The sequence below is a fragment of the Streptomyces sp. 7-21 genome (genome assembly GCF_016741785.1).
Taxonomy (GTDB): domain Bacteria; phylum Actinomycetota; class Actinomycetes; order Streptomycetales; family Streptomycetaceae; genus Streptomyces.
The window spans coordinates 334983-390495 of the sequence record NZ_JAERRL010000002.1 but is presented as its reverse complement, the minus strand read 5'-3'; the positions used below and the strand labels follow the sequence as shown (position 1 = coordinate 390495).

55 protein-coding genes and 1 pseudogene (2 of these 56 only partly in view) are annotated in these 55513 nt (G+C 73.0%); 16 read left to right on the top strand and 40 right to left on the bottom strand.

Translation table 11 applies throughout. The annotated features are described in order from the left end of the window. Positions 1-10 carry the final stretch of an exodeoxyribonuclease VII small subunit gene (locus JK356_RS03930; protein WP_201866058.1) on the top strand. It extends 311 nt beyond the left edge of the window, so the window shows 10 of its 321 coding nt (coding positions 312-321); the start codon falls outside the window, past its left edge; it ends in the stop codon at positions 8-10. A gap of 31 nt (positions 11-41) precedes the next feature. Here JK356_RS03930 and JK356_RS03925 read toward each other — a convergent pair whose 3' ends face one another. Further along, positions 42-647 carry a DUF4245 domain-containing protein gene (locus JK356_RS03925; protein ID WP_307815384.1) on the bottom strand — a complete coding sequence of 202 codons (606 nt, stop codon included), beginning with the start codon at positions 645-647 and terminating at the stop codon, positions 42-44. A 138-nt stretch (positions 648-785) separates the two neighbouring features. Here JK356_RS03925 and glpX point away from each other — a divergent pair, with 138 nt between their 5' ends. Then, positions 786-1820 carry a class II fructose-bisphosphatase gene (gene glpX / locus JK356_RS03920; protein ID WP_201866057.1) on the top strand — a complete coding sequence of 345 codons (1035 nt, stop codon included), beginning with the start codon at positions 786-788 and terminating at the stop codon, positions 1818-1820. A 60-nt stretch (positions 1821-1880) separates the two neighbouring features. Here glpX and JK356_RS03915 read toward each other — a convergent pair whose 3' ends face one another. Both JK356_RS03915 and JK356_RS03910 read right to left on the bottom strand, forming a co-directional pair. Then, on the bottom strand, positions 1881-2237 hold the full coding sequence (locus JK356_RS03915; RefSeq protein WP_201866056.1) for a WhiB family transcriptional regulator: 357 nt from the start codon (positions 2235-2237) through the stop codon (positions 1881-1883). 212 nt (positions 2238-2449) lie between these two features. After that, on the bottom strand, positions 2450-3097 hold the full coding sequence (locus JK356_RS03910; RefSeq protein WP_201866055.1) for a DUF1707 domain-containing protein: 648 nt from the start codon (positions 3095-3097) through the stop codon (positions 2450-2452). A gap of 164 nt (positions 3098-3261) precedes the next feature. Here JK356_RS03910 and JK356_RS03905 point away from each other — a divergent pair, with 164 nt between their 5' ends. Then, the gene (locus JK356_RS03905) at positions 3262-3816 is read left to right on the top strand and encodes a peroxiredoxin (protein ID WP_201866054.1); all 555 of its coding nucleotides are present in this window, start codon (positions 3262-3264) and stop codon (positions 3814-3816) included. Positions 3817-3827: 11 nt separating this feature from the next. Continuing rightward, complete coding sequence (locus JK356_RS03900; RefSeq protein ID WP_201866053.1) at positions 3828-4367, top strand: carboxymuconolactone decarboxylase family protein; 540 nt, start codon at positions 3828-3830, stop codon at positions 4365-4367. A gap of 44 nt (positions 4368-4411) precedes the next feature. Here JK356_RS03900 and JK356_RS03895 read toward each other — a convergent pair whose 3' ends face one another. The 6 genes from JK356_RS03895 to JK356_RS03870 all read right to left on the bottom strand — a co-directional run bounded on the left by JK356_RS03895 (position 4412) and on the right by JK356_RS03870 (position 12126). Next, entirely contained in the window at positions 4412-6277 is a 1866-nt protein-coding gene (locus tag JK356_RS03895) for a SpoIIE family protein phosphatase (protein WP_307815383.1), read from the bottom strand. A gap of 141 nt (positions 6278-6418) precedes the next feature. Beyond that, complete coding sequence (locus tag JK356_RS03890; RefSeq protein ID WP_201866052.1) at positions 6419-7147, bottom strand: DUF402 domain-containing protein; 729 nt, start codon at positions 7145-7147, stop codon at positions 6419-6421. Positions 7148-7173: 26 nt separating this feature from the next. Continuing rightward, complete coding sequence (locus JK356_RS03885) at positions 7174-8568, bottom strand: aspartate ammonia-lyase (RefSeq protein ID WP_201866051.1); 1395 nt, start codon at positions 8566-8568, stop codon at positions 7174-7176. 59 nt (positions 8569-8627) lie between these two features. Beyond that, the gene (locus JK356_RS03880; protein ID WP_201866050.1) at positions 8628-10931 is read right to left on the bottom strand and encodes an ABC transporter permease; all 2304 of its coding nucleotides are present in this window, start codon (positions 10929-10931) and stop codon (positions 8628-8630) included. Next, complete coding sequence (locus JK356_RS03875; RefSeq protein ID WP_201866049.1) at positions 10928-11602, bottom strand: ABC transporter ATP-binding protein; 675 nt, start codon at positions 11600-11602, stop codon at positions 10928-10930. Before JK356_RS03875 ends, JK356_RS03880 begins: the two co-directional genes overlap by 4 nt. Next, positions 11602-12126: a PadR family transcriptional regulator gene (locus tag JK356_RS03870; RefSeq protein ID WP_201866048.1), complete on the bottom strand. Its 525-nt coding sequence runs from the start codon at positions 12124-12126 to the stop codon at positions 11602-11604. Before JK356_RS03870 ends, JK356_RS03875 begins: the two co-directional genes overlap by 1 nt. 290 nt (positions 12127-12416) lie before the next feature. On the opposite strand from JK356_RS03870, the gene JK356_RS03865 reads away from it, so the two are divergent. Further along, positions 12417-14258, top strand: coding sequence for an alpha/beta hydrolase (locus JK356_RS03865; protein WP_374100599.1), 1842 nt, complete (start codon positions 12417-12419; stop codon positions 14256-14258). 30 nt (positions 14259-14288) lie between these two features. On the opposite strand, the gene JK356_RS03860 is transcribed toward JK356_RS03865, so the two are convergent. The 10 genes from JK356_RS03860 to JK356_RS03815 form a co-directional block, all read right to left on the bottom strand. Further along, the gene (locus JK356_RS03860; RefSeq protein WP_201866046.1) at positions 14289-15770 is read right to left on the bottom strand and encodes an AI-2E family transporter; all 1482 of its coding nucleotides are present in this window, start codon (positions 15768-15770) and stop codon (positions 14289-14291) included. A gap of 157 nt (positions 15771-15927) precedes the next feature. Beyond that, the gene (locus JK356_RS03855) at positions 15928-16644 is read right to left on the bottom strand and encodes a transglycosylase SLT domain-containing protein (RefSeq protein WP_201866045.1); all 717 of its coding nucleotides are present in this window, start codon (positions 16642-16644) and stop codon (positions 15928-15930) included. Between the two features lie 436 nt (positions 16645-17080). Beyond that, on the bottom strand, positions 17081-18382 hold the full coding sequence (locus tag JK356_RS03850) for a PhoH family protein (RefSeq protein ID WP_201866044.1): 1302 nt from the start codon (positions 18380-18382) through the stop codon (positions 17081-17083). 313 nt (positions 18383-18695) lie between these two features. Beyond that, on the bottom strand, positions 18696-19463 hold the full coding sequence (locus JK356_RS03845; RefSeq protein WP_201866043.1) for an isoprenyl transferase: 768 nt from the start codon (positions 19461-19463) through the stop codon (positions 18696-18698). A 177-nt stretch (positions 19464-19640) separates the two neighbouring features. Next, on the bottom strand, positions 19641-20372 hold the full coding sequence (locus JK356_RS03840) for an A24 family peptidase (RefSeq protein ID WP_201866042.1): 732 nt from the start codon (positions 20370-20372) through the stop codon (positions 19641-19643). A gap of 354 nt (positions 20373-20726) precedes the next feature. Continuing rightward, a complete protein-coding gene (locus JK356_RS03835) occupies positions 20727-21269 on the bottom strand; it encodes a DUF1990 family protein (protein ID WP_201866041.1) in 543 nt (180 codons plus the stop codon). Between the two features lie 2 nt (positions 21270-21271). Then, on the bottom strand, positions 21272-22066 hold the full coding sequence (locus JK356_RS03830) for an OmpA family protein (protein ID WP_201866040.1): 795 nt from the start codon (positions 22064-22066) through the stop codon (positions 21272-21274). A gap of 7 nt (positions 22067-22073) precedes the next feature. Then, a complete protein-coding gene (locus tag JK356_RS03825; protein ID WP_201866039.1) occupies positions 22074-22685 on the bottom strand; it encodes a hypothetical protein in 612 nt (203 codons plus the stop codon). A gap of 52 nt (positions 22686-22737) precedes the next feature. Further along, positions 22738-23334, bottom strand: coding sequence for a pilus assembly protein TadG-related protein (locus JK356_RS03820; protein ID WP_201866133.1), 597 nt, complete (start codon positions 23332-23334; stop codon positions 22738-22740). After that, positions 23331-23528 (bottom strand): hypothetical protein, encoded by a 198-nt coding sequence (locus JK356_RS03815; RefSeq protein WP_201866136.1) that lies wholly within the window; start codon positions 23526-23528, stop codon positions 23331-23333. The genes JK356_RS03820 and JK356_RS03815 overlap by 4 nt, the downstream gene beginning before the upstream one ends. A gap of 418 nt (positions 23529-23946) precedes the next feature. Between JK356_RS03815 and JK356_RS03810 the strand changes: the two genes are divergently transcribed. From JK356_RS03810 to JK356_RS03800, 3 genes are read left to right on the top strand one after another with little or no spacing between them, the layout of a single operon-like run. Further along, complete coding sequence (locus JK356_RS03810) at positions 23947-24213, top strand: hypothetical protein (RefSeq protein WP_201866038.1); 267 nt, start codon at positions 23947-23949, stop codon at positions 24211-24213. 39 nt (positions 24214-24252) lie between these two features. Next, on the top strand, positions 24253-25281 hold the full coding sequence (locus JK356_RS03805) for a hypothetical protein (RefSeq protein ID WP_201866037.1): 1029 nt from the start codon (positions 24253-24255) through the stop codon (positions 25279-25281). Between the two features lie 35 nt (positions 25282-25316). Then, entirely contained in the window at positions 25317-25841 is a 525-nt protein-coding gene (locus tag JK356_RS03800) for a hypothetical protein (protein ID WP_201866036.1), read from the top strand. A 44-nt stretch (positions 25842-25885) separates the two neighbouring features. On the opposite strand, the gene JK356_RS03795 is transcribed toward JK356_RS03800, so the two are convergent. The 9 genes from JK356_RS03795 to JK356_RS03755 all read right to left on the bottom strand — a co-directional run bounded on the left by JK356_RS03795 (position 25886) and on the right by JK356_RS03755 (position 34575). Further along, positions 25886-26776: a DUF5936 domain-containing protein gene (locus JK356_RS03795; RefSeq protein WP_201866035.1), complete on the bottom strand. Its 891-nt coding sequence runs from the start codon at positions 26774-26776 to the stop codon at positions 25886-25888. A gap of 42 nt (positions 26777-26818) precedes the next feature. Further along, on the bottom strand, positions 26819-27808 hold the full coding sequence (locus JK356_RS03790) for a type II secretion system F family protein (RefSeq protein ID WP_201866034.1): 990 nt from the start codon (positions 27806-27808) through the stop codon (positions 26819-26821). A 12-nt stretch (positions 27809-27820) separates the two neighbouring features. Beyond that, entirely contained in the window at positions 27821-29161 is a 1341-nt protein-coding gene (locus JK356_RS03785) for a CpaF family protein (RefSeq protein WP_201866033.1), read from the bottom strand. A gap of 31 nt (positions 29162-29192) precedes the next feature. After that, a complete protein-coding gene (locus tag JK356_RS03780) occupies positions 29193-29561 on the bottom strand; it encodes a TadE/TadG family type IV pilus assembly protein (RefSeq protein WP_201866032.1) in 369 nt (122 codons plus the stop codon). 3 nt (positions 29562-29564) lie between these two features. Then, positions 29565-29978 (bottom strand): TadE/TadG family type IV pilus assembly protein, encoded by a 414-nt coding sequence (locus JK356_RS03775; RefSeq protein ID WP_201866031.1) that lies wholly within the window; start codon positions 29976-29978, stop codon positions 29565-29567. Next, positions 29975-31198: an AAA family ATPase gene (locus tag JK356_RS03770; RefSeq protein ID WP_201866030.1), complete on the bottom strand. Its 1224-nt coding sequence runs from the start codon at positions 31196-31198 to the stop codon at positions 29975-29977. Before JK356_RS03770 ends, JK356_RS03775 begins: the two co-directional genes overlap by 4 nt. Positions 31199-31235: 37 nt before the next feature. Next, positions 31236-31988 (bottom strand): Flp pilus assembly protein CpaB, encoded by a 753-nt coding sequence (gene cpaB / locus JK356_RS03765; RefSeq protein ID WP_201866029.1) that lies wholly within the window; start codon positions 31986-31988, stop codon positions 31236-31238. 102 nt (positions 31989-32090) lie between these two features. Beyond that, positions 32091-32954 (bottom strand): hypothetical protein, encoded by an 864-nt coding sequence (locus tag JK356_RS03760; RefSeq protein ID WP_201866028.1) that lies wholly within the window; start codon positions 32952-32954, stop codon positions 32091-32093. Between the two features lie 328 nt (positions 32955-33282). Then, positions 33283-34575 carry an alanine racemase gene (locus JK356_RS03755; RefSeq protein WP_201866027.1) on the bottom strand — a complete coding sequence of 431 codons (1293 nt, stop codon included), beginning with the start codon at positions 34573-34575 and terminating at the stop codon, positions 33283-33285. A gap of 172 nt (positions 34576-34747) precedes the next feature. Between JK356_RS03755 and JK356_RS03750 the strand changes: the two genes are divergently transcribed. Beyond that, positions 34748-35962: a pyridoxal phosphate-dependent aminotransferase gene (locus JK356_RS03750; protein WP_201866026.1), complete on the top strand. Its 1215-nt coding sequence runs from the start codon at positions 34748-34750 to the stop codon at positions 35960-35962. Positions 35963-35996: 34 nt separating this feature from the next. Here the strand turns inward: JK356_RS03750 and JK356_RS03745 are convergent, their stop codons facing one another. The 3 genes from JK356_RS03745 to JK356_RS03735 form a co-directional block, all read right to left on the bottom strand. Next, positions 35997-38027, bottom strand: coding sequence for a thioredoxin domain-containing protein (locus tag JK356_RS03745; RefSeq protein ID WP_201866025.1), 2031 nt, complete (start codon positions 38025-38027; stop codon positions 35997-35999). A gap of 81 nt (positions 38028-38108) precedes the next feature. Then, positions 38109-38606, bottom strand: coding sequence for a transcription elongation factor GreA (gene greA, locus JK356_RS03740; protein ID WP_201866024.1), 498 nt, complete (start codon positions 38604-38606; stop codon positions 38109-38111). Between the two features lie 189 nt (positions 38607-38795). Next, positions 38796-39209 (bottom strand): DUF4307 domain-containing protein, encoded by a 414-nt coding sequence (locus JK356_RS03735; RefSeq protein ID WP_201866023.1) that lies wholly within the window; start codon positions 39207-39209, stop codon positions 38796-38798. A 173-nt stretch (positions 39210-39382) separates the two neighbouring features. On the opposite strand from JK356_RS03735, the gene mca reads away from it, so the two are divergent. Further along, on the top strand, positions 39383-40255 hold the full coding sequence (gene mca, locus JK356_RS03730) for a mycothiol conjugate amidase Mca (RefSeq protein ID WP_201866022.1): 873 nt from the start codon (positions 39383-39385) through the stop codon (positions 40253-40255). 4 nt (positions 40256-40259) lie between these two features. Continuing rightward, entirely contained in the window at positions 40260-40529 is a 270-nt protein-coding gene (locus tag JK356_RS03725) for a hypothetical protein (RefSeq protein WP_201866021.1), read from the top strand. 24 nt (positions 40530-40553) lie between these two features. On the opposite strand, the gene JK356_RS03720 is transcribed toward JK356_RS03725, so the two are convergent. From JK356_RS03720 to ilvA, 4 genes are all read right to left on the bottom strand, one after another. Next, positions 40554-43838 (bottom strand): tetratricopeptide repeat protein, encoded by a 3285-nt coding sequence (locus JK356_RS03720; RefSeq protein ID WP_201866020.1) that lies wholly within the window; start codon positions 43836-43838, stop codon positions 40554-40556. Between the two features lie 153 nt (positions 43839-43991). Further along, positions 43992-44828 carry an ABC transporter permease gene (locus JK356_RS03715; RefSeq protein ID WP_201866132.1) on the bottom strand — a complete coding sequence of 279 codons (837 nt, stop codon included), beginning with the start codon at positions 44826-44828 and terminating at the stop codon, positions 43992-43994. 32 nt (positions 44829-44860) lie between these two features. Continuing rightward, positions 44861-45853, bottom strand: a complete 993-nt coding sequence (locus JK356_RS03710; protein WP_201866019.1) for an ATP-binding cassette domain-containing protein — start codon at positions 45851-45853, stop codon at positions 44861-44863. 108 nt (positions 45854-45961) lie between these two features. Further along, positions 45962-47167, bottom strand: a complete 1206-nt coding sequence (gene ilvA, locus JK356_RS03705; protein WP_201866018.1) for a threonine ammonia-lyase — start codon at positions 47165-47167, stop codon at positions 45962-45964. A gap of 169 nt (positions 47168-47336) precedes the next feature. Here ilvA and JK356_RS03700 point away from each other — a divergent pair, with 169 nt between their 5' ends. Then, on the top strand, positions 47337-47828 hold the full coding sequence (locus JK356_RS03700; RefSeq protein WP_201866017.1) for a MarR family winged helix-turn-helix transcriptional regulator: 492 nt from the start codon (positions 47337-47339) through the stop codon (positions 47826-47828). A gap of 47 nt (positions 47829-47875) precedes the next feature. Here the strand turns inward: JK356_RS03700 and JK356_RS03695 are convergent, their stop codons facing one another. Continuing rightward, a complete protein-coding gene (locus tag JK356_RS03695) occupies positions 47876-49042 on the bottom strand; it encodes a cystathionine gamma-synthase (protein WP_201866016.1) in 1167 nt (388 codons plus the stop codon). Between the two features lie 99 nt (positions 49043-49141). On the opposite strand from JK356_RS03695, the gene JK356_RS03690 reads away from it, so the two are divergent. The 3 genes from JK356_RS03690 (at position 49142) to JK356_RS21625 (ending at position 51853) form a co-directional block, all read left to right on the top strand. Further along, a complete protein-coding gene (locus JK356_RS03690) occupies positions 49142-50347 on the top strand; it encodes a hypothetical protein (RefSeq protein WP_201866015.1) in 1206 nt (401 codons plus the stop codon). A 20-nt stretch (positions 50348-50367) separates the two neighbouring features. Further along, positions 50368-51057 carry a peptide-methionine (S)-S-oxide reductase MsrA gene (msrA, locus tag JK356_RS03685; protein ID WP_201866014.1) on the top strand — a complete coding sequence of 230 codons (690 nt, stop codon included), beginning with the start codon at positions 50368-50370 and terminating at the stop codon, positions 51055-51057. Positions 51058-51250: 193 nt separating this feature from the next. Continuing rightward, positions 51251-51853, top strand: coding sequence for an aminoglycoside phosphotransferase family protein (locus tag JK356_RS21625; protein ID WP_236670730.1), 603 nt, complete (start codon positions 51251-51253; stop codon positions 51851-51853). A gap of 100 nt (positions 51854-51953) precedes the next feature. Here JK356_RS21625 and JK356_RS22510 read toward each other — a convergent pair. Together JK356_RS22510 and JK356_RS03675 are read right to left on the bottom strand one after the other, a co-directional pair. Continuing rightward, positions 51954-52173: pseudogene (locus JK356_RS22510) on the bottom strand (GntR family transcriptional regulator); the annotation flags it as partial. A 634-nt stretch (positions 52174-52807) separates the two neighbouring features. Continuing rightward, the gene (locus JK356_RS03675) at positions 52808-53674 is read right to left on the bottom strand and encodes a sulfotransferase domain-containing protein (RefSeq protein WP_201866013.1); all 867 of its coding nucleotides are present in this window, start codon (positions 53672-53674) and stop codon (positions 52808-52810) included. A 290-nt stretch (positions 53675-53964) separates the two neighbouring features. Here JK356_RS03675 and JK356_RS03670 point away from each other — a divergent pair, with 290 nt between their 5' ends. Further along, entirely contained in the window at positions 53965-54279 is a 315-nt protein-coding gene (locus JK356_RS03670) for an MTH1187 family thiamine-binding protein (RefSeq protein ID WP_201866130.1), read from the top strand. 35 nt (positions 54280-54314) lie between these two features. On the opposite strand, the gene JK356_RS03665 is transcribed toward JK356_RS03670, so the two are convergent. Both JK356_RS03665 and JK356_RS03660 read right to left on the bottom strand, forming a co-directional pair. Next, complete coding sequence (locus JK356_RS03665) at positions 54315-54860, bottom strand: gamma carbonic anhydrase family protein (protein WP_374100602.1); 546 nt, start codon at positions 54858-54860, stop codon at positions 54315-54317. An 85-nt stretch (positions 54861-54945) separates the two neighbouring features. Beyond that, positions 54946-55513, bottom strand: partial view of an enoyl-CoA hydratase gene (locus JK356_RS03660; protein ID WP_201866012.1) — the 3' portion only. 230 nt of this gene lie beyond the right edge of the window; only the last 568 of its 798 coding nucleotides appear in the window; the start codon falls outside the window, past its right edge; the stop codon is at positions 54946-54948.

Genomic DNA, 55513 nt, shown 5'->3' with positions numbered 1-55513 from the left:
GTTCCCCTAGCCCCGGCTGGTGCCCGTGGCCGGGAGCGCGCTCAGCGCGGCTGGAGCGAGGCGGCGAAGCGCTCCAGCGAGCCGAACGGTGCGGTGCCGTAGACGATGGTGGTGCCGCCCGGCTCCGTGCGGACCAGCGCGTCGTACTTGGGGCCCTCGTAGCGGGCCCACTCCTCGCCGCCGACCCGGGTGGTCTCGCCGGTGTCCTCGGCCTGGTGGGTGAGCGAGGACACGAAGCCGTCCGCGCTGCCGTCGGACTGGGCCAGGGCGGCGTAGTGGTCGTCGGGGTCGACGAAGCCGAGCCGCCAGGTGGGGCCGAAGTCGCTCTGCGGCTCGTAGCGCACGGAGGTGGCCCGCCACTCGTCGGGAAGTCCGCGCGGCACCAGCACGTCGAACGGCGCGACCCGCGCGGCGGTGCTGGCGGCCACCTCGTACTCGACGGACCGGGGTTCGGCCACGGAGTCCTCGCCGGGGATGAAGACGTACAGCGCGAAGGCACCGGCGCAGATCACCACCATGGACAGCACCATGTCGCGCACGGTCTTCAGCTTCCGCCGGGCGGGCGCCACAGCCGCCTGGCCCGTCTCGCGCGTCCCGGTCTCCTCCCGCGCCGTCATCTCGTCCGTCTCGCTCCTGTCGCTGGACACCCCTCCATGGTGGCGCACGCGCGCGGCTGGCCCGGACCCACCCCCCGCAATGTGCTCATCAGTCGGTCCACGTGCTCAGATGTTGCGGCTGGCGCTACGCTCGAACCACCCTCAACCAGGCCAGAAAGGTGCCAGCCGATGCCTGAACACCACCATCTGCCGCCCTCGCTCGACGTCTCACCCGCCGCTCCGGACCGGAACCTCGCGCTGGAGCTGGTCCGCGTCACCGAGGCGGGGGCGATGGCCTCCGGCCGCTGGGTCGGGCGCGGCGACAAGAACGGCGCGGACGGGGCCGCCGTCCGCGCCATGCGCACGCTCATCTCGACCGTGTCGATGAACGGCGTCGTCGTCATCGGCGAGGGCGAGAAGGACGAGGCGCCCATGCTCTTCAACGGGGAGCGCGTGGGCGACGGCTCGGGCCCGGAGTGCGACGTGGCCGTCGATCCGGTGGACGGCACCACCCTGACGGCCAAGGGCATGGGCAACGCCGTCTCGGTGCTGGCCGTGGCCGAGCGGGGCGCGATGTTCGACCCGAGCGCCGTGTTCTACATGAACAAGCTCGCCACCGGCCCGGAGGCGAGTGAGTACGTGGACATCGACGCGCCCCCCGCGGTCAACGTCCGGCGGGTCGCCCGGGCCAAGGGCGGCGCGCCCGAGGACGTCACCGTCGTCATCCTCGACCGCCCGCGCCACGCGGACATCGTGCGGGAGGTCAGGGAGAGCGGCGCCCGCATCAAGTTCATCCAGGACGGCGACGTGGCGGGCGCCATCATGACCGTGCGCGAGGGCACCGGCGTCGACCTGCTGCTGGGCATCGGCGGGACGCCTGAGGGCATCATCGCCGCCTGCGCGATCAAGTGCCTGGGCGGCACCATCCAGGGCAAGCTGTGGCCGAAGGACGAGGAGGAGCGGCGGGCGGCCCTCGACGCCGGCCACGACCTGGACGCGGTGCTTCACACCGACGACCTGGTGCGCGGCGAGAACGTCTTCTTCGTCGCGACCGGCATCACCGACGGCGAGCTGCTGCGGGGCGTCCGCTACCGGGCCGAGACAGCCACGACCCAGTCGCTGGTGATGCGGTCACGGTCGGGCACGATCCGGCAGATCGACTCGACACACCGCCTGTCGAAGCTGCGCGCCTACAGCGCCATCGACTTCGACCGCGGCCGCTGAGGAGCGGCCCGGTGCCCGGGGGCCGCCGCATGCGCGCGGGCGGCGGCCCCTGGCACGGCGTCAGGCGACGCGGCCGCTGGACGACGCGGACGCCGTCTCGCGCCGGCGCCGGCGGCTGAGGACGACACGGCGCTCGGCGGCGGTCAGGCCGCCCCACACGCCGTAGGGTTCGGGCTGCATCAGCGCGTGCTCCCGGCACTCCAGCAGCACGGGGCAGCGGGCGCAGACCGCCTTGGCCGCCTGTTCACGCGACAGCCGGGCGGCCGTGGGCTCCTGGGAGGGGGCGAAGAAGAGTCCGGCCTCATCCCGCCGGCACGCGGCTGCCGAGTGCCACGGACCCGCCAGGTCTCTCGACGTGCGCTGGGCGGGAACGGCCGAGGCCCACTGAGACTCCTGTGGCGGTGATGGTTGCAGCACGGTCCACTCCTGACGACGGCTACGGGTCGCTGCTCTCCGACGGGACCCTCACCCGCGCGCCGCGGCGTGCCGCAGTTCACCCTTCCCGCCCTGCGGCCAAACGAGTGACGGTCCCCCCAGCCCTACCCGCTGTGCGCGCGCTTATGCACGGAGCGACGATATGACCGGTCGTATGAGTGCGGTTGCCGCTATCTCAGCGCCGTCCCGGGCGCTCAGCGCTCCCCGCCGCGGAGATCCTGGATGCGCCGCCCCGCCACGGGCTTCGCCTCAACGCCCCCGCAGATGGCCACGCCCCGGACCAGGATGACGGGAGCGGCCGGATCGGCGGCCTCGGTCTCGGCGACCTCGAAGCCGCCCATGATGCCGCTGCCGCCGTTGCGCAGCGAGACGTTCTCCGGAACCCTGATCTCGACGCCGCCGCACAGCGCCGTCGCGTTGATCACGACGTGCTGCTGGTCGAAGACCGCCTCGGTCAGGTCCAGTTCCACACCCCCGCACACCGCGACCGCGTTGATCGTCCCGCCGACACGCCACGTGCCCTGGCGACTGGCGCCGCTCATGATGGCCACGACGTTCTTGCTGCGCGGCCCGGAGCCCGGCGCCGCCGCCGGGGACAGCACCGGCGTCTGCTCCCGCTGCCCCGCCGGCAGATCACTGATCAGCGGCCGCAGCTCGCCGACCGTCTTCGCGCGGTAGGCCGCCTCGACGCGCTCGGCGTGCTCCTCCGCGTCCAGCCGTCCTTCGGCGAGCGCTTCCCCCAGGATCTCGGCGACGCGGTCGCGGTCGGCATCGGACGCCCGGACGGCCTGCGGGTCACCGGGCTTGCCCAGCGGCACGGCGGGAGGGTTCTCGGCGGTCACGCCGTCCAGCGTACCGACTCGCGATACATCGCGACCAGAGCAATTACCGCGATCGGGACGGGATATGGCAGCGTAAGGCCTCACAAAACGCCAGGAAAGCGACGAGAGATCAGCTTTCCCGGCGTTCCCGGACTATCCGTCTCGACGCCGCGAGGAGATTCCCGGTGCTTACCGTCGGAGACACGTTCCCCCCGTACGACCTGACCGCCTGCGTCGGCCTGGACGCCGAAAAGGCGTTCACGCGGATCGACCACACCACCTACGGCAGCATGTGGCGCGCCGTCTTCTTCTGGCCCAAGGACTTCACGTTCGTGTGCCCCACGGAGATCGCGGCGTTCGCCAGGCTCAACGGCGACTTCCTCGAGCGGGACACGCAACTGCTCGGGGTCTCCGGCGACTCGGAGTACGTGCACTACGCCTGGCGCCGCTCCCACGAGGACCTGCGGGACCTGCCGTTCCCGATGCTGTCCGACAGCCGCCACGAACTGATGCGCGCCTGCGGCGTGCAGGACGCCGACGGCTTCGCCCAGCGCGCCGTCTTCCTGGTCGACCCCGGCAACGTCGTCCGCTTCGCCATGGTCACCGACGGCTCGGTGGGGCGTAACCCCAGCGAGGTGCTGCGCGTGCTCGACGCCCTCCAGACCGACGAGCTGTGCCCCTGCAACTGGACGAAGGGCGAGCCCACCCTCGACCCGGTCGCCCTGCTCGCCGGGGCCTGAGGGCGGCGGCGATGGGACTCGACGAGGTGCGGGCGGCGCTGCCGCCCTACGCGCGGGACCTGCGGCTCAACCTCGGCTCGGTCATCGGCAACTCCCCGCTGCCCGCTCCCCTGCTGTGGGGAACCGTGCTGGCCTGCGCCATGGCGTCAGGCTCGGCGGCCGTGCTGCGCGAACTGGAGCCGGAGGCACGCAAGAACCTGTCCGAAGAGGCCTACACCGCGGCCAGGACCGCCGCCAGCGTCATGGCGATGAACAACGTCTTCTACCGGGCCCGCCACCAGCTCGGCGACCCCGCCTACCAGACGATGCCCGCTGGGCTGCGGATGTCGGCCCTCGCCGATCCGGGCGTGCCCCGGGCCGACTTCGAGCTGTGGTCGCTGGCCGTCTCCGCGCTCGGCGGCTGCGGCCAGTGCCTGTCGGCGCACGAACGGGCCCTGCGCGAGGCCAGGGTGTCACGGGAGACCGTGCGGGAGGCGCTGAAGATCGCGGCGGTGGTGCGCGCCGCCGGGGTCACCCTGGACGCCGAAGCCGTGCTGGCCGAGCAGCCCTGACAGCCGCGGGCCCCGGGGCCCGGGCGGTGCCCCGGGCCAGCCGCTCAGCTCCCGCCGGCGGGGGCGGGCAGCGCCACCTCGAACCACACGAGCTTGCCCGTCCCCAGGCGGGTGGCGCCCCACCGCCGGGCCAGCCGCTGCACCAGGTACAGGCCGCGCCCGCCCTCGTCGGCGGGCCCGGCCTGCCGCAGCCGGGGCAGCTGCGGGACGTCGTCGCCCACCTCGCAGCGCAGCACGTCGGTGCGGAGCAGACGGACCGTCACTGGCCGCTCGGCGTACCGGACGGCGTTGGTGACGACCTCGCTGACGAGCAGCTCGACCGAGTCCTCAAGCTCCGTCAGGTCCCAGCTGGCCAGGCTTTCCCGCACCAGCCGCCGCGCCTCGCGCACCGACTCCGCCCGCGGGTCGAGCTGGCGGAGCGTCACGTGGTCCGGCGAGATGCCCTCGAAGCGGGCCGCCAGCAGCGCAATGTCGTCGTCGCGGTCGCCGTGCCCGACGATGCCGAGGATCTCGTCGCACAGCGGCTCCAGCGGCGGCGCGGTGTCCTGCCGGGTCAGCGACGCCGTCTCGGTCAGCTTCTCCCGCAGGTGCTCCACGCCCGACCAGACGTCCCGCGTGCGGGACTCCACCAGCCCGTCGGTGTACAGCACCAGCGTGGCGCCCTGCGGCGCGTCGAACTCGACCGGCTCGAAGTCCACGCCGCCCACGCCGATCGGCGCGTTCGGCGGCAGGTCCACGCGCTCGGTGCTGCCGTCCAGCCGCAGCAGCACCGGCGGCGGATGGCCCGCGTTGGCGGCGGTGATGCGGTGCGACACCGGGTCGTAGACCGCGTACAGGCAGGTCGCCATGCGGTCGGTGCCCAGCCGCTGCGCCTGTTCGTCGAGGTGGTGCAGCACCTCCTGCGGCGGCAGGTCGAGCCCGGCAAGCGTCTGCACGGTCGTCCGCAGCTGGCCCATGATCGCGGCCGAGGTGGTGGAGTGGCCCATCACGTCGCCCACCACCAGGGCGACACGGCTGCCGGGCAGCGGGATGGCGTCGTACCAGTCGCCGCCGACGCGCGCGGACTGGGCAGCCGGCAGGTAGCGGCTGGCCAGGCGCACGCCCGTGGGCTGCGGCAGGTCGTCCGGCAGCATCGTCCGCTGCAGCTCGTCCGCGATCGAGGCCTCCCGGCCGTACAGCGCCGCCTTGTCCACGCCCAGCGCGGAGTGCGTGGCCAGCTGCTGCGCGACCTGGAGGTCCTCCTGCTCGAACGCCTCGCGCTCCGGGTGGCGCAGGAAGACGGCCGCGCCGATGACGCGGCGCCGCCCGCGCAGCGGGGCGATGATGGCCCGCCGTTCCTCGGGCGGCAGCTCGGCGCCGGTCAGCTCCCGCAGCGCAGCCCTGGGCACCTGGGAGTCGGTGAACACCGGCCGCACGCCGCGCAGCACCTCGGCCAGCGGCCCGTTGCCCCGCACGTCCACCTTGGGCAAGGCAGCCGACAGCAGCGGCAGCACCGAGTCGGTGGCGCCCGCGGCGGGGCTGTCGCCGAGCGCAAGCGTGTCCGGGATGCGGTCGGTGCGGCGGAGCTTGAGCACCCACGGCGTCACCGGCTGCTCGTCGCCGATGGGCAGCGGCTGCCGCAGGTAGACCAGGATGGCGTCGGAGAACGTCGGCACGGAGGCGCGGCACAGGCCCAGCACGATCTCGTCGACCGCCATGCCGCGCGCGATCCGGCGGGTGGCGGACCCCACGAACCGCAGCCGCTCGGTCGCGCGCGTGCCGCCGTCCCGCTCCTCCGGGGCGTCCCCCGCGGTGCCGGGAACGTCACGACCGGTGCCGACGACAGGGTGCTCCGCGGTGTCGCGCCCGGCGCGGGCGTGCGGCAGCGCGGTTCTCTCGGCACGAGAGGCTACGTCCGCTGTACGTGCCACGTGCTGCGGTGGGGTCGGGTCCGTCACGGGGGGATGTCCATCCGTCCAAGCGGGAACGAGCGTGAGGTGCGGGAGCGTTGGGCCGGTGTCGCGGGTCGTGCGGTCGTGGGGGCGATCCTACGGTCGACGCCCGGGGGCGTATCAAGAGGTTCTCGTGCGCTGTGGCGGGCCGGTGACGCTCTGGGGGCGGTCCCAGTCCCGCGGCAGGGCCGGCACCGGCCAGGCGGGGTCCGGCCGCCAGCGGGGCCAGTCCTGGCTGAAGGGCGGCCCCCAGCTGCCGATCAGGCGTGCCGCGTCCTCGGCCGCGGCACGGACGCGCCTGGCCTGCCCGGCGTCCAGCAGCCCGGCCTCGCGCGCTTGGGCAAACTCGTCTTCGTCCAGCCACTCCCAGCTGCGGTCGGGATAGACCGCGATGTCAAGGAAATGATCCTCCGAATCGACCCCGCCCGCCCAGCGGTCGCGGGGTGCTTCCAGGTTGACGTACCAGTTCTTGAAGCGCCAGTGCCGTTCCCAGAAAAGCCAGACCGACCACGGCCGCCCGGGCTCGGCGAGCTTCAGCACGCCCATGCCCGTCCAGGGGGCGCGTATGGTGGTGCGGGGACGGGTGTAGCGGGTGGCCAGCGGCTCGTCGTCCAGCCGGGAACCGTCGGCGAAGGCGGGGCGCACGCACTCGGTGCCCGGCGCCAGCCAGACGGCCAGCAGGCCGGGCGAGTCCTGCACGACGGTGACGGGGCGGCAGACGGAGAAGCCGGGGCCGTTGTTGGTGCGGTAGCGCCACAGGATCTGGTCGCCGGGCCGCCAGCGGCCGGGCGGGCCGCCCGGCCGGCGGGCCGTGCCGCCGCGGGCGGCCCCGTCAGTCTCCGTTGTCATCCCGGCATGGTATGCCGGCCGAGGGGTCAGGGGTGTGTCATCCGCAGCACATCCAGGGCCTCGTCAAGCTGTTCCAGCGTCAGCTCGCCGCGGTCGACGTAGCCGCCGTCGAGCACGGCCTCGCGGATGGTCTTGCGCTCCGCCAGCGCCCGCTTGGCGACCTTGGCGGCCTCCTCGTAGCCGATGTAGCGGTTGAGGGGGGTGACCACCGACGGGGAGGACTCGGCGTACTCGCGGGCGCGCTCGGCGTTGGCGGTGATGCCGTCGATGGTGCGGTCGGCCAGCACGCGGCAGGCGTTGGCCAGCAGCCGGATCGACTCCAGCACGTTCTTGGCCATCACCGGCAGCATCACGTTCAGCTCGAAGTTGCCGGAGGCGCCGGCAGTGGTGACGGTCGCGTCGTTGCCGATGACCTGGGCGGCGACCATGAGCACGGCCTCGGGGATGACCGGGTTGACCTTGCCCGGCATGATCGAGGAGCCCGGCTGGAGGTCGGGCAGCGCGATCTCGGCCAGGCCGGTGCGGGGGCCCGAGCCCATCCAGCGCAGGTCGTTGCAGATCTTGGTGAGCGAGACGGCGATGGTGCGCAGCTGCCCGGAGGTCTCCACCAGGCCGTCGCGGGCGCCCTGCGCCTCGAAGTGGTCGCGGGCCTCGGTCAGCGGCAGCCCGGTGGCGCGGGCGACCTCGGCGATCACGGCGGCGGAGAAGCCGGGCGGGGTGTTGATGCCGGTGCCGACGGCGGTGCCGCCCAGCGGCAGCTCGGCCAGGCGCGGCAGCGAGGCGCGCAGCCGCTCGGCGCCGTACCGCACCTGCGCGGCGTACCCGTTGAACTCCTGGCCGAGGGTGACCGGCGTGGCGTCCATCAGGTGCGTGCGGCCGGACTTGACCACCTCGGCGAACTCCTCGCCCTTGCGCTCCAGGGCGGCGGCGAGGTGGTCGAGGGCGGGGACGAGCTCCTCAGTGACGGCCGCGGTGGCCGCGATGTGGATCGAGGAGGGGAAGACGTCGTTGGACGACTGGCTGGCGTTGACGTGGTCGTTGGGGTGCACCGGGCGGCCGAGGCGCTCGGTGGCGAGGGTGGCGACGACCTCGTTCATGTTCATGTTCGACGAGGTGCCCGAACCGGTCTGGAAGACGTCGACGGGGAAGTGGTCGTCCCAGGCGCCCTCGGCGACCTCCTGCGCGGCCTGCGCGATGGCCTTGGCCATGTCAGGCTCCAGGACGCCAAGCTCGGCGTTGACCGTGGCGGCCGCCGCCTTGATCCGGGCCAGGGCCGCGATGTGGGCGCGTTCCAGGCGCTGCCCGGAGATCGGGAAATTCTCCACGGCGCGCTGGGTCTGCGCCCGCCACTTGGCGTGGGCGGGGACCCGCACCTCGCCCATCGAGTCGTGCTCGATCCGGTATTCGTTCGTCCCACTCATGGCCTCGAATCTACCCGAGCCCCCCGCGCGGCCCTCGGGCCGCACGGGGGGCGGGGGCGTCACTCGGTCCGCAGGCCGTCGGGCCGGGTCAGGCGCCACAGCAGCGGCATGCTGGCCAGCGTCATCGCGGCGATCACGGCGACGCCGGCGCCGGCCATCGGCAGGAACGAGAACCAGTCGTCGACCGGCACGTTCACCAGATTCGTCAGCACCGCGCCCAGGGCGGTGCCCACGGCGGAGGCGAGCACGAGCCCGAGCACGACGGGTATGGCGGTCTGCCACAGCACGGACAGGCCCAGCGCCGAGCGCGGGGTGCCGTAGGCGACGAGGACGGCGAGCTGGCGCTTGCGCTCGCGCAGCTGCTCGACCAGCGACAGCAGCAGGCTCGCGCCCATCAGCGCCATGATGCCGCACGCCCCGACGACCAGGGCGCTGCTCAGGGTCCGGAACTGCGACGAGGTGCCGTCGCTGCCCACCGTCGAGACAGTGACGTCCCGCTCACTGTCCCACTCGAGAGTGCGGAGCTGCTCGAGGGTGTGCGGCTGGGCGGGGTCGGTGACCAGGTAGGCGGCCGTCTCGGCGCCGTCGCCGAACCGGGCCGGGTCGAGCGTGCCGGGGGTGGCCAGGACGCTGCTGCCGTACCAGGTGCCGGCGTCGGTGGGCTGCGACTCGACGCTGCGTGCGCCCTCCGGCACGGTCCAGGTGCTGCCGTCGCCGTCGGTGAAGCGGATCTGGCCGCCGGGGGAGGCGGCGACGGCGCCGGAGAGGAAGACGTCACCGTCGGCGCAGTCGCCGGTCCGCGCCAGGGCGCGCAGCGCGTCGCAGTCGCCGACCACGACGGAGACGTAATCGCCGTCCAGTTCGCCGTAGCCGTTGACCAGGGTGATCGCGTCGGTCACGCCGGGAGCCGCCGTGAACTGAGCGGCCTCCTGCCTGGCCGTCGCGGCGTCGTCATAGACGGAGACCTTCGCCTGGAAACCGCCGTCCGCCACGGCGTCGGCGGTCTCCACCGTGCGCACACCGGCGAACACCATGTACAGCGCGGTGGCACCGGCCACGGCGATGGTGATGCCGCTGACGGCACGGGCCGCGCTGCCGCTGCTGAGCTGGAGCCGGCGCGCGGCGAGCTGCCAGGACACCGGACCCCCGCCGAGGGAGCCGACGACGCGCTCGACGAGCCACGGCAGCAGGATCGTGACGGCCACGAGCAGCAGCAGGATGCCCGCGACGGTCTCCACCTGGCCGAGGCGCTGGCGCACGGCCTCGCCGCCCTGGCTGGCGATGTGCCCGATGAGCAGCAGGCCGACCGCGCCGGGCACGAGCCGCCAGGTGAGCCGCCGGCGGCGGTCCCCGGCGGCGCGCACCACACCGAGCGGCTGGATGGCCACCCCGCGCAGCGCGACGAGCGTGACGGCGACCGCCAGCACCGGCACGGCCACGAAGATAAGGACGGCGAGCGGCAGCGAGGGCGTGACGTCCGAGGGGTACGCGCTGTAGCTGCCGATGGTGACCGAGTTGGCCGCCTGCCGCAGCAGCAGGTAGCCGCCGGCGCCGAGCGCGAGGCCCAGGAGGGTGCCGGCCAGCGTCTCCCCCGCGGCGATGCGGCGGGCCGTCGCGATGTCGGCGCCGACCAGGCGGAGCGCGGCGAGCCTGCGGTCGCGGCGCTCGCCGCCGACGCGGGCCGCGGCGGCGAGGAAGACGAGGACCGGCGCCAGCAGCACCACACACGCCACCAGGGCGAGCAGCAGCAGCTCCGGCCGCACCTCTCCCTCGTCGTTAAGCGCGCCGCCGAAGCCCTGGGTGCGGAAGGTGCCGGACTCGTCCAGGGAGAGGTCGTCGGAGCCGAGGTAGAAGTACAGCTCCATCGGCCCGCGCAGGCCCTCGTCACCGATGACGCCGGCGCGCTCGTAGTCGAGGCGCTCGGCGAGCAGCTCGCCCTCAGGGGAGTCCAGCAGCCGGCCGAGCGCCGGGGACACCACCATCTCGCCGGGACCGGGGTAGGCGTCGAGACCGGGTGGCGGCGGAGCGGTCGTCCCGGCTCCGGCGTCGGGGCTGACGGTCATGCCGCTGATCTGGTCGTCGCCGTAGAAGGTGGTCTCCTGCCGGAACAGGACGGTGTCGGGTCCCGGCTCCGTCTCCTCGCAGGTGACGAAGTCATTGAAGCAGACGGGCCACCGGGCGTCCTCGCGCTGTTCGCCGGCGGTGAGGGCGTTCGGCAGCGAAGCGGCGAGCAGCAGCACCGTGACACCGAGCGCGGTGCCGAGGGCGGTCAGCGCGGTGCGGACCCAGCCGGACCGCCCCCCGGCGAGGGCGAAGCGGGCGCCGAGGCGCAGGTCGCGCGCCCAGGTAGCCAGCGTGCTCACGCCACCCCCTGCATGTCCCGGGCCCGGCCGTCGCGGACGACGACCTCGCGGTCGGAGTAGGCGGCGACGCGGGACTCGTGGGTGACGAGGACGACGGCGGCGCCGGTCTCGCGGGCGGCGTCGGTGAACAGGCCCATGACGCGTTCGCCGTTGAGGGAGTCCAGCGCGCCGGTCGGCTCGTCGGCGAACAGGACACGGGGCCGGGTGACCAGGGCGCGGGCGACGGCGACGCGCTGGCCCTGGCCGCCGGAGATCTGGCCGGGGCGGTGGTGGCGCACGTCGTCCACCTCCAGGCGCTCCAGCCACGCGGTGGCCCTGGCCTCGGCCTCGCGGCGGCTGGTGCCGGTCAGGCGCAGCGGCAGCGCGACGTTCTCCACGCAGGTCAGCTCGGGGACGAGCTGGCCGAACTGGAAGACGAAGCCGAACTGGGTGCGGCGCAGCTCGCTGCGTGCGGCGTCGGAGAGGGCCGAGACGTCGCGGCCGTCGTAGATCACGGTGCCCTCGTCGGGCGGGACGATCCCGGCCAGGCAGTGCAGCAGGGTCGACTTGCCCGAGCCCGAGGGGCCCATGACGGCGACGATCTCGCCGGCGTCGATGGCGAAGTCGGCGCCGGCGAGGGCGGGCGTGGCGCCGTAGGTCTTACGCAGTCCGGTGGCGGTCAGCAGCGGCATTACTTGGTCACCTCCGAGGCGAGCCGGTCGAGGCGGGCGGCGGTCAGCTCCAGCCACCGCAGGTCGGCCTCGAGGTGGAAGAGAGCGTGGTCACAGATGAGCTGGTCGGCGAGGTCACCCTCGCGCTTGCGCCGGGTCAGCTCGCGCATGGTGCGCAGGTGCGCGGCGCGCTGGGTGTCCAGGAGTGCGGCGGCGTCCCGGCCGGTGAGGAGGGAGAGGACGACCTTCGCGTAGAGCGTGGAGGTCAGGTAGGGCTCGGGCTTCTCGGGCTGGGACAGCCAGCGCTCGACGTCGGTGATGCCGGCGTCGGTGATGGCGTAGCGCTTGCGCTCCGGGCCGCCGCCGGGTTCGGTGCCCTCCACCTCCACGAGGCCGTTCTTCAGGTGGCGCGAGAGCGTGGCGTAGACCTGGCCGTAGTGCAGCGGCCGGTCGTGCCCGAAGTGAGCGTCGAAGGCGCGCTTGAGGTCGTAGCCGTGTCTGGGCCCGGCCTCCAGCAGCCCCAGGAGGGTATGGCTGATGGACATGCCGAGCACTATACACGCCGTGTATAAACACGGTGTATAGCCGAGGTGAGGAGCGGAACGGCCCCGGTGAGCACGCCAAGGCGTCACCGCCGCAACGGTTCGGACAAGCCCCGCGCCCGTGACCGGATCACCCCGTACCGTGAGACGGGAGGCAGGCGGCCGAGGGCCACCGCCGGGCCGTCACCAGGCAACGCTGCTGACAATCGCTGCGTCTGGTCTCCTAGCGAACGCAGAGGAACGCACAGGAGGGCTGATGACTGGCGTGGGTCATGCGGGGAGGGCGACGGCCCGTGGATAAGCAGGCAGCCGCCTCACCCACCGCTCCGGCCGCCCGGTCGGCCCCCGCGCCCGCCTCGGGCAGCCCGGCCCGGCCCGCGCCGAGCGCCGCCCTGCGCTCAGCCGCCCGCGCCGCCGGGGCCCGTGCCGCCGCCCTGGCCCGCAAGCCGTACTGGGAGCGGCCCCACGACAACTGGATCGTGCGGCGCTGGCCCGACCTGACAGCCTGCCTCGTCGCCACGTTCTTCTTCTGGCTGTCGCTCACGCCCTCGCTGGTGCCGCGCCCCTGGTACTACCAGGGCGTCGTCGGCGGCATCACGGCCGCCATAGGCTACGGGCTCGGCGCCCTCGCCAGCTGGCTGTACCGGCTGCTGGCGCCCTGGCGGCCCTCGGAGCGCGTCCGGGCCCGCTGCTGGCTGGTGTACCTGCTGGTGCTGCCGTGGGCGGTCGGCATCATGCTCGGCCAGAGCGCGGACATGCAGCGGGAGCTGCGGCGGCTCCAGGAGCTGCCGCCGACGCTCACCTGGCACTCGCTGATGATCGCGCTGATCTCGCTGGCGGTGCTCGTGCTGCTGCTGGTGACCGCCCGCTCGGTCCGGCTCCTGACCCGGGTGCTGACGCGGCTGCTCAACCGCATCATGCCCTGGCCGGTCGCGGTGGCGCTGGGACTGGCGATGTCCACCACGATCGTGGCCATCGGCACCCGCGACGTGGTGTGGGACCGGGGCGTGCTGGAGATCGCCGACCGGATCGCGGCCGCCAAGGACCGCAGCACCGACCCGGGGGTGCTCCGCCCGTACTCGCCGCTGGTCTCCGGCAGCCCGGACTCGCTGGTGGCCTGGGAGGACCTGGGCAACAAGGGCCGCACGTTCACCGGAACGGTCCCCTCCGACACCGAGATCTCCGGCTTCACCGGGGAGGACGCGCTCGACCCGATCCGCGTGTACGTCGGCCGCGCTGCCTACGAGGACTACGAGGACGGCGCTGAGCTGGCAGTCCGCGAGCTGGAGCGCACCGGCGCGTTCGAGCGGGAGGTGCTGGCCGTCACCGGCACCACCGGCACCGGCTGGGTCAACCCGACCACCGTCGAGGCGCTGGAGTACATGTACGGCGGCGACACGGCGATCGCCACCATGCAGTACTCGTACATGCCCAGCTGGGCGTCGTTCATGGTGGACCGCAACGAGGCGGGCATCGCCACCACGGCGCTGTTCGACGCGATCTACGAGCGGTGGCTCCAGGAGCCGGAGGACGAGCGGCCCACGCTCCTGGTCTTCGGCGAGAGCCTGTCGGTAGCGGCCATAGAAGCGGCCTTCGACGGCCTGGACGACATGATCGAGCGCACCGACGGCGCCCTGCTGATCGGGCCGCCGGACTTCAGCCCGCTCCACACCGAGCTGACCGAGAACCGGGACGAGGGCAGCCCGGTGTGGCGCCCGGTCTACGACGAGGGGCGGCACGTCCGGTTCGCGCAGTTCCCCGAGGACGACCTGGACATCCCCCAGGGCAAGCCCTGGGAGGAGCCGCGGATCGTCTACCTCCAGAACGCCTCGGACCCGGTCGTGTGGTGGTCACCCGACCTGCTGTTCCAGCGCCCGGAGTGGCTCCACGAGCCGCTGGGGCCGGACGTGACCTCGGCGATCGACTGGTTCCCGTTCGTCACCTTCTGGCAGACCACGGTCGACATGGCCGTCTCCTACGGCGCTCCCGCGCCGCACGGGCACCGCTACGGCTCCAACCCGGTCGCCGCCTGGGCGGCCATCGCCCCGCCCGAGGGCTGGACGGACACCGACACCGAGCGGCTGAGCTGGCTGCTGGAGATCCGCCACCCGCCCCGCCACGGCTGGGCGGGGTGACCGGCGCGCGGCGTCCCGGGCGGCCAGGGGTCAGGAGCGGCCCTCGCTCAGGCCCGGCCCCTCGTCCCCGGGGCCGGGGGTTCCCGGGTCCGGCCGGGTCGCGGGCGGCGCGGTGGGGGCCAGCTCGGCGACCGTCGCCCCCGCCGGGACCCCGGTGCGCCGCAGCGACTCCTCCTGGTAGGCCCGCAGGTAGCCGACCACCGTGTTCGTCACGGCGATCAGCGGCACCGCCACGATGGCGCCGGGGATGCCCGCCAGCATCGAGCCCGCCGCCACGCCCAGCACCACGGCCAGCGGGTGGACGCGGACCATCCGGCCCAGGATGAACGGCTGGAGGATGTGGCCCTCGATCTGCTGCACCAGCAGCACCACGCCGAGCACCAGCACCGCGTCCATCACGCCGTTGGTGACCACCGCGACGACCACGGCCAGCGCCCCGGACACGATCGCGCCGACGAGCGGCACGAACGAGGCGACGAAGACGATGACCGCCAGCGGCACCGCCATGGGCACGTCGATGATGAACAGGCCGATGCCGATGCCGATGGCGTCGATGAGGGCCACTATCACCGTCCCGCGCACGTAGCCGGTGAGCGTGATCCACGCCCGCGGCCCGGCTCCGGCCACGCCCGGGCGCGCCACGGCCGGCACCAGGCGCAGGAACCACTGCCACACGCCCTGCCCGTCGTACAGCAGGAACAGCACGACGAACAGCGTGATACCGGCGCCGGTGAAGAACTCGACGACGTAGTTGGTGGCCTCAAGGCCCGCCGACGTCAGGGTGTCGCGGTTGTCGTTGATCCAGCCGTTGATGCTCTCGACCCACTCGTCGAGGTTCTCCTCGGTGATGTCGAACGGCAGCTCCAGGATAAAGTCCCGGACGCGCTCCACGCCGTCCTGCACCTGGTCGGCGAGGTGGTCGCTGTTTTCTATCACCTGCCAGACCACGAACCACCCGATCAGGCCCATCACGGCGAAGCCGCCGAAGGCCGTCACCGCGGTGGCCGCGCCCCGGCTGAAGCCCATGCGCTTGAGCCATCCCACGAACGGCTGGAGCAGCGCCGTGATCAGCAGCCCCGCCGTGAACGCGAAGACGAGCAGGCTGATGGCGCTGACGATCTGCAGCAGCACCCACACGACGGCCGCGAGCACCAGCACGCGCCAGCCCGCCTCGGCCGCTACCCGCACCCCCCAGGGGATGACCGCGGCCGGCTCCGGGCGCTCACCCGCGGCGCGGTCCGCCGGCGGCCCCGGCGGCACTCCCCCGCTCCCCGCGGCGCCCGTGCCGCCCGCGTCGTGCGCGGTACCCAGCACCGCCTCCCGGGCCCTGGCCCGGGCGCTCTCGTGCGGCCCCGGGGCCGGCCCGCCGGACGGGGCCGCCGCTTCCGCCACGCCCCGCTCCCCCGCCTCGCGTTCGAGCCGCTCCTGCTCACGCTGGGCGTGCGCACGGAAGCTCGTCGCCCGTGAAACCAGCCGGCCCAGGCCGGCGGTGAGCCGGCTCAGTCGTGCCATTCGTTTCCCTCCGCCCCCGAATCACTGACGCCGCGGTGCAGGGAACGACGTTACCGCGCCGGGCCTCACCCCGGGCGGCAAACGACGTCCCCATGCCCTTCCGGGCACGGGGACGTCATCGCTCGCGGGCGGGTTGACCCGCCGGGGCTGGCGGCCGTCAGTACCAGCCGTTGGCCTGCCAGAACTCCCAGGCGCCGCACGGGCTGCCGTAACGGTCGTTCATGTAGCTCAGCCCCCACTCGATCTGAGTGGCCGGGTTGGTCTGCCAGTCGGCGCCCGCCGAGGCCATCTTCGACCCGGGCAGGGCCTGCATGAGACCGTACGCGCCGCTGGAGGGGTTGGTCGCCGTGTAGTCCCAGCCGCTCTCGTGGTCCACGATGTTCGAGAAGCACTGGAACTGGTCGGCCGGCACCATCTGCTGTGCCATGGCCTGCACTTCGGCGACCGAGTACGAGGACTGGACGGGGAAGCTGGAGGAGTCCGCCGTCGATGCGGAGGCGGCCTCGGCCGCCGCGGCGGCCGCTTCCTCGGCCTGGCGCTGACGCTCGCGCTCTTCCTCCTCGGCCTCCTTGCGCTCCTGGGCGTCCCGAGCGGCCTGGATACGCGCGGCCTCCTGCGCCTGGCGGAGCGTGTCCGCCTCGGCGGCGAGAGACTGCTCTTCGGCCTGCTGGGTGAGCGATGTGGTGTGCAGCTGGGCGTTCGTGCCAGCGGGTATCTCGGCGAGAAGCGTCTCGTCCGCCGCGACGACCTCAAGTTCGTCGGTGCTGGTGCCCTGGCCGCGCTCGTCTCCCGAGGCGACGCCCATGGCCGCGCCGACGGTGGTCACCGCGGTGGCGGACGCCACCGCGAATCCACGGACCGACATCCCGGTCACACGGTTTCCTTCCGACATCGCCCGCTACGACTGCCGCGCGGGCGCGTTCGTGCCCCAGACACGGGCCTCCCCACGGTGACTTGTCACGGGAGGCACTGGCCCGTTCGGGTTTCCCCGCGCATCGGTACGCGAGGCCCGCGTGGTAGTTCGGGCGGCATGCGGCGAGCGGCTGTTCAGTTGTGGAGCGGTGAAGCTCCGTGTGGTGCGGTGCCCTTGGGGGGCTGTCCTGCCGCATGCGGGGCCTGACAGACGCACACATTGCCCGACGGAACCAGCACGAGGCAATTCCACTCCATGTGGGAAAGCTCACATGAGGTTTGGCCTTGCCGTCACGCCAAGTTGCCGCTCCATGGCGTCTGCCAGCGCCAACGCCGGACACAACGGCACGGCGCCGGGGCGATAGCCACCCCGGCGCCCGTTTCGTTCCGGACTCGCGCTAAATGCGCCCGTCTTCCAGCATTTCGGTGACGAGCGCGGCGATCGGCGAACGCTCGGAGCGCGTGAGAGTCACGTGCGCGAACAGCGGATGCCCCTTGAGCCGTTCCACCACCGCGACCACACCGTCGTACCGGCCGACGCGGAGATTGTCCCGCTGCGCCACGTCATGGGTGAGCACCACCCGGGAGTCCTGCCCGATCCGCGACAGCACGGTGAGCAGCACGTTCCGCTCCAGCGACTGCGCCTCATCCACGATGACGAACGCGTCGTGCAGCGACCGGCCCCGGATGTGCGTCAGCGGCAGCACCTCGAGCATGTCGCGCGCCACGACTTCCTCGATGACCTCGTTCGTCGTCACGGCCGACAGCGTGTCGAAGACCGCCTGCGCCCACGGGTTCATCTTCTCGGCCTCGGTGCCCGGCAGGTACCCCAGGTCCTGGCCGCCCACCGCGTACAGCGGCCGGAACACGACCACCTTGCGGTGCTGCCGCCGCTCCAGGACCGCCTCCAGCCCCGCGCACAGCGCCAGCGCCGACTTGCCGGTGCCCGCCCTGCCGCCGAGCGAGACGATGCCCACCTCCGGGTCGAGCAGCAGGTCGAGCGCGATGCGCTGCTCGGCGCTGCGGCCGTGGATGCCGAACGCCTCGCGGTCGCCCCGCACCAGCCGGATCCTGCCGTCCGCCGTCACACGCCCCAGCGCGCTCCCGCGCTCGGAGGAGATCACCAGACCGGTGTGCACCGGCAGCTCCGCGGCCTTCTCGTCATACACCGTTTCGGACGCGAACAGTTCGTCGACGGCCTCGCCCGGCAGCGTGAGGTCCACCATGCCGGTCCAGCCGTCCGCGTCCGTGATGGCCAGCTCGGCCCGGTACTCCTCAGCCGCGAGCCCGACCGACGACGCCTTGATGCGCAGCGGCAAATCCTTGGAGACGACGGTGACGTCGTGCCCCTCGGCCTGGAGGTTGCGGGCCACGGCCAGGATCCGCGAGTCATTGTCCGCGAGATGGCCGCGCTCGCCGCGCATGGTGGCCGGCAGGATCGCGGGGTCGGAGTGGTTCAGCTCGACGCGGAGCGTGCCGCCGAGTTCGCCGATCGGCAGGGGGGTGTCCAGCCGTCCGTGCCGGACCCGGTACTCGTCGAGGCGGCGCAGCGCCTGGCGGGCGAAGTAGCCGAGTTCGGGGTGATGGCGCTTGGCCTCAAGCTCGGAGATGACGACGACCGGGAGCACCACCTCGTGCTCGTCGAACCGGGTGAGAGCCGACGGGTCGGCGAGCAGGACGCTGGTGTCGAGGACGTACATGCGCCGGTCATGCGAACGCTTAGTGCTAGTGACCACGTGTGGACGAACCCCCTCGGACGAGGTGTGGGAGCCAGGCGCCGCCCTCGGGCGGGACGCCGGGGGTGAAGTCGGCCGGCGGGGCCCGTCCACGCCAGGGGCCCGGTGCCGGCCCGGATCCGAAACGTGGTGCGCAAACGGGCCTCCCGGCGGACCACGCGTGGGCGCGGTCCGCGGTGAATATGCCCTGACTCCGCACATCTCATGCGAAGAACGACCCGAGCCCCGGCCGGATCCGCCCGGGGCCCGTCCCGGGTCCAGCGGTGGCCGCCGCCGCTCAGATGCCGTAACGGCGGTGCCGGGCGGCGTAGTCGCGCAGCGCCCGCACGAAGTCGACCTTGCGGAAGGCCGGCCAGTAGACCTCGCAGAAGTAGTACTCGGAGTGCGCGCTCTGCCAGAGCATGAAGCCCGACAGACGCTGCTCGCCGCTGGTACGGATCACCAGGTCCGGATCGGGCTGGCCGCTCGTGTAGAGGTGCTCGGCGATGTCCTCCAGGCCGATCGACTCGGCGACCTGCTCCAGAGTCTGCCCCTCAGCGGCCCGCTTCGCCAGCAGCGAGCGCACGGCGTCGACGATCTCCTGCCGCCCGCCGTAGCCGACGGCCACGTTCACCAGCATGCCGTCCCGGCCGCCCGCGAGCTCCTCCGCCTCCCGCAGCACCTGGCGGGTCCGCTCCGGCAGGACGTCCAGCGCGCCGACGTGGTGGACGCGCCAGCGCCCGTCCTCGGCGATGTCCCGCACCGCGCCCTCGACGATCGACAGCAGGGGTATCAGCTCGTCCTCGTGCCGGTTGAGGTTGTCCGTCGACAGCAGCCAGAGCGTGACGACCTCGACGTCGGTCTCGTCACACCACGTCAGCAGCTCCTGGATCTTCGCGGCCCCCGCCTCGTGCCCCTGGCGGGTCGTCCCGCCCGCGGCCTTCGCCCAGCGGCGGTTGCCGTCGAGAATCACGCCGATGTGCTTGGGCGCCCTGTCGGTGTCGAGCCTCCCCTCCACCCTCCGCGTGTACAGCCTGAGGGCCAGGCGCCGCAGCTTGTTCTTCACGTATGTGCCCCTCCTCCGCTCACCGCATCCCCGCACCGGACGGCGTGTGAGCCACGCACTCTACCGGCTCCGGACACACGAAGCGGGCCGGTCCGTGGGGGGGTGACGGACCGGCCCGAGGGGGGGATTCCACCGTAACGCATGCACGGCCGCCTCGCGCGTCACCCATGACGCGTGTCACGCCGCGAGTCCCCCGAGCAGCAGCGAGCCCAGGGCGCCCAGCACCAGGAACGGGCCCATCGGCAGAGCCGTCTTGCGGCCCGCCTTCCCCGCGATGACCAGGCACAACGCGGACACGGCGGCCAGCAGGAAGCCCGCGAAGCAGCCGAAAACCACGACATCCCAGCCATACCACCCAAGGGCGACTCCCAGCGACAGCGCCAGCTTGACGTCGCCGAACCCCATGGCGTTGGGGCTGATCAGGAACAGCACGAAGTAGCCGGCCGCCAGCACCGCGCCGCCCAGCAGGGCCCGGGTCCAGCTGCCGCCCGCCCCCGGCAGCAGCGCGGCGACGCCCAGCCCGGCGGCGGCCCAGGCGGCGAGCGGCAGCGTGAGCACGTCGGGCAGCCGCCGCACGGCCACGTCCACGCGCGCCGCGAGCACCCCAACCGGGGCGGCCACCACCCACACGGCCAGCTCGGGGCGCGGTCCCGTCGCTGCGGCCAGCGCGGCGCAGCAGGCGGCGGTCACCAGCGCCAGCCCCACCGGGCCGGGCCCGAACGCACCGCAGCCGGGGCAGCGGGCCAGGCCGGCCCAGCCGCGCAGCGGCCCCGTCAGCGGGTGACCCCTCGGGCAGGCGGAGCGCCAGGGCTCCCCGGGCTCGACGGCCAGCCGGTAGCCGGGGCGGGCCAGCAGCGGCCCGGTCAGGGCCCCGAAGGCGGCACAGACGGCGATCAGCAGCGGTTCCACGCGCCGAACCCTACGGGCCGGGCCGGGCCCGGAAAGACCTCGGGCCGGTCTGCCCGAGTGGGGGGGAGGACAGACCGGCCCGTTCAAGAGGGGTCGGACCGGAGCGGGGGGGTGGCTCACGGTCCGACCAGCCAGCCGTCGCCGGGGTGGGAGTGACGACGCTGGCAGCATGAGCGGCCCACATATGCCAGCGGGACCGACGAGGGAACCATACCGCACCCGCCAGCGACCGTGACCCCCTGCCCACCGGCTCGTTTACCCCCGGCTGCCTGCGGATTCGCCCGTTCCCGGGCCGCGGCTCCGGCATGTGGCGAGCCTGTCACCCTGGGCGTACGCAAGCGCGGCCGGAGCGGCTCAGCCGGCCCGCCCGGCCTCCCGGACCAGCCGCCGCAGCGCCCGCCCATAGCGCCGGGCGACCGCGCGCTGCCCGGCCCGGGTGAGCGGGCCGGCGGCACGGGCGTACCAGGCGGCGGCCCGGCTGAACGAGACCACCGCCAGCCGCACGGCGCCGCCGGGAAGCCGCTCGACGAAGAACGCCTCCTCGCCGGTGACCGGGTGGCCGGGGAGCGTGCCGTAGGCGAAGCCGACGCGGCCCGGCTCGCGGACGATGCCGGCCACGCGGCAAGGCGCGGTGAGCCGGAGCGGCCCGGCGCCAAGGGAGACGGTGACCTCGGCGCCGGGCTCGGCCCGCGGCGCGGCGGTGTCGACCGTGGCGCCGGCGGCGCGGTGCATGCGCCAGCTGAGCAGGGCCTCGCCGGCGGCACGGGCGAGGCGCTCACCGTGGCCGAGACCGGTGTGGACGCACAGCAGGTGGTAGCCGGGCGGCGGGAGGGGAGCGCCGGACAGGGTGGCGCCCGCCTCCGGGTAGGTGAAGCCCGCCTGGGGCCGCCCGGGCACCGTCACTCCCCGGTGGGCCAGGAGATCTCCACGCGGCGGTTGCGCTGGCGGCCTTCCTCGGTGCTGTTGTCGTACAGGGGGTAATCCTCGCTGTAGCCGCGCACGTTGAAGGTGATGCCGGAGGGATCTTCGAGGAGCTCGACGAGCACCTGCTGGGTGTTGCGGGCGCGGTTCTCCGAGAGGGTGATGCCGTAGTCGTAGTCGCCGAGATTGTCGGTGAAGCCGAAGATGTTGACCTGGCTCGGCTGGTACTCGTCGATGGCGGCGGCCACCTCGCGCAGGGCCTCGCGGGCCTCGTCGGTGATCTCGTCGCTGTCCCGGCCGAAGAGGACGTCGGTCTGGAGGGTGAACTTGTGCTGGCCGCTGGTCTGTTCCTCGCGCTGGCCGCCGCTGGGGGGTTCGTCCGCCCCGGAGTCCTCGCCGCCGCCCGAGCTGTCCTCGCCACCGCCGGAGCCGTCCTCGCCGCCGGTGCTGCTGCCGTCCTCGCCGCCGGTGCCGCCCGACCCGTCATCAGAGTCGCCGGTACCGCCGGTGCCGAGGTCCTCGGTGATGAACTTGATGTCGAGGATTCGCGGTTCGGCGAGGGTGGCGCCGTCGCCGAGCATCAGCCCGGGGGCGTCGGGATCGACCTCGGGCGGCTCGGGGGCGACGTAGCCGGGCGGCTCGTCGGTGCTCTCGGGGTCGTCCTGGGCCACGGCGGGCCCGCCCGAGAAGACGAGAACCGCGGCCCCGGTCACGCCGACAACGGCGGCGCGTCGCGCCTGCCGGGTGCGGTGGTGCGCTCGGTGCGTGGTCATCGCGTCCTCACCTGATCTCGATGGTGGCCGGGGGCATGTTGCCCACCTGGAAGTCGACCTGCGTGGTGGACGCCTCGGGCTCGGGGAACTGCGCGAACCACGTCAGCGTTTCGCCGGCCTCGATCCCGTTCCCGAAGTTCGTGCACAGGCAGCGCCCGCTGGTGTCGCGGAGGATGAGGTAGCGGTGGCCCTCCTCCTGAGCGACGAGCGACGCGCCTGCCATGGAAAAGCGGTTATCCGCGAGTTCTTCCTCGTCGCCGGACCAACGGATGTCGAACCAGGTTTCGCTGCCCTCGTTGGTGATGGTGCCCTCGACGGTGAGGAAGCCGCCCTCTTCCCGTTCAGCACTGGTGATGGTCAGGGTGATGTTCTCCTCGCCCGACACCTCGGCGAGCACCTCACCGGACCCATCTTCCTCGCCGCCGCCGTTCCCGGAACCGCCGGAGTTCTCTCCCCCGTCGGTCTCTCCGTTACCGCTGTCCTGGCTCTGTGAGCTGCCGCCGTCACCGTTGTCGCCGTCGCCGCCCCCGCCACCGCAGCTCGCCACGGCGATCACCAGGGCGGCGCCGAGTGCCGCGACGATCAAGATGAGACGTGACTTGCTATCGCGCAGATCCATCGAGGGCTGGTCCTTCGTCGTCGGTAGCTGGGAAACGGGGAAGAACAGGACGTCAGTCTTCTAGATAGACCTCGAAAAGGTCACGGGCCTCGGGCAGTCCGTCCTCGTCGTCGGGGTCGAGAACCCAGTCACGCTCCTCACACCGCAGTTCGAGGCCGTCGTCCCCCTCCTCCACCCCGTCGCAGAGCACGCCGATCACGGCGGTGGCACGCGCCGTGGCCGTCTGGTTCTCGGTGCCGGGTATGACGGAGTCACCGACGGTCGCGGTCGACTCGACGACGACCGTGTACGCCGTGCCTCCCTCACCAGACTCGCAGGACGTCACCACGGCGTCGTTGCTGGCCGCCAGGCGGGCGGCGGCGGCGCAGGGACCGGAGTCACCCACGTCGTCACCCCCGACGGGGCCCTCGATGTCCTCGGGGTCGCTGTCCTCCTCGCGGGCGGCCTCCAGGAAATCCCCGAACATCCGGTCCCGGGCTTCCTGGGCGGCGGCCAGTGCGGCGGCGTCCGCCGCGGACTGCGCGCCGCTGCGCACCACCGCCGCCTGGGCAAAGACGAAAAAGGTGAGCGCGAGCAGCAGCAGACCGGTCACCAGCCATATATAGAGGGGAAAGACCGCGCCTCGGTCGCCGGTACGCCGCGGTGTCAGTCGAGGATGTTGTTGACGGCGCGCTGTATGGCGTTGGCTACCTGAGCGTCGATGTCCAGCGCGACGACGGCGACGACCACCGTGGCGATCAGCAGCAGCAGACCGGCGTACTCCACGAACCCGGCCCCGCGGTCGCTGTAGCCTCCCCGGGTGCGCTCCCCGATGCCGCGCGTCCACTTCAGCAGCCTGCTCATGGCGTCCCTCTCCTCCGGCTGGCCCCGGCCCAGCCGGTCTCTCCATGCGCCTGCCCCCGTCGCGCACACGGTACTGCGCAACGGGTTGGTGGGGTATGAGGTACGGGGGGCAACCAGGCTCTGGCCGCGCCCAGTTCGCGGTGAAATCCACCATGCCCGACCCCCTCCAGCGGGCGAACCTGTAAACCCGTCGGCACTGACTGTGCCATAACCGTGCTCGCTTGGGCAGAGCTACCTCCTTGTTGTCCCTCCTTCGTGCCGCCTTCGTCACCGTTCTCTCACCGCTGCCTCACCGCCCTCGATCAGGCCACCACCGTGGGGTACGGTCACCTGCGAGGGCGCCGCCCGGAAATGGGGAAGCCGCCGGTGGCGACAGAAGCCCTCGATGACGAAGACAACGGGGAAACGGGGAGGTGCGGTGACCGCGGAAGCCGAGGAGCTCAGAGAGCGGGCCCGGAAGCTCAGGGAACTCGCGACGGATGTCGAGGAGCTGCTGTCCGGTGAGGGCAAGCCCCGCAGCTACGTCATCAACAGCATGGAGAGCTGGCAGGGCCCGAACCGCGATGAGGTCGCCGGACAGCTGGAGACGTACAACACCGAGTGCTCGACCGTGGCCGGGAACCTGCGCAGCCTGGCGCAGTCTCTGGACACCCAGGCCGACGAGGCCGAGGAGGACGAGGAGTAGCCGGCGCCGGACGTCAGCGCGATACGGGGACTGAACGACATGGGTGACACCCGTCAGGCCAATCCGGACGACCTTGACCACCTCGCCGGACTGATGGAGAGCGAAGACGGCTCCTCCGGGGCCGCTGCGGAGCTGGCGGATCTCTTCACCAGGGCGAGCGCCCTGGACGCCTCCAGCGAGATGAGCCCGCTCCGCCCGCTCCAGACCTGGCTCAGCGAGACCGCCGCCGAACTGCGCTCGAATGCCAGGACCTTGCGCGGCGGCGACGCGCTCGACCTGTACACGTTCGGCAGCGAGATGCGCGGCACCGTCATGCCCGTCATCTACGGGACCGCCGGGCTGTGGTCGTGGCTGCGCCACGGCGAGCTGCCCGGCATCCCGGCGGGCAGGGCGGCGATGTATATGGCGGACTACGCCTTCACCGGCGAGCGTCCCGCCAACCTCATGGGCCGCGTGGCCACCCGGGGCCTGAGCCCGTGGATGGCCGGACTCCTCGGCGGCTCGCACGAGGCCGCCGCCTACGGCGCGTACATGCGCAACGGGGCGTGGTTCATCCCCACCGCCCAGCAGGCGAACCTGCTCCGCGTCGGCTACGGCTCGTACACCTCCGCCCTGGCCTCCGGTTCGAGCCGCCTGTCCAGCTTCACCTCCGCGCTGGGCACCACGGGCCGGGCGGCGGGCCTGCTGCGCGGAGCCGGCATCCTCGGCAGCGGGTTCAGCACCATCACGGGCGTCGTCGACCTCGTGCAGCAGGGCAACCCGGTCGAGGCCTTCCAGCGCGACCCCTCCGGCTACACCGTGGACGTGACGGGCACGGCGTTCAACGCCTCGCTGACCGCCGCGCTGGTCTGCCCCAACCCGGTCACCGTGGGCGCCGCCGTCGGCACCGGCATCGCCTACGGCGCGTCCCTGATATGGGACAACTGGGACACGATCACCGACCCGCAGACCTACATCAACGCCGCGAACGCCATCGTCGACGCCGGTGAGGCCGTAGTCGACGCGGTCGTGGACGTGGGCAGTGACATCGTGGAAGGTATCGGGGACTTCGTAGGCAGCCTGTTCTAGCCGCCCGGCCCGACCGCCCGCAGGAGGTACGGATCATGCTCTACCAGGAACGGCCGCGCTGGACCAAGCCGTTCATGCTCACCTGCCTCGCCGTGTACGTGGTGGCCGTGGCCGCCATGGGCGTGGCCGCGCTGCCGGAGGACGCTGGCGCGTGGGCGGCGGTCTCGGGGATCTTCCTGCTGCCCCTGCTGCCGCTGCTGGCCGTTCCCTACGGCAAGCACCGCTACCACGCCATCGACCTGACGGCCGAGACGCTGCGCGTGGGCCGCGAGCGCATCCCGGTGCGGGACATCGACCCGGCGTCCGTGCACGCGGCGCTCGCCGAGGCGTCGCAGGGCGGCGGCGTCATGCGGAACCTCGCCTCCTCCGCCAACTCCGGCTTCACCTTCCGCGGCCGGAACGTCGTGGACCCCAGCCTGCCCCGGCTGGTCGGCGGGGCCTACGCGGTGCCGCTGGGCTCGCCGAGCACCGTGATCGCCACCCGCCAGGGCGAGCGGCTGCTGATCGCCACCCGCGCGCCCGTGGCGCTGCTCAACGCGCTGGCGTCCGTGGTGCGCTGAGCCGCCGGCCGGACACGGGCGCCCGCGGCCGCGGCGCGGGGCCGTCAGTCGGCGTCCAGGATCTGCGAGAAGTCGGTGCCCGAGCCGAGGATCATGCCCGCCACGATGAGGATCATCGTGGCCGGGACCATGAAGACCAGCGTCGCCATCGTGGCCTTCGGTATGGCCCGGGCGGCGCGCCTGCGGGCGTTCTGCGCGTCGGTGCGGCGCATGTCGCGGGCGATCTGCATGAGCGTGTCGGCGATCGGGGCGCCGAGTTCCTCGCCCTGCTGGAGCGCGGCGACGAACTGGTTGACGGGTTCGGAGTCGTTGCGCCGGCGCAGTTCGTCGAACGCCTGGCGCCGGGGCACGCCCATGTCCATCTGGCGCAGCGTGATGCGGATCTCGTCGGCCCAGGGCCCTTCGTAGCGGGACGAGACCCGGTCCAGCGCCTGCCGGAAGCTGAGGCCGGCGGAGACGACGACGGCCAGCACGTCCAGGAAGTCGGGCAGGGTGCGGTCGATGACGTCGCGCCGCTCCCGGATGCCCTGCCAGATCGCGGCGTCGGCGGCGAACAGCCCGAACGCGATGGAGAACAGCGCCAGCGCCGGATAGCCCGCCGCGACGAAGACGACGGTGACGAGGGCGCCGAAGATGCCGTACACCGCACGCCGGGCCGCGTACCGGTCGATGGTCAGCCCCTGCGGGTTGCCGGCCTGGTCGATGCGGCGCCGCTTGCGGTCCACGGCCCGCTGCCCCATCAGCCGCAGCACCAGCGGCGCCAGCCGGATGCCGAGCCGGTCGACGGCGGAGCCGCTGGCGGTGACGCGGGTGGAGCCGATCTCCAGCGCCAGCGCCAGGTCCGGCGGCAGCGTGGTGCGGGGGCGCAGCATGCGGACGGCGGTGATGATGCCGAAGACGGCGATCCCCATCGCGAGACCGAGCAGCAGTGCCATGGCCGGTGACCTCCCAGTCGGCGCCTTGCGCCCGTAAGACGGCTAGACGTCGATGCGCCCGAAGCGGCGGACGACGAAGAATCCGATGACGTACAGCGCCAGCGACACGATGATGGCGATCTGGCCGCCGGTGGAGCCGGTGACGCGGCCCAGCGCCCCGGGCGACGTGGCGTTGATCATGAGCAGCGCGCCCAGGCCGAGCAGCGGCACGGTCACGGCCGTGGCGTTGATCTCGGCGAGCATGGTGCGGACCTCCCTGCGGGTCTCCTTGCGCTCCTCCAGGGTGTCGGTGAGGTTGCGCAGGGAGCTGACGATCGTGCCGCCCGCCCGGTTGGCCAGGATCAGCGTGGTGACCAGCACGTGCAGCTCGCGGGAGGGGAGGCGCTGGCCCAGCTCGTCCAGTGCCTCCTCCAGGGAGCGGCCCACGGCCAGCTGGCTGGAGACGAGGCTGAGTTCGGCGCCCGCCGGGTCGTCCATCTCTTCGGCGGCCATGGACAGCGCGGTGCGCAGGGCCAGGCCGGCGGCCGTGCCGTTGGCGATGAGCCGGGCCAGCTCGGGGAGCTGGCTGATGAAGCGTTCGGTGCGGCGGGCACGCTGCCAGTCGAGGAACGCGCTGCCGCCCCACAGGGCGAGCAGGGCGCACACCGGGCCGAAGAACGGCGCGAGCACGACCGCGCCGACCAGCCACAGCACGGCCATCGCGCCGAGTACGGCGGCGGCGTACTCGCCGACCGTCAGGTCCATGCCGGTGGCGCGCAGTTTCAGCGCCAGCCGCTGGCCGAGCGCGGTGCCGCGCAGCCGCCGGTCCAGGCCCTGGAACCGCCGCTGGCGGCCGGACGCGTGAGGCGCGGCCTGGCCGGCGGCCAGCGCGGTCAGCGGCACGGTGTCGCTGGGCCCGGGCGCGGGCCCGGCGAGCCGCTCGAGCAGGGCGCGGCGCTGGGCACGGCCCGAGGCGTACAGGAACACGCCGGCGACGGCGACGGCCAGCGCGAGCAGGGACAGCCCGAGGGTGAGCAGCGTAAGTCCGTCCATGGTGGTCACCTGTCAGCTCGCCTCCCGGGTGGCGAGGTGAGTGTCGTCGAGGTGGACGCCGAACGCCTGCGGGATCTGCTCGCCCGCCAGGTACAGGCGGTCGGCGATGGCGCGCGGCACGGGGTGGTGGCGGAAGGTGCCGCGGACCCGCTCGCCGGGGGTGTACGGCTCGGGCAGGAACTCGGCGATGGTGGCGATGCGGAACGCCTGGCGGCCGTGCGAGGCGAGCATGACGACCTCGGAGACGCGCCGCGAGCCGTCGGGGTGGCGCACGAGCTGGATGAGGACGTCCACGGCGCTGTTGATCTGGTCGCGCAGCGCCTCGAAGGGCACGTTGACCTCGGACATCGAGGCGAGGGTCTGGAGGCGCAGCAGGCCGTCCTCGGCGCTGTTGGCGTGGACGGTGGCCAGCGAGCCGTCGTGGCCGGTGGACATCGCCTGGAGCATGTCGAGGGTCTCGCCGCCGCGCACCTCGCCGACGATGATGCGGTCGGGGCGCATGCGCAGGGAGTTGCGGACGAGGTCGCGGATGGTGACCTCGCCCTTGCCCTCGATGTTGGGCGGGCGGGACTCCAGGCGGATCACGTGGTCCTGCTGGAGCTGGAGTTCGGCGGCGTCCTCAACGGTGACGATGCGCTCGCCCTCGGGGATGAGGCCGCTGAGCGCGTTGAGCAGGGTCGTCTTCCCCGAGCCGGTGCCGCCGGAGACGATGATGTTGAACTTGGCGCGGACCAGGCCGGACAGCAGCTCGGCGAGGTGGGTGTCGAGGGTGCCGAACGCGACGAGTTCGTCGAGCGTGTAGGCGCGGGGGAAGCGGCGGATGGTGAGGGTGGCGCCGCTGAGGGACAGCGGCGGGATGATGACGTTGACGCGCTCGCCGGTGGGCAGGCGGGCGTCGACCATCGGGTTGGACTCGTCCACGCGGCGGTTGACGGCCGAGACGATGCGCTCGATGGTCTGCATCAGCTGTTCCTCCGAGGCGAAGCGCAGCGGCAGCCGCTCGACGCGCCCGGCCCGCTCGACGTAGATCTGCTCGTGCCCGTTGACCATGATCTCGGTGATGGAGGCGTCCTCCAGGAGGGGTTCGAGGATGCCGAGGCCGAGCGCCTCGTCGACGACGCGGCGGATGAGCAGGGCGCGGGCCTGGGTGGACAGCACGGGGCCTTCGCGGCTGAGGATGTGCCCGAGGACGCGTTCGAGGCGGTCGCGGCGCTCGCTCGTGCTGAGCGAGGACATCTCGGCGAGGTCGATCTCCTCCAGCAGCTTGGCCCGGTAGGTCGCGACGAGCCGGCTGTCGCCGGGGCCGGCCTGCGGGGTCTCGTCCGGGGCGTGGACGCGGGACCTCAGACTCACTGCTCGCTCCTCGTCGTTGGCATCGTGGGCATCAGTCGTCGCAGGGCATGGTCACGGACCGGCTGGCCTGGCCGAAGTCGTCGATGAACGGCAGGACGGACGGCACGGTGACGTGCGCGGTGACGGTGGCCTCGTCGCCGCAGGCCGCCAGCTCGAACTCGACGGTCAGCCAGTCCGATACGGCGGCGCGGCCCGCCTGCTGGTACTCGTCGGCGGTCTCCTCCTGCGCGGCGGTGCGGGCGGCGGCGCGGGCGGCCGTGCCGGCCTGCTGGGCGGCGAAGCCGGCGACGCCGAGCTGGATGGCGGCGAGCGCGACGATCACGAGCAGCGGCAGCCACCCGGCGAACTCCACGGCGGTGACGCCGCGGTCGCCGGCGCGGCGGCGGAGCGTTCCGGGCACGGCTCAGCCCTCCTCGGCCGCGCCGGCGGTGCCGGAGACGGTCAGCGGCAGGTTGAGGCCGCCGGGGAAGATGGCGGGGACACGCAGCTCGACGCGGGCGGTGCGCACGTTCCCCTCCAGCGGGCAGGACACCTCGGCGTCCCAGCCGCCCGGCAGGTCGTCGGTGGCGGCGGCGACGCAGGCGGACTCGGCCCCGCTGCTGGCGGCTGCTCCCGCGCGGGCGCCCACGTCGGCGGCGTTGGCGGCGCGGGAGAAGGCGTAGCCGATCAGGACGCACTGCCAGATCGCGGCCATCATCACAAGGATGAGGGGGAAGAGCCCGGCGAACTCCACGAGGACCGCGCCGCGGTCGCGCCCGGCGCCGCGGCAGCGGGCGGGTATGACGGTGGCGGGGCCGCCCCCCGGGCCGCCGGTCATGCCCGCCTGCCCCTGCGTCTGCCGGCGGGGGCGGCGGCCTCCTGCCGGGCGAGGCCGAGTTCGGCGGCGAGCGCCCAGGCCGCGCGCCGGATCTGGCCGCGCTGGTCGAGGTCCTGGATGCGGCCGGCGTCCTGGGCCTCCTGCAGCTCGCGGAAGTTGGCGGGCAGGACGCTGCGGGCCACGTGCGTGCCGGTGATCCGGGCGATGAGCTGCGGCTGTATGGGGCTGGCCCGGCCCAGGCGGTTGACCACGGTCAGGGTGTCCTCCGCCTTGCGGATGCGCAGCCGGTCCCACATGCGGACCATGCGGTTGACGGCGCGCACCGCGATGACGTCGGGGGTGGTGACGAGCAGGGCGGTGTCGGCCATCTCGATGGCGGCGGCGTTGGCGCTGTTCATGTGGGAGCCGCAGTCGACGATGACGACGCCGTAGTGGGAGCGGACGGCCGTCAGCAGCTGCCGGGCGGTGGCCTCGGTGACGTCCTCGCCGCGCTCGCCCTCGGCCGGGGCGATGAGCATCGACAGGCCGCTCTCGTGGCGGTAGACGGCCTCGGAGAGCACCTGCGCCGAGATGTCGGGGATGCCCGCCAGGTCGGCGACGGAGCGGCGGAACTGCACGTCGAAGTAGGAACCGACGTCGCCGCACAGCAGGTCGAGGTCGACCAGGATGGCGCCGCGCTCGGTCTGGTCCGATGCCTGGGCGGCCAGGGCGAGCTGGCTGGCGACCAGGGTGGCGCCGACGCCGCCCTTGGCGCCGGAGACGGTCAGGATCCGCCCGCCGGGCCCGGGGTCGGCGCGCTCCTCGGCGCCGAGGTGGCGCCGCATCCCGGCCGCCCACTGAGCGGCGGCGGCCACGCGGGCCGCCAGCTCCTCGTGGTTGAGCGGCAGGCCGGCGAGGCCGCGTGCCCCGGCGTCCATGGCGGCGGAGTACAGCCCGGCGGTGGGGTCGGCGGTCACGAGGACGACGCCGACGGCGGGGAAGCGGAGCGCGACCTCGCGGATCAGCTCCAGCGCGGGCAGCGGGCCGATGCCTTCATGGACGACGACGACCTCGGGCAGGCTGGCGACGGACTCGTGGGTGAGGGCGGCCAGGGTGTCGAGCAGCGTGGCGGAGTCGGGAACGGCGCGCAAGGGCTCGCTGCCGGGGAGCTGGCTCAGCAGGGTGATCAGGGCGCGTGCGGCGTCCGGGTCACCCACGGCTGGCAGAATCCGGGTCGTCATCTCTCCCACCTGCTCGGTCGGTGCGTGGTCGGCTTGCTCACGGCAGCTCGCCGGGGGCGGCGTTCGGATCGCCGAGGATGTCACCGATGATGGTGTACGTCCGCTCGTCCTCCGGGATCTCCTGCTCGTCGCCGGGAGCGACCAGTGCCAGGCGGACCTCTTCGGCGAACGCCTCGGCGAACGTGACGCGCTGGGCGTCCTGGTGGCCGAGGGCGAAGGTGATCGGGACGGCCTCGGTGACGTCGCTGTCGTCGTCCTCGATCTCGGTGAGGTCCCCGACCTCGATGACCTCCGCGTTGTTGACCATCAGCTGCACGAACTCGTACTCGTTGCCCTCCCGTGATCCGCCTTCTTCAGTCGTTCCCCGGAAGGCGGCGTACATGTTGATCCTGGCCCCCGGATAGATCTTGCCGGCCACGCCGGTGGAGGCGTCGATCATGACGGCGATCTCCTGCTGGCCCTCGGCGAGGTCCGGGCGGTCGGCCAGCATGTCGGTCTGGAGCAGCGAGCCTTCCCGCAGCGGCCCGGCGGCGACCTTGTCCTCGAGCTGGGACAGGTCGGTGACGGCGGAGTCGGGTATGTACCGGTCGGGCATGGTGGTCTGGCGGACCTGGCCGGCCGTCACCTCCTCGTACGGCTCGATGTCTTCGGCGAGTTCGTAGACGACGGACTCGGGGCCGACCTTGGACTCGACGTCGTTGATGACCGCGACGACCCCGCCGAAGGCGGCCAGGGCCAGCACGACCGAGACGGCGAGCAGCAGCAGGCCGCGTCGCTGGCGGGCGTTCATCAGGTCTGTTCCACCTTCTTCGCTGGGCTTGGTTGGGTCCGTCAGGCCCCGTGCCGGCTCCGGGCGGCCGCGCGGGCCGTTCGGCCGCGCCGGTCCGCCGGGTCAGGCCAGGGCACGGCGGCGCGTGGTGCCGAGGGCGCGCGGGCGGCGGTCCTGCGTGGCCACGGGGGCTGAGCAGAACGCGCACCGGTCGCCTATCAGGCTCAGGCCGCACCAGTGACACGCCTCCTGCCGTACCGAACTGACCATCTGGTACAGCAGGACGACGTCGGGAATGGCGGCGGCGAACTCGACGAGCTTGGAGGTGCCCCACCACGCCGCCGAGGTGGCGGGCACCGGCACCGGGTGCACCTGCTGGACCTGCCACTGGCGCGCCAGCCGTCCGGTGACCCAGTCGCTGCCCAGCCCGCCCGCGGCGTACGTGAGCGCCGTCGCGAACTGCGGGCCGCTCAGCACGGCTTCGCCGTCGGGGCGGACCAGCTGCGGTGTGGGCGCGGCGAGCACGGCGCACGGGCCGGAGCGCGCGGATCCGGTGGCGGGCAGCGTGAGGGGGAGGCGGTCGGGCCGCGCGCCGGAGCCGAGAAGCGCGCCGGCGTAGATGTAGTGCGCGAGGAGGCGCGCGGACGATCCGAGCACGCCCGGGCTGAAGTCGCAGGCGGAGAGCTGCCGCAGCTGCCGCACCAGCACGGCGGTGCCCAGCGGCGGCAGGTCGCTGGGCAGCAGCGCCATGCGGTCGGTCTCCAGCATGGCTCGCACGGCGTGGAGCCGCTGGACATACGGGCGAGGGGTGGTGCTGGGGTAGAGCGCGATGACGTAGCCGTACCGGTCGAGCAGCGCGCCGGTCTCGGCCAGGGCCGCGGCGAAGTCCTGCTGATCGGGCGGAGTGAGGACGTGCGCGCCGGGGGTGTGCTGGTCGGTGGGCGGCAGCACCATGTCGGGGCTGGTGACCGCGATGGCAATCGGCATGGCGCTCCCCCTTGCGTGATCCGCGTGACGGGCCGTCTCGTCGTGAGGTGAGTCTGCCAGTTCGGCAGCCTATCGACACCGGACGGCCGGGAAACAGCGCGCGGACGGAGCGGGAGCGGGCCGCCGGGCGGCAGGCCGGGCGGGAATCCGGCGGGAAACCGCACGGGAGAAGAGCGCGCGGCGACGGCATGAATGGGGGGCATGCGCCGGGACCCCCTGTACCCCACCACATGCCCGTGATGAGGGATGCGCTGACGGACGAGATCGTTGGGTCAGGTTTCGGTCAGGATCCGGGCAGGATTCGGTCAGTGTCCCGGGCAGAACCGGGCTAAAAGAACGTCCGGATGTAGTCGATGACGGTGCCGTCCCCGGCGACCAGCGGAATCAGCGGCCACTTCTCGAAGATGGTGCAGGGGTGGGACATCCCCAGGGCCACCCAGTCGCCGACGTCCGGTGTCTCGTCCTCGGCGCCTTCGGCCGCGGCGAGGAAGGCGTGCTGGTCGGCGAGGCGGGTGACGCGCAGGCCGCGGCTGCCGCGCACGGTGCCGTCGGCCTGGCGGATGGCCTGCACCTGCGGCATGCCGAGGTCGTACGCCAGGTCGCGCTTGCCGGCGTTGACGAGCGCGAGGCTGGGCTCGGGGCGCGAGACGACCTGCGCCCACAGGCGGAAAGCGGGCAGCAGCGACCCCTCGCGGGGCACCCGGTTGAACGGGGTGATCTTGTGGTAGTGCCCGTCATCGTGGCTGACGTAGGCCCCCGACCGCAGCAGCCGCAGGACGGGCCGCGACAGGTCGGGCATGCGGGCGAACTCCTCGGCGACCACGTCGAACCAGGCGCTGCCGCCCGCGCTGACGATGATCTCCGGCAACGACCCGAACCGGCCCGCCTTGTCGAACTCGACGGCCAGCGCGGTCAGCCCGGCCAGCCAGGCCCGCACCGACGCGGCATCGGCGCCGGGCACCTCGCCCTCGTACCCGGCGACACCGACGAGCCGCAGCGTGGCCGCGTCCCGCACCGCGTCGGCGACGGCGCCCGCGGCGGCCGCGTCCCGGACGCCGGAACGGCCGCCGGGGACGCCCAGTTCGACCGTGACGTCCAGCGGCCGCCGGGCGCCGGCCCGGCGCAGCGCCTCGTCCATGAGCGCCACGCCGGCGACGGAGTCGACGTAGCACACGCAGCGGAACTCCGGGTCGTCGTTCAGCTCCCGCGCCAGCCACGCCAGGGCCGCCGGGTCGACCAGCTCGTTGGCCAGGAACACGCGCCTGACGCCGAAGGCCCTGGCGACGCGGAGCTGGTGCGGCACGGCCAGGGTGATGCCCCACGCGCCGTACTCCAGCTGCCTGCGGAACAGCTGCGGGGCCATGGTGGTCTTGCCGTGCGGAGCGAGCGCCATGCCGTGGCGGCTGGTGAAACGTTCCAAGCTGCGCAGGTTGTGCTCGACGGCCTCCGCCGAGAGCGTCAGCACCGGGGTTATGAAGCCGCCGTCGTACAGGTCGCGGCGCTGTGCGGCGAGTTCGCCGACGGTCAGGCCGGCGGCGTCGGGCGGCAGCCCCTTGAAGCGGTGGTCGACCTTCTCCTCCGCCAGCGCGTCGAGCGCGAGCCTGTCGATCGCTGTGATCATGGCGACTCCGGGTGACCGAGTACCTGCCGTCAGGTTCAGCGAGACCCTACCTAGCACCGTGTACAGGCGGGGTCAACGGAGTGCGATGACATGCCTCCCGCGCCCGGCCCGCGGCACCCCACCGGGCGAAAATCACAGCGCACCCCGTGTAACACGGCCGTAAGGTGGCGGCATGCACCAGGTGGTCCAGTCAACCAAGCTCGCCGGCGTCTGCTACGAGATCCGGGGCCCGGTCCTCGAGGAGGCGCAGCGGCTCGAGGCGGCGGGCCACCGCATCCTCCGGCTGAACACCGGGAACCCGGCGGCGTTCGGCTTCGAGTGCCCGCCGGAGATCCTCGAGGACTTCCTGCGCAACGTCGGCTCAGCGCACGGTTACGGCGACGCCAAGGGGCTGCTCTCGGCGCGGCGCGCGGTGATGCAGCACTACCAGACCAAGGGCATCGAGCTGTCCGTCGAGGACGTCTACCTGGGCAACGGCGTCTCGGAGCTGATCCAGATGTCCATGCAGGCGCTGCTGGACGACGGCGACGAGGTGCTCATCCCGGCGCCCGACTACCCGCTGTGGACGGCCTCGGTGTCGCTGTCGGGCGGCCGGGCGGTCCACTACCGCTGCGACGAGCAGGCCGACTGGATGCCGGACATCGCCGACATCGAGCGGAAGATCACCGACCGGACCAAGGCGCTGGTGGTGATCAACCCGAACAACCCGACCGGCGCCGTATACGACGAGGAGATGCTGCGGCAGCTGGCGGACGTGGCGCGGCGCCACCGCCTGGTGCTGTGCTCGGACGAAATCTACGACCGGATCCTGTACGACGGCGCCACGCACACGTCGATGGCGGCCATCGCGCCCGACGTGCTGACGCTGACGTTCAACGGCCTGTCGAAGAACTACCGGGTGGCCGGCTTCCGCTGCGGCTGGCTGGCGGTGTGCGGCCCGAAGGACCACGCGTCGAGCTACATCGAGGGCCTGACGATCCTGGCCAACATGCGGCTGTGCGCCAACATGCCGGCGCAGCACACGGTGGCGGCGGCGCTGTTCGGGCGGCAGTCGATCGAGCAGCTCGTGCTGCCGGGCGGGCGCATCAAAGAGCAGCGGGACGTCGCGTACGAGATGCTGACGCGGATCCCGGGCGTGACGTGCGTGAAGCCGAAGGGCGCGCTGTACGCCTTCCCCCGGCTCGACCCGGACGTCTACAAGATCAAGGACGACCGGCAGATGGTCCTCGACCTGCTGCGGGCCGAGAAGATCATGATCGTGCACGGCACAGGCTTCAACTGGCCCGAACCGGATCACTTCCGGATCGTCACGCTGCCGCAGGCCAGCGAGCTGGCGGCGGCGATCGAGCGGATCGGCCGGTTCCTGGACGGCTACGCCCAGTACTGAGCCCGCGGGGGCGCCGGTACGGCGGCCGGGCCCGCTACTCCCGTCCCAGCCGCGCCGTCAGCGCCGCCGGATCGGTGACCGGCGCCTCGCACACGAACCGCCGGCACACGTACGCCGCCGCCCGGCCGTCACGCAGCGGGCGGTCGCGCAGCAGCGCGGGCACGCCCGGTGCCCCCGGCTCCGCCACCGCCACCACCGCGCCCGGCGCGGTCGCGCGCAGCGCCGCCAGGTGCAGCGCCCGCCGCCCGGCATCGCCTTCGGGACCGACCACCGCGACCTCGCGCGGCCCGTCGAGCGCCGCCTCCGCGACCGCCAGCCCCCAGCCGGTGAACCGCGGCGCCCGCGCGCCCAGCGCCGTGACGATGCCCAGCGCCCGCTCCGCCGCCTCGCGGTGGCGCGGGCTGCCGGTGTAGGCCGCGTACGACAGCAGTGCGCCGGCCGCCGCTGTCCACCCCGCGGGCGTCGCGCCGTCCGTCGGGTCCTGCGGCCGGCGGATCAGCCGCTCGGCGTCGTCCGCCGTGTCGTACAGCGCGCCGTCCGGCCGCGCGAACCGCGTCAGCACCGTCTCCAGCAGCGCCCCGGCCCGGTCCAGCCAGCCGGTCTCGCCCGTCACCGCGTACAGCGTGAGGAACCCTTCCGCGACGTCGCCGTAGTCCTCCAGCACCCCGGCGCTCGGCCCCGGCACGCCGTCCCGCGAGGTGCGCGCCAGCCGCGCGCCGCCGCCCCCGGGCTCCTCCGTCAGGTGCACGCGGACCAGCAGCGACGCCGCACCGGACGCCGCCTCGACCAGGTCCGGGCGGTCCAGGCAGGCCCCGGTCTCGGCCAGCGCCGCGATGGCCAGGCCGTTCCAGGCGGCGATCACCTTGTCGTCGCGCTCCGGCCGGGGACGCGCCGCCCGGGCGCGCGCCAGCCGCGCGCGCAGCCCGGCGGGCGCCTCGTCGCCGCGCAGCCGCAGCACGGACGCCCCGCCCTCGAACGTGCCCTCCTCGGTGACGCCGAAGACGTCCGCTGCCACCCGGGCGTCCGCCTCGCCCAGCGCCTCGCGCAGCTGCGCGGGCGTCCACACGTAGTACGCCCCCTCGGCGTGCCGCCCGGCGGCGTCCTCGCTGTCGGCGTCGAGCGCGGAGGCGAAGCCGCCCTCGGCGGTCCGCAGCTCGCGCAGCATGAAGTCCGCCGTCTCCCGCGCCACCCGCCCGGCCAGCGCCGAGCCGGTGGCCCGCCACAGGTGGGTGTACACGCGCAGCAGCAGCGCATTGTCGTAGAGCATCTTCTCGAAGTGCGGCACGGTCCACGTCGCGTCCACCGCGTACCGGGCGAAGCCCCCGCCCAGCTGGTCATAGATGCCGCCGCGCGCCATCGCCTCGCAGGTGTGCTCGGCCATCCGCAGGGCGCGCGCCGACCCGGTGCGCGCGTGGTGGCGCAGCAGGAACTCCAGCACCATCGCGGGCGGGAACTTCGGCGCTCCGCCGAAGCCGCCGTGCGCCTCGTCGTACTCGCGGTCCAGGCCCGCCACGGCCGCCGCGAGCTCCTCGGCGCCCGGCGGGTGCGGCGCGTCGTACGGCACCTCCCGCCCGGCCAGCTCCGCCGTGATCCGGGCGGCGACCCCGGTGACCTCGCCCCGCCGCTCGGTCCACGCCGCGTGCACGCCCTCCAGCAGCTGCCGGAACGACGGCATGCCGTGGCGCGGCTCGGGCGGGAAATAGGTCCCGAAGTAGAACGGCTCGCCGTCGGCCGTCAGGAACACCGTCATCGGCCAGCCGCCCTGGCCCGTGGCCGCCTGCACCGCGTCCATGTACACCGAGTCGACGTCCGGCCGCTCCTCGCGGTCTACCTTCACGGCGACGAAGTGGGCGTTGAGGTAGGCGGCCGTCTCCTCGTCCTCGAAGCTTTCCCGGGCCATCACGTGGCACCAGTGGCAGCTGGCGTAGCCGACGCTCAGCAGCACCGGCACGTCCCGCCGGCGGGCCTCCTCGAACGCCTCGCGGCACCAGGGCCACCAGTCGACCGGGTTGTCCGCGTGCTGCAGGAGATAAGGAGACGTTTCAGCGGCGAGTCGGTTAGCCATGTCCTCCATGGTGCCCGCCGCCGCTCCACCGCGCGGCCCCCCGTGCGCCAGGCGCACGAGGGGCCGTACCGGGCCGGGGCCTCAGCCCTGGTAGGGCTTGGCTTCCAGTACCTTCACCCGGCTGATGCTGCCGTTGGGCAGCTCGTACTCGGCGAACTCGCCGACCTTCTTGCCGTTGACGCCGCTGCCCAGGGGCGACTGCGGCGAGTAGGTCTCGATGTCCGAGGTCGCGAACTCACGCGACGCCAGCAGGAACGTCAGCGTGTCGGACTCGTCGCCGTCGAAGGCGACGGTGACCACCATGCCGGGGGCGACCACTCCGTCGTCGGCGGGGGGCTCCCCGACCCGGGCGGTCTCCAGGAGCTGGGTCAGCTGGCGCACGCGCGCCTCCATCTTCCCCTGCTCCTCCTTGGCCGCGTGGTACCCAGCGTTCTCCTTCAGGTCTCCCTCTTCGCGGGCCGCCTCGATCTTCTTGGCGATCTCGATGCGGGCAGGACCCGACAGGTGATCCAGCTCGGCCTTGAGCTGGTCATACGCCTCCTGGGTCAGCCAGGTGACAGTGTCGCTGGTCTGGGTCACAGGTTGCTCCTCGGGTACGAGAGGGACTGGTACAGGAAACGCAAAAAAGCGAAGGCCCGACCCGGACAAGTTGACGCCTGGGCGGGCGGACCATCGATCGAATTCTCGACCATAACAACGTCGATCGATGTTCGGAAGGATTACCCTCCGGGACCGCGGGCAAACCCGCTGCCCCCGGGGCGGCGCGCCCTACGACCCCTCTGAGCAGCCAAGCAGCTCGGCCGTGGTCGCGCGCTGCGTGGTATTCAGCGTAACCGAGCGGTGGATCTGGCCGTCCTCGTCAGGGAAACGGAAATCGGCCCTTCCCACTTCCAGGCCGTCCTCGGCCTGGGCGCGCACGGTGCACACGCCGACCGTGCCCGGGGGTTTGCGCACGGCAAGACTGACCTCGACCCTGGTGTCAGAGGTGATGTCGAAAGCGGTCAGCTCACCGGAGACCTTCTCACCCGCGACGTAGGACACCCCGGCCCACGCGACGAACGCCAGCAGCGCCGCTCCGAGCACGCAGCCCGTGATGGTCAGCCGGCGGTTGGTGCGCGCCCGGTCGGACGCGGAAGCGCGGCCGTACCGCCCTTCGGGCAACCCGGCACCTGCGTTGGCCATGAGGCGATTCCTGCGGTGAGTACCCGGCCCCAGCGGGCCGGGAATAGCGTGGGTGGTCTATCAGTCACTATAGGAGGCGCCGCCGACGGCGCCCACGGGCCCCCGGGCCCGCGTCCGCTGAGGGAAGACCCGGACCGGACCCGACGATGACGAGGACTGACGAGGACCGAGCCTTGACTGAACAGCTGCGGCTCATGGCTGTGCACGCCCACCCGGACGACGAGTCCAGCAAGGGCGCCGCGACCATGGCCAAGTACGTGTCCGAGGGCGTGGACGTGCTGGTCGCCACCTGCACCGGAGGCGAGCGGGGCTCCATCCTCAACCCCAAGCTCCAGGGCGACCCGTACCTGGAGGAGCACATCCACGAGGTGCGCGCCAAGGAGATGGCCGAGGCCAGGGAGATCCTGGGCGTGAAGCAGGAGTGGCTCGGCTTCGTGGACTCCGGGCTGCCCGAGGGCGACCCGCCGCCGCCGCTGCCCGAGGGCTGCTTCGCGCTGCAGGACGTCAAGGAGGCCGCGGAGCCGCTGGTACGGCTGATCCGCTCGTTCCGGCCGCAGGTGATCACCACCTACGACGAGAACGGCGGCTACCCGCACCCCGACCACATCATGACCCACAAGATCACCGTCGAGGCGTTCGAGGCGGCGGGCGACCCCGCGCGCTACCCGGACGCCGGCGAGCCGTGGGAGCCGCTGAAGCTCTACTACAACCAGGGCTTCAACCGGCCCCGCACGCTCGCGCTCCACGAGGCGATGCTGGCGCGCGGCCTGGAGTCGCCGTACGGGGAGTGGCTGGAGCGCTGGGAGAAGTCTGAGCGCCAGGAGCGGGAGCTGACCACGCGCGTGCCGTGCGCGGAGTTCTTCCCCGTCCGCGACAAGGCGCTGCTCGCGCACGCCACGCAGATCGACCCGGACGGCGGCTGGTTCAAGGTGCCGATGGAGATCCAGCAGGAGGTCTGGCCGACCGAGGACTACGAGCTGGCCAGGTCCCGGGTGGCCACCTCCCTCCCCGAGTCCGACCTCTTCGCGGGCATCCGCGACAATTGAGTGCATGAACGAGCTGCTGCCTCTCGCCAGGGAGCTTGACGAGTACACGGTGACGCCCGGGGTGCTGGGCTTCGTCGTGTTCGCCGTCCTCGGCGTGGGCGTATGGATCCTGCTGAAGTCCATGAGCAAGCACCTCGGGAAGATCTCCATTCCCGAGGACCCCGCCGACGCTGCGCCGGCCGGGGACAGCAAGCGGGACGGACGGGACGGACAGGTCCCGGCGCCGGGGACGCCGTCGTCAGCCAGGTCGTCGTCCACGTCGGCGTCGGCCTGATCCGCGCCCCCGGCCCGGCCGCCGTTACGCCGGCGCGGCGTCCGTGGCGTCCCGCACGCCGATGACGTCCCGGGCGCCGCGCCGGGGCACCATGCCCAGACGCCAGGCGGGCCAGCCCGCCTCCGGGCCCAGGCCGCGCTCCAGCATGAGCGCGAACGACCCGGCCGCGTCGGTCAGCCGCGGGTCGCGCAGCGGGTGCGCGTCGCGCAGCAGCTCGGCGAGCTCTTCCCGCGCCACCGCCTGGCCGACGTCGCTGCCGCCCGGCGAGGCCAGCGGCAGCAGGGTGCAGCGCAGCAGCCGCGCCCAGTCCTCGCCCCGGGCGTCGGGACGGCCTTCGCCGTAGCCCTCGGCGAACAGCCGCAGCGCCTCCCCCGCCAGTTCCAGTGCCTGGCCGAGCCGCTCGTTCCCCGCCTCGATGACCGTCAGCTCCAGCAGCGTCCACGCCTCGCCGTGGATCACCCCGGAGCGCTGGAAGTCGCGGCGGGCCTCGGTCAGCAGCTGGCGGGCGAAGCCGGTGTTCCGCAGCGAGCCCGTGGCGGCGGCGCTGATGTCCCTGGTCAGCCGCGCCGAATGGTGGCGTGCGCACGCCAGGCCGTAGACGTCCCGCATGCGGCTGAACATCGTCCGTGCCCGCTCCAGCGTGCGCACCGCACCCGTCGGATCGCCGTCCTCCTCCATGGCCTGGCCGAGGTAGTACAGGGTCCACGCCTCACCGCGCGCGTCCTCGGTGTCGGTGTGGCGGGCCAGCGCTCCCCGCAGCTCCTCCAGAGCGGCGGTCGCGTCGCCGTCGTGGAGCCGGGCCCGGCCCAGCTGCGTGGCGGCCCAGGCGACGCCGCGCACGTCACCGGAGCGCTCGTACAGATCGAGGGCCGAGCGCAGCTCGTGCTCGGCGGGGGCGACCTGCCCGGTGCGCAGCAGCGTCTGGCCGAGCTGGAAGCGCGTCCACGCCTCCCCGTGCACGCTGCCGCTCTCCTGGTGCAGCCGCAGCGCCTCGCCGAGCATCTCGCGCGCGGCCAGCACGCGCCCCTGCTCGCGTTCGACGGTGGCCAGGGCGTGCAGCGTCCAGGCACGGTCGCCCGCGAGCGCCGGTCCCTGCTGCAGATCGAGCGCCTGGCGCAGCCGCTCCGCCGCCTCCCGCAGCTGCCCCTGCTGCTGGAGTGTGATGCCCAGGTCCCGCAGGGCGCGGGCGGCGCCCGCGTCGTGCCGGGCCTTCTGGTACAGGTCGACGACGGAGGTCAGCGTCGAGTTGGCCTTGTCCAGCTCACCGAGCTGGCGGGCGGCGACGCCGGTGCGCCACCGCACCGAGCGCGTCAGCAGGCCCTGGTCAACGGCCTGCGCCAGCTCGTTCAGCTCGCCGAGCCGGTACAGGTCGCCGCGGAGCAGGCAGTAGTCGCACAGGGCACCCAGCAGGTGCTGCATGGCCTGGCGGTCGACGCGCTCGTCGGCGTACCGCAGGGTGGCGGTGATGAAGCTGGTCTCGTCGTCGAGCCAGCGCAGGGCCGCCTCCAGGGAACGGAAACCGTGGCCGCCCGCGGCCGCCGGCAGCAGGTCGGCGCGGGTGGAGGTCTTGCCGTCCACCAGGCGGATGACCGTGTCGGCCAGCTCGGCGTAGCTGCGGATCAGGCGCTCCTGCGCGGCCGAGCGGTCCTCGTCGGTCTCCTCGTCGTACATGCGGGCCCGGGCGAAGCGGCGCACCAGCTCGTGCAGGCGGTAGCGGCTGCCCCGTACATGGTGCAGCAGCCCGGCGGCCACCAGCTCGTTCAGCGGCCGGGCGGCCTCCTCCTCGCCGGTGTCCAGCAGCGCGGCGGCGGCCCGGACGCCGAAGCTGGCGCGGCCCGCGATCGCCAGCCGCCGCAGCAGGCGCCGCGCCGGCTCGGACTGGTCGGCGTAGCGCAGGCGCAGCGCGCGCTCGGCCGCATCCAGGCTGCCCGGCGGGCCGTAGGCGTCGAGGTCTTCGACCAGCTGCGCGGGGGTGCGGGCGGCCAGCGCGGAGCCCGCCAGCCGCAGCAGCAGCGGGCGGCCGTCGCACAGCTCGGTGATCCGCTGCCAGCTCGCCGCGTCGTAGGGGCCGGGCACGGTGCCGCCGTCGGGGACCGAGGCGCGCAGCAGCTCCTCGGCGCTGTCGCTGTCGAGCGCCGCCAGCGGCAGCTGGTGCACGGACGCCGGCAGGCTGGGATCGAGCGGGAGCGGCTCGGCGGCCGTGACGAGGACGAGCGAGTCGGAGCGCTGCGGGATGAGGGTGGCGACCTGCTCGGCGTCGGTGGCGTCATCGAGGATCACGACGACGGGGACGCCGGCAAGGTGCTGCTGGTAGCGCTCGGCCAGCCGGCGCAGCTGCGCGGGGTCGGCGCCGCGCCCGGCGTTCTCCCGGAACAGCAGCTGGTCGCGCGGGGCGCCCAGCCGGTTCATCAGGTGCAGCAGGGCGTCGCGCGTGGGCAGCGGGTCCACGCTCTGGCCGCGCAGGTCCACCAGGCAGGCCCCGCGGAACAGCTCCCGCATCTCGTGCGCGGCGCGGACGGCCAGGGTGGTGCGCCCGGAGCCGGAGGGGCCGTGGAGGACGACGACGGTGGGGCGGGTGTCCGTGCTGGCGCGGTCGCGGTTGACCCACTGGGTGATCTGCGTGAGCTGGCCGCGCCTGCCGAGGAACGGGTCGCCCGGCTCCGGCAGGCTCCGGAACGACCGCGCCAGCGCCGAGCGGCTGCGCGCGGCGGAGCCGCGGTCCGTGGCGCGCGCGGCGGCCCGCGGGGTGCCGCTGCCGCCCGCCGTGTTCCGGGCCCGGGTGACCGCCCGCTGCTGCTCCAGGTAGGGGCGGATGCCGCGGACCTCGACGGCGGTCAGCCAGGCCAGCCGCAGCTGTTCGACGCCGCCGGGCTGGTGGCGGCTGCCGGCGTGGCGCTCCGCCGCCCACAGGTGCGCCGTCACCGCCTGCAGGACGAAGCCGAGCAGGCCGGCGGCGGCGACGAGGGCGGCGTCGGCGCAGGCGGTGGCCACCGAGTCCTCGATGCCGCCGATCAGCAGCATCGACGCCACGCCCGCGGCGATCGCGGCGGCGGCGGGCGCGCCCAGCGCGGCCGGGGCGAACCGGTCGGCCAGGCGCCCCGGGGTGTGCTCCGCCTCGGCGCGCAGGAAGGCCTCGTACTCCTCCTGCGCCGGCCGTACCAGCTCGTCCAGCGTGTCCCGTGCGCGCTGGACGAGCCGGTCCCGGTCGAGGCGCCCCCCGGAGCGCCGCACCTCCTCCTCGACGGCCCGGGCCAGCAGCCGCTCCACGTCGGGCCGGTGCCGCTCGGCGAGCCCGGACGGTCCGGACATAGGCACCCCTCCCCCTCGTTGGTCTCCCCGGTGATCAGGCGTATCCCTTCGCCTACCCGAGGGCGCCCGTATCCGAACGGGCAGGCGGGCAACGGTGCGGTCAAGGGTGAGCCGGCGGGGACTCCGGCCGGCCCGGGGCGGGAGGTGATGCGGCTAGCGGGAGGCGGTGGTCCGGTACTTGCGTACGGCCAGCGTCCTGAAGACGGCGATGATGACGGCCGACCACAGGAACGACGCCAGCGCCGGGTGCTGCATCGGCCAGGCGTCCGGCGCCTGGTAGCCCGCCGGCAGGTTGTCGAACAGCTCCCGCACCGCGAGCACCGTGGCGCTGAACGGGTTCCACTCCGCGACCGGCTGGAGCCAGCCCGGCATGTTCTCGGAGGGCACGAACGCCACGGAGACGAACGTCAGCGGGAACAGCCAGACCAGCCCGGCCGAGGTCGCCGCCTCCGGGGTGCGCACCGACAGGCCGATCAGCGCGCCGATCCAGGTGAAGGCATAGCCGAGCAGGAGCAGCAGCGCGAAGGCGAGCAGCGCGTTGAGCACGCCGCCGTGGATGCGCCAGCCGACCAGGAAGGCGACGATCGCCATGACCAGCAGGATGACCGTCGTCTGCACGGTGTCGGCGAACGTCCGGCCGGTCAGCACGGCGCCGCGCGCCATCGGCAGCGAGCGGAAGCGGTCGATGATGCCCTTCTGCATGTCCTCGGCGATGCCGGCGCTGGAGCCCGCGGTGGCGAAGGTGACCGTCTGGGCGAAGATCCCGCCCATCAGGTACTCGCGGTACGCCCCCGGGTCGAGCCCGGCGCCGGGGAGGTTGATCGAGCCGCCGAAGATGTACGCGAACAGCACCACGAACATGATGGGCTGCACGAGGCTGAAGATGATGACCTCGGGTATGCGCAGCATCCGCAGCAGGTTCCGCTTGGCGACGACCAGGGAGTCGTGCAGGCTCTGGCGGACGCCGATGGACTCGCCGGACCGCGCCATCGGCTTGGTGGTGGTGTCCTGGGTGGCGATGCTCACGGTGTGCTGGTCTCCTTGGTCCCGGCGGTGCCGTCCGCGGCCTCGTCCGCTTCGGCGGCGTGGCCCGTCAGCGAGATGAACACGTCGTCAAGGGTCGGGCGGCGCAGCCCGATGTCGTCGATCTCCACGCCCCGGTGGTCCAGCTCCCTGATGACCTCCGCCAGCAGCTTCGCGCCGCCCGAGGCCGGGACGCTGAGCTTGCGGACGTGGGGCGTGTAGGTGACGTCGCCGTCGCCGAGCGCGCGCAGCACGCTCTCGGCGTCCTCGACGCGGTCGCGGTCGTGCAGCGTGACCTCTACGACGTCGCCCCCGGTCTGGCTCTTCAGCTGGTCGGAGGTGCCGCGGGCGATGACCTTGCCGTGGTCGACCACGGCGATGGTGTCGGCGAGGTTGTCCGCCTCCTCCAGGTACTGCGTGGTCAGCAGCATCGTGGTGCCGCCGGCGACCAGCTCCTTGATGACGTCCCACAGCTGCTGGCGGTTGCGGGGGTCGAGCCCGGTGGTCGGCTCGTCCATGAACATCACGGGCGGGCTGACGACGAGCGCCGCCGCGAGGTCGAGGCGGCGGCGCATGCCGCCCGAGTAGGTCTTCGCGATCCGGTCGGCGGCATCGGCCAGGTTGAACCGCTCCAGCAGCTCGTCCGCGCGGCGCCGGGCGTCCTTCGAGGTCAGCTGGTACAGCTCGCCGACCATCTGGAGATTCTCCCGGCCCGTCAGGTACTCGTCCACGGCGGCGAACTGCCCGGACAGCCCGATGGAGCGACGCACCTGGTTGGGGTATTTCAGGACGTCGAGCCCGGCGACCTCGGCGCGCCCGCCGTCGGGCCGCAGCAGCGTGGTCAGCACCCGCACCGTGGTCGTCTTGCCCGCGCCGTTGGGGCCGAGCAGGCCGAGCACGGTGCCCTCGGGCACGTCGATGTCGACACCGTCCAGTGCCCTGACGTCGCCGAAGGTCTTGACCAGCCCTTCGGCGTAGATGGCGCCTGGCATGTGGTCTCCCCAGTTGGTGGGTTGGTCTTCAGGGTCGCCCCGTGGGGGCGGTGGCGCCAGTGTAGAGAGTCGCGATGTATCGCGTTAGCCGTTTTCGGTCAGCCGCCGTCAGCCCAGGATCCGGTAGCCGGCCGCGCGCAGCGCTTCGGACACTTCGGCGCAGTGCGCGGGCCCTCGTGTCTCGGCCTGCACCTCGACCTCCACCTCGCTCACGCCAAGACGCGGATCGGTCCGCACATGGTTGACGGCCAGGACGTTGGCACCCGTCACGGACAGCTCGCTCAGCAGCGCGGCCAGCGCCCCCGGCCGGTCCGACAGCCGCAGCCGCAGCGACAGGTACCGGCCCGCGGCGGCCATGCCGTGCCGCAGGATGCGCTGAAGCATCAGCGGGTCGATGTTCCCGCCGGACAGCACGGCCACCAGCGGTCCCTCGAACGCCTCGGGCGCGGCCAGCAGCGCCGCCACCGGCGAGGCGCCCGCCGGCTCCACGACCAGCTTCGCCCGCTCCAGGCACAGCAGCAGCGCGGCTGACAGCTGGTCCTCGGTGACGGTCGTGATCTCGTCCACCAGACCGGCGACGATCCGGAACGGCACCTCACCCGGACAACCGACCTTGATGCCGTCCGCCATCGTGGACATCCGCGGCAGCGGCACCGGGCGGCCCGCCGCCAGCGACGGCGGGTACGCCGCTGCCCCCTCCGCCTGCACCCCGACGATCCGCACATCCGGCCGCAGCCGCTTCACCGCGACCGCGATGCCCGCCGCGAGCCCGCCGCCGCCCATGCCGACCACGATGGTCCGCACCTCGGGGCACTGCTCCAGGATCTCCAGCCCCACCGTGCCCTGCCCGGCCACCACGTCGGGGTGGTCGAAGGGATGGATCAGCACCGCACCGGTGCGCTCGGCGTACTCCTGCGCCGCGACCAGCGCCTCGTCGACCACCTGGCCGTGCGTGCGCACCTCGGCGCCGTACTCCCGCGTCGCCGCCATCTTCGGCAGCGGCGCGCCCTCGGGCATGAACACCGTGGAACGCACGCCCAGCAGCGACGCCGCCAGCGCCACGCCCTGCGCGTGGTTGCCCGCGCTGGCCGCGACGACGCCCCGCTCCCGCTCGGCGGCCGTCAGGCCCGCGATGCGGACGTAGGCGCCCCGCAGCTTGAACGATCCGGCGCGCTGGAGGTTCTCGCACTTGAGGTGGACGGGAGCGCCGACGAGTGCGCTCAGGTGGCGGCTGCCCTCCAGGGCGGTCACGCGGGCCACGCCCGCGAGCGTCTTCTGCGCCGCGAGCACATCGTCGAGTCCGGGCTGGGCCATGCCGCCAGTCTGTCAGGCGCGCGACAGCGCGGCGCACCCGGTCGTCACCGCGCACGGAACGGGTTCGTGCATAGGGCCTACGCGCCCCCGCCGGGCGGCGTACTCTGTGGCCCAACTGGCAACCCCGCCCCGCGATATCCGCAGTCGCCGACACTGATTTCTTCCGGACATGACCCCTGAACCCACCGCACCCGCGTCCCACACCACGCAGCTGCTCGACGTCTTCCAGCACGAGGTGGCCGTCTTCGCCCGCCGCGCGGAGCAGACACGCCTCGCCGGGCTCGGCCCGGCGCGGAACTCCATGGACCGCGCCGCCTATCTGCTGCTGAGCAGACTCGACCAGGACGGGCCGACCGGGGTGAAGGCCCTGGCCGCCGGCATGGGCATCGACTCCTCGACGGTGACGCGCCAGGTCGCGCCGCTGGTCGACTCCGGGCTGGTGAGCCGCAGCGCCGACCCGGACGACGGCCGCGCGGTGGTGCTCTCGCTCTCGCCGCGCGGCAGCGAGCGGCTCGACGAGGTGCGGTCCTCGCGCCGTGACCTGATGAGCGCCCTGACCCAGGACTGGACCGAGGAGGAGATGACGACCTTCTGCGTGCTGCTGGCCCGCCTGAACTCCGCCATCTCCCACCTCAGCCAGCGGCCTGCCGGGGACCAGTAGGCCCCCGTGCCGGACCGCGCGTCAGACCGTGACGCCAGGGCGTGACGTCAGGGCGTGATGCCCGAGAGCGCCTCCAGCACGTCGGCGAGCAGGTCGTCCCCGGACTCGATGCCGACCGACAGCCGCACCAGATCCGCGGGGACCTCCAGCTCCGAGCCCGCCGCCGAGGCGTGCGTCATCCGCCCGGGGTGCTCGATCAGCGATTCCACTCCTCCGAGTGACTCGCCGAGGGTGAAGATCCGCGTGCGCTCGCAGACGCGGACCGCCGCCTCCTCACCGCCTGCGACGCGGAACGAGACCATGCCGCCGAATCCGCGCATCTGCTTCGCGGCGGTCTCGTGCCCCGGGTGGGACGGCAGCCCGGGGTAGGCGACCGACGTCACGGCCGGGTGCGCGGCCAGCGCCCTGGCGATGCGGGCGGCGTTGGCGCTGTGCCGGTCCATGCGCACCGCCAGCGTCTTGATGCCGCGCAGCACCAGCCAGGAGTCGAACGGGCCGGCGACGGCGCCCATGGCGTTCTGGTGGAAGGCCAGCTCCTCGGCGAGCTCCTCGTCGGCGGTGACCAGGGCCCCGCCGACGACGTCCGAGTGGCCGCCGAGGTACTTGGTGGTCGAGTGCACGACGACGTCCGCGCCGAGCGCCAGCGGCTGCTGGAGGTACGGGCTGGCGAAGGTGTTGTCGACGACGAGGCGCACGCCCGCGTCCCGCGTCAGCGCGGCGATGGCCGCGATGTCGGTGATGCCCAGCAGCGGGTTGGACGGCGTCTCCACCCACACCGCCTTGGTCTCGGGCCGCAGCGCGGCGCGCACGGCACCGGGGTCGGTGGTGTCGGCCGCCGTCCAGGCCACGCCCCAGCGCTCCACGACGCGCGCGATGAGCCGGAACGTGCCGCCGTAGGCGTCGTTGGGGATCACCAGGTGGTCACCGGGGCGCAGCAGGGTGCGCAGCAGGCAGTCCTCGGCGGCGAGCCCGGAGGCGAACGCCAGGCCGCGGCGCCCGCCTTCCAGCGCCGCCAGGTTCTCCTCCAGCGCGGTCCTGGTCGGGTTGGCCGAGCGGCTGTACTCGTATCCGCCGCGCAGTCCGCCCACGCCGTCCTGCTTGAAGGTGGAGACCTGGTGGATGGGCGGCACGACGGCCCCGGTCAGTGGATCGGGCTCCTGCCCCGCGTGAATGGCCAGCGTCTCGAAGCGCTGCCCGTTCGGCTGCTCGTTCATGGGTACACGCTAGTGGGCCGTACCGTGGACGTAGGCTCGTCACACGGCCGGCGGGCCCGCCGGGCCCGGGATACCGCGACAGGGGGAACTCGCTCCGCTATGGAAGCTGTGCTGCTGCTCATCGCCCTGACCGCCATCGTCGGCGCGGTCGTGCTGCCCGCGATCCGCCGGCGGCAGGAGCGCCGGGAGCTCGAGCGCGCGGCCGACGCCTCGGGGGCGCCGGGCCAGGCTCCGGCCTCGTCTCCGTTTCCGTGGGGCGGCGGCTCCGGCGAGGACGCCGCGCCGCAGACGGCGGGGCTGGTGCCCGTGGAGGACCTGGACGTGCGGCTGCCCGGCCCGGACCCGGAGCTGGTGGCGGCGCTGGAGGAGGCCCAGCGGGAGCAGGACTGGCGCCCGGCCGGCCAGCTGCTGGCCCTCACCGACGACTCGGAGCTGCGCTGGCAGCGGGTGCAGTCGCTGGCGGGCGCGGCGGCCATGGAGCTGGCCGAGTGGCGCCGCGCGGGCGGCGGCGCCGGGGGCGAGAGCCAGGCCGAGGCGGAGGCCGGGGCGACCCCGCCGCTGCTGCGCAAGCAGGGTCCGGCGCGGGACGCCGGCTGGCTGCGCCGCTGGCGCATGGAGGAGCCCGGCGACCCGGGCGGCGCGCAGGTGTACGCGCAGTTCCTGACCTGGCAGGCCATGGCGGATCCCTCGGCTGCCGAGTACCGGATCGTGCTGGAGGAGGCGCGCACGGTGTGCGGCGAGGCGTCCCGGCTGGCGCCCCGCGACCCGGTGCCGTTCATCACGGAGCTGTTCATCGCGCGGGGCCTGAGCTACAGCCGCGAGGAGTTCGAGCAGCTGTGGGCCAAGATCATCGAGCGTGACCCTGCGCACATGGGCGCGCACCTGGCGGCGCTGCCGTACTGGTCGGAGAAGTGGTTCGGCTCCCGCAAGGAGGCTGACGCCTTCGCCCAGCGCGCCGCGGGCACCGCCCCGGAGGGCAGCATGCTGCCCGCGCTGCCGCTGTTCGCCGCCTACGAGCACATGCCCGACGTGACGCTCTCCCCCGGCGTCTACCAGGGCGCCGTGGTGGCCGACGCGATCGAGGGAGCGCAGTTCGCGCTGGCGCACGCCCGCCCCGGTCATCCGGTGGAGCCGCACGTGCGCCACCTGCTGCTGCACTTCCTCGTGCTCGCCGAGCGGTACGCGGAGGCGGCGGAACAGGTGCGCGCCGTGGATGGTTATGTGGGGGCGATCCCCTGGGTCGACAGCGAGGACCCCGCCCGCCAGTACGCGGCCTACCGGGCCCTCGCCATTGCCCGCCAGTGACCCGCGAAGGAGGCCACGACATGCTGTACACGTTCCGGAACCGCCTGCCCACCCAGCAGGAGGCGCTGCCCGGCCGCGAGGAGCGCCCCTTCCGGGTCGCCGACCGGCACACCGTGCTGGGGAACCCGCTGGAGGGCCCGTACCCGGAGCACCTGGAGGTCGCCGACTTCGCGCTGGGCTGCTTCTGGGGCGCGGAGCGCCGGTTCTGGCAGACCCCCGGCGTGTGGACGACGCTGGTGGGCTACCAGGGCGGTATCACGCCGCACCCGCTGTACGAGGAGGTGTGTTCCGGCATGACGGGGCACGCCGAGACGGTGCGCGTGGTGTTCGACCCCAAGCAGGTCAGCTACGAGACGCTGCTGAAGGTCTTCTGGGAGGCGCATGACCCGACCCAGGGCTTCCGCCAGGGCAACGACGTCGGCACGCAGTACCGCTCGGCGGTCTTCACTCACTCCCCCGCCCAGCAGTCCGCGGCCGAGGCGTCGCGCGACGCCTACCAGCGGGTGCTCACCGAGTCGGGGTACGGCCCGATCACCACGGAGATCCTGCCGGCCGACGGCCGCCCGTTCTACCTGGCGGAGGACTACCACCAGCAGTACCTCGACAAGAACCCCGCCGGCTACTGCGGACTCGGCGGCACGGGAATCAAGCTAAGTGACCAGTCGGGGGGCGGCTCCTGCCCGACCGGTATCGCTCCGGCTGAAGACTGAGGCTCCGTCGTCCTGGCCGCTCCCCTCGTGCCAGGGCGCTAGGTACCGTCGATCTGGTGGTTTGCCGCAGCGCCGTCGCCTGTTTGGGCGGTGGTGCTGCGGCTGCGTCGTGGTGAGGGGAGATGAGTCCAGCATGCCGTCTGCCGGGGCAAGGGGATCCGTAGGGCTCACGTCCGAGAGGGCTGCGGGGGTGATGGTGGCGGCGTGCCGGGCGGTCGGACTGAATGGTGACGAAGCACATCTGATCCGGCTCGGAGAGAACGCGCTGTATCGACTGGACACACCCGGTGTGATCGTTCGCATCGCTCGATCCGCGGACTACCTCCCGGCGGTGCGCAGGGAGGTCCTTGTCTCGCGCTGGCTGGAGAGGGTGGGTTTTCCGGCCGCTCGGGTGCTGGATGACGTGGAACAACCGCTGGTGGTGGACGGCCACCCGGTAACGTTCTGGTACCGGATCAACGAAGGCGATCGCGACGCGACGTACGGGGAGCTGAGCGCGGTGCTGCGGGACCTGCACGCGCTGGCGGTGCCCGATGAGCTAGGGCTGGAGCGGCTGCCTGTGTTCGGGCGGACGGCCGTCCGGATAGAGCGGGCGATCGGAGTGCCGGAGGATGATTTGGCGTTCCTTCGACAGCGTGGGCGGGAACTTGAAGGTTTACTCAGTGAACTGCGCTTCGAGTCGCCCGTCGGCCCCCTCCACGGGGACGCGCACACCGGTAACCTCATAGTCGACCGTGCGGGGCGCGTCGCCAGTCCGAGCAAGCGGCCGGTCTCGGCGGTGGTGTGGATGCGGTGAACTGCCAGAGGCTCGTGCAGTTTCCACTCCTTGTGGCCGATGTGAAATGTGCCCTCGGGGGAACGCGTGACCGTGCGGTCGACGGTGGCAAGCGCGGTGGGTGCGCTACGGACAAAGCTGCCTTTGCCGTGGCTGACCTCGATGAGTCCTTCAGCCCGGAGAGCAGAGATGGCGTTGCGTACGGTCGGCCGAGAGACCTGGTACCGCGCGATGAGCTGAGCCTCCGAGGGGAGAAGGCTGCCGGGCTCGTACTCGCCACTGGCGATGGAGCGGCGGATGGCGGCGGCGACTTGGCGGTAAAGCGCTCCGGGGCGCTGGATCTCTGGCCGTCGCCAGCGCGGCCGTGGCCGCGTACTGGGCTACGGGACGCAGCGGCGGTGACGCCCGCGGTCGGGCGCAACGTCATGGCGGCCTGCGGCGCCTCGCTGGCGGGGGGCCGCCTGCGACCTGCAAAGCGGGCGGTACAACATCCTGACCGGAATAGTTATCGACGCCACGCCGCAGCTGAGCGGCCAGGGTTTCCTGAGCGGTTTCCTCAGTGACACGGACCGGCTCCGGCTGAGCGGGCGATCCTGCGCGTACCGGCCAGTAAGGAGCCCGCGGATGCGGCATCCCCGAAGGCGGGATGTACGCGTCACCGGACTGCGGGCCGCATGGCGCACGTGGCTGGTCCGCGGTGGGCAGGCTGCCGGGCAGCCGCTCCTTCCGGTGAGGTCCCCCGTAGCTCGCTGGCCGGTGCGCCCCCCTCGAACGCGGGGTGCTCTGAGACCGGGGGGCAGCCTCAGAGCACCCGTCCGCCCCATAGCGGCCACAGGGCCTGCCGCCACGGGCTTATCCCCCGTGCGTCCAAGACTGGCCGGACGATGTTGGGGAAACGTTGTGGCGGCGTTGCGGCGGCGGGGGCACGGGGCGGCGCGCCGTCGCGGCCGGCCCTGCCCGCGCCGGGGCGGGACGTCAGCCGGCCTGCCCGCCGCTCTCCACCCAGGTGCGCAGGCCGCTGGGCAGCGCGGACACCGTCTCCTCGTACAGCGCGAGGTCCTCGGCGGTAACCGTGCCGCGCCACTGGCCGCTGGTGCCCCGGTGGAAGAACCACTGCTCGCCGTCCTCGGCGGGCACCGGCGGCACCAGGCGGGCGCTGTCGGCGCGCATCGTCTCGAAGCGGCAGGCGTTGACCAGCTCCGGCCAGGTCTCCTCGGGGATGGTGATGCCCAGGTGGCCGGCGACCCGGCGCATCTGGCCCTCGAGGTCGTCGAGCATGTCCTGGTAGTGGACCATCAGCACCCGGGGGTCGTTCCGCCGCTGCCACCACGTGGCCAGCGGGCCGGTGAACATGTCGCGGATGACGAAGTCGCCGGCGATGGTGCCGCCGCTGAACACCAGCCGCCAGAACTCCCGCGGGTCCCCGGGGATACCGGGGAACGCCTCACGGCTGTGCCACATCTGGTTGTGGAACGACAGCACGGCGTCCCGCAGGTCGCGGGCGACGAACACGTACCGGACGGTCTCCGGCAGCTCGGGCAGGCCGTCGGCCGGCAGGTGGGTCTTCACGAACCGGCGGTGCCGCTGCGCCTCGAGCCGGGCGAGCAGGGCGTCCAGGTCGGCGTCGCGCAGCAGATAGTCGAACCAGGGCGAAAGGCTGTCGAGATCGTCCGGCAGCCGGGACGACCCGAAGACCAGGCAGGAGACGATCCGCTGCATCCAGGTCGTGCCGCACTTGGGCGGCGTGGCGATCAGGATGTCGTCGGGGCGGGCGCGGTAGGAGTCCCAGCGCGCGCTGTCGAAGATGGGGTTCTGGTATAAGCGGCGCGTCGGCGTGGTCATCACGGCTCCTTCGTCTCGGTACCGGCACGGGCTCTGCCCCTGGCAGGGGCGGGCGTGCCACTCGGGACACGCGCCGCTCCGTTCCGTGCCCACGCGAGCGCGCTACCACACCTTTGCTGCGGCAGTATGACGCCATATCAACGGTGGCAGCGGAGGAAGCGGAGGCATCGCGCAGGAATGGCGACCGCACGTCCGCATGGCGTTCACACCGCCCCACGCCACTCGTACGACAATCAGATGAAGATCGCATACGGTGCTGACCGGTGAGAGAGGCTAAGGAGGCGGAGCCCGTGATCGTCGCGTTCTCCGTCACGCCCATCGGGGCGGGACGGCATGTGGGCAGGCAGGTGGCCGACGCGGTCCGGGTGGTGCGCGACAGCGGGCTGCCCCACCGCACCGACTCGATGTTCACCACCATCGAGGGCGAGTGGGACGAGGTGATGGACGTCGTCAGGCGGGCCGCCGAGGCGGCGGGCGCGGGCACCGGCCGGGTCAGCCTGGTGCTCAAGGCCGACATCAACGAGGGCGTCACCAACGGCATGACCACCAAGGTCGAGACCATCGAGCGGCTCCTCGCCGAGGACGCTCCCGACAACGGCTCCTGACAGCGGCTGTTGACGGCAGACCGGTTCCCGGGGCCTCACTGTCCCGCCGGCCGCTGACGCGAACCCGCCTCGGCGTGCACGCGGGCGAGTTCCCGGTAGTGGGCGGCGCCCGCCTGGATACGCGCCGTTTCCTCGGCAGTGACCGGGCGGCGCACCGTGCCGGGGACACCGGCCACGAGCGAGCCGGGCGGCACCTCGGTGCCCTCGCGCAGCACTGCGCCCGCCGCGATCAGCGACCCCCGGCCGACGCGGCAGCCGTTGAGCAGCACCGCGCCCATGCCGACGAGCGCGTCGTCCTCGACGTGGCAGCCGTGCAGCACGGCGCGGTGGCCGACCGAGACCCGGGCGCCGAGGACGACGGGGAAGCCGGGATCGGTGTGCACGACGCACCCGTCCTGCACGTTGCTGTCCTCGCCGAGGGTGACCGGCTCCGCTTCGGCGCGCACCACGGAGCCGTACCAGACGCTCGCGCCGGGCGCCAGGCGCACCGCACCGGCGAGGGTGACGCCGGGTGCGGCCCAGGCGTCGCCGTCCAGGCGGGGGCGCTGGCCGCCGAGCGCGAGCAGCAGCGGGGCGGGCATGGTCATCGGGCTTCCCTTTCCGGTCGTCGTTCCAGGCGCGTCGGCGACGGGCACGTCGTGAGGGGCGTCGCTCATCCGGGGCATGTCAGCGTCCCTGCCAGCGGGGCGCGCGGTGGTCGAGGAAGGCGCGGACGCCCTCGCGGAAGTCAGCGCTGCCATAGCAGGCCCGCAGCAGGTCGTCGGTGTCGGTCGCGGCGGCGGCCGCGGTCAGGCGGCGGTCGGTTTCCTTCAGCGCGGCCAGCGTCAGCGGCGCGCAGCCGCGCAGCCGCTCGGTGAGCGCGGCCAGTTCGTCCTCCAGGCCGCCGGGACTGACCAGCCGGTACACGAACCCGGCGTCCCGGGCGGCCTCGGCGCTGAGCAGCTCACCGGTCAGCAGCAGCGCCATGGCGCGGGCGCCGCCGAGGCGGTCCTTGAGCCGGGCGATGACAGACGCGGGCAGGCAGTTGCCGAGGGTGCGCGCGATCGGCACGCCGAACCGGGCGGCGGGCGTGGCCAGCAGCAGGTCGCAGGCGGCGGCCAGCGCCAGCCCGCCGCCGACGGCCGGCCCCTCCACGACGCCGACGAGCGGCGCGCGCAGCGCCAGCACACGGTTGAGCACGCGGCTCATCCGCCGCTCGCAGGCCAGCCCTTCCTCGCCGTCCGCCTTCCCGTCG

What these genes read in the sequence shown, in the direction of transcription:
- glpX (WP_201866057.1), top strand. Translation starts at nt 786, where the DNA reads ATGCCTGAACACCACCATCTGCCGCCCTCGCTCGACGTCTCACCCGCC.
- JK356_RS03900 (WP_201866053.1), top strand. Translation starts at nt 3,828, where the DNA reads ATGGGACTCGACGAGGTGCGGGCGGCGCTGCCGCCCTACGCGCGGGAC.
- JK356_RS03890 (WP_201866052.1), bottom strand. Translation starts at nt 7,147, where the DNA reads ATGACAACGGAGACTGACGGGGCCGCCCGCGGCGGCACGGCCCGCCGG.
- JK356_RS03885 (WP_201866051.1), bottom strand. Translation starts at nt 8,568, where the DNA reads ATGAGTGGGACGAACGAATACCGGATCGAGCACGACTCGATGGGCGAG.
- JK356_RS03875 (WP_201866049.1), bottom strand. Translation starts at nt 11,602, where the DNA reads ATGCCGCTGCTGACCGCCACCGGACTGCGTAAGACCTACGGCGCCACG.
- JK356_RS03870 (WP_201866048.1), bottom strand. Translation starts at nt 12,126, where the DNA reads ATGTCCATCAGCCATACCCTCCTGGGGCTGCTGGAGGCCGGGCCCAGA.
- JK356_RS03860 (WP_201866046.1), bottom strand. Translation starts at nt 15,770, where the DNA reads ATGGCACGACTGAGCCGGCTCACCGCCGGCCTGGGCCGGCTGGTTTCA.
- JK356_RS03850 (WP_201866044.1), bottom strand. Translation starts at nt 18,382, where the DNA reads ATGTACGTCCTCGACACCAGCGTCCTGCTCGCCGACCCGTCGGCTCTC.
- JK356_RS03830 (WP_201866040.1), bottom strand. Translation starts at nt 22,066, where the DNA reads ATGACCACGCACCGAGCGCACCACCGCACCCGGCAGGCGCGACGCGCC.
- JK356_RS03825 (WP_201866039.1), bottom strand. Translation starts at nt 22,685, where the DNA reads ATGGATCTGCGCGATAGCAAGTCACGTCTCATCTTGATCGTCGCGGCA.
- JK356_RS03815 (WP_201866136.1), bottom strand. Translation starts at nt 23,528, where the DNA reads ATGAGCAGGCTGCTGAAGTGGACGCGCGGCATCGGGGAGCGCACCCGG.
- JK356_RS03805 (WP_201866037.1), top strand. Translation starts at nt 24,253, where the DNA reads ATGGGTGACACCCGTCAGGCCAATCCGGACGACCTTGACCACCTCGCC.
- JK356_RS03800 (WP_201866036.1), top strand. Translation starts at nt 25,317, where the DNA reads ATGCTCTACCAGGAACGGCCGCGCTGGACCAAGCCGTTCATGCTCACC.
- JK356_RS03795 (WP_201866035.1), bottom strand. Translation starts at nt 26,776, where the DNA reads ATGGCACTGCTGCTCGGTCTCGCGATGGGGATCGCCGTCTTCGGCATC.
- JK356_RS03790 (WP_201866034.1), bottom strand. Translation starts at nt 27,808, where the DNA reads ATGGACGGACTTACGCTGCTCACCCTCGGGCTGTCCCTGCTCGCGCTG.
- JK356_RS03775 (WP_201866031.1), bottom strand. Translation starts at nt 29,978, where the DNA reads ATGACCGGCGGCCCGGGGGGCGGCCCCGCCACCGTCATACCCGCCCGC.
- JK356_RS03770 (WP_201866030.1), bottom strand. Translation starts at nt 31,198, where the DNA reads ATGACGACCCGGATTCTGCCAGCCGTGGGTGACCCGGACGCCGCACGC.
- cpaB (WP_201866029.1), bottom strand. Translation starts at nt 31,988, where the DNA reads ATGAACGCCCGCCAGCGACGCGGCCTGCTGCTGCTCGCCGTCTCGGTC.
- JK356_RS03760 (WP_201866028.1), bottom strand. Translation starts at nt 32,954, where the DNA reads ATGCCGATTGCCATCGCGGTCACCAGCCCCGACATGGTGCTGCCGCCC.
- JK356_RS03755 (WP_201866027.1), bottom strand. Translation starts at nt 34,575, where the DNA reads ATGATCACAGCGATCGACAGGCTCGCGCTCGACGCGCTGGCGGAGGAG.
- JK356_RS03750 (WP_201866026.1), top strand. Translation starts at nt 34,748, where the DNA reads ATGCACCAGGTGGTCCAGTCAACCAAGCTCGCCGGCGTCTGCTACGAG.
- JK356_RS03745 (WP_201866025.1), bottom strand. Translation starts at nt 38,027, where the DNA reads ATGGCTAACCGACTCGCCGCTGAAACGTCTCCTTATCTCCTGCAGCAC.
- JK356_RS03735 (WP_201866023.1), bottom strand. Translation starts at nt 39,209, where the DNA reads ATGGCCAACGCAGGTGCCGGGTTGCCCGAAGGGCGGTACGGCCGCGCT.
- JK356_RS03725 (WP_201866021.1), top strand. Translation starts at nt 40,260, where the DNA reads ATGAACGAGCTGCTGCCTCTCGCCAGGGAGCTTGACGAGTACACGGTG.
- JK356_RS03720 (WP_201866020.1), bottom strand. Translation starts at nt 43,838, where the DNA reads ATGTCCGGACCGTCCGGGCTCGCCGAGCGGCACCGGCCCGACGTGGAG.
- JK356_RS03715 (WP_201866132.1), bottom strand. Translation starts at nt 44,828, where the DNA reads ATGGCGCGGTCCGGCGAGTCCATCGGCGTCCGCCAGAGCCTGCACGAC.
- JK356_RS03710 (WP_201866019.1), bottom strand. Translation starts at nt 45,853, where the DNA reads ATGCCAGGCGCCATCTACGCCGAAGGGCTGGTCAAGACCTTCGGCGAC.
- ilvA (WP_201866018.1), bottom strand. Translation starts at nt 47,167, where the DNA reads ATGGCCCAGCCCGGACTCGACGATGTGCTCGCGGCGCAGAAGACGCTC.
- JK356_RS03700 (WP_201866017.1), top strand. Translation starts at nt 47,337, where the DNA reads ATGACCCCTGAACCCACCGCACCCGCGTCCCACACCACGCAGCTGCTC.
- JK356_RS03695 (WP_201866016.1), bottom strand. Translation starts at nt 49,042, where the DNA reads ATGAACGAGCAGCCGAACGGGCAGCGCTTCGAGACGCTGGCCATTCAC.
- JK356_RS03690 (WP_201866015.1), top strand. Translation starts at nt 49,142, where the DNA reads ATGGAAGCTGTGCTGCTGCTCATCGCCCTGACCGCCATCGTCGGCGCG.
- msrA (WP_201866014.1), top strand. Translation starts at nt 50,368, where the DNA reads ATGCTGTACACGTTCCGGAACCGCCTGCCCACCCAGCAGGAGGCGCTG.
- JK356_RS21625 (WP_236670730.1), top strand. Translation starts at nt 51,251, where the DNA reads ATGGTGGCGGCGTGCCGGGCGGTCGGACTGAATGGTGACGAAGCACAT.
- JK356_RS03675 (WP_201866013.1), bottom strand. Translation starts at nt 53,674, where the DNA reads ATGACCACGCCGACGCGCCGCTTATACCAGAACCCCATCTTCGACAGC.
- JK356_RS03665 (WP_374100602.1), bottom strand. Translation starts at nt 54,860, where the DNA reads ATGCCCGCCCCGCTGCTGCTCGCGCTCGGCGGCCAGCGCCCCCGCCTG.